Below are 57,671 nucleotides of genomic sequence, written 5' to 3'. Positions count from 1 at the left end.
GCAACTGTTGAAGGGCTTTCTAATGTCAAAATAAAGTTTCCTAAGAATTTTGCTTTAACATCATCCAACATTTTTTGGTCGATTTTATTTAGCGTCATTCCTTTTATTTCTTTCATCGTTTCTACGATAGCAGAATCTGTCACTTCGTTACGAACTGTAGCATTTGTACTGAAACGACCGATGTAACGCGAATCAGAAACTCCTCCACGAGCACCATATGTCCAACCATGAGCTTCGCGAAGATTCATATTTAATTTAGAATTGAAATCTCCTCCTAAAATAGAAGACGCAATTAAAGCTGCATAATAATCAGGATCTTTTTTTGTTAAATGAACTGGATAAGAAACAGACACAACAGATTGAACTGCATTCGACATGTTAATCGCATTTAGTTCTGTTTTTGTTACTTCTTCTACTTTTGGAAAAGCTGGAATATTTAGTTTTCCTGTTTGCCAAGAATTGAAGTTCTTTTCAGCCAATGCTTTTACTTCTTTTGTCGAAATATCTCCAACGACAATTAAATAAGCATTATTTGGTTTGTAATACGTTGTATAATAATCTTTCACATCTTGTAATGTGATTTTCTCGATTTGTTCTGGTGTATCAAATTCTGAGAAAGGATTATCTTTTCCATAAACCAAAATATTAGAAACACGAGATGCTGCACTTTCTACAGATTTTTCATTGGCTTTCAAACCTTCGATGTAACGTTTTTTTACATCAGCGAATTCTTTTTCTGTAAAATTAGGATTTATAGCGCCATCTGCCATATAACCAAATATTTCCTTGAAGTATTTAGTTAAAGAACTTGCTGAAGCGCCTTCTTCCCAAAAGTTAACACGAGCTCCTAAAAACTCAACTCTTTTATTGAATTCGTCTTTCGATTTCGTTGTTGTTCCAGTTCCTAACATTTCGCTTAATAAAGATTCAGCACCTTTTTTTGCACCTAAAGCGAATGGAGGATTATCTATTGTTAAAGTTGCAGAAACACGAGGTAATTTGTGATTTTCGACTACGATAACTGTTAAGCCATTTTTTAGTTTGAATTCGTTTGGTTTTCCTAAATTAACCGTTGGTGCTGGACCTGGTTTTGGCATAGGAATTTTAACTTGAGCATTTAAGCTAACTGCCATAAAAGCAATCGCAAGAGATAATATCTTTGTTTTCATAATTCAGTCGTTTTTTATTTTGCAGCTTTTTTAGATTCTGGTAAATAGTGAATAATTACACGTTGGTTTTTGTTTAAATACTTTTTGGCAACGTTTCTAATATCTTCTCTCGATACCGATTGATAGATTTTCAATTCTTCGTTGATTTTGTTCGTATCTCCTCCCAACATATAAGCATCTGCTAAAGCATGTGCTATATTCTGAACGCCTGATTTTGAAGCTACAAAACTATTTTCAATTCCATTTAAGATTTTTTGGTAATCTTCCTCTGAAATTAAATCTGTTTGTACCTTTTCTATATCTTGTTGTAACTCATTTTCTAATTTATCAAAAGAAACATCTCCTTGTGGCAAAATTCCGATTGAGTAAATTCCGTAATCTTCCATTTGACGATTGAAAGCAAAAATTTGTAATGCTTCTTTCTTCTCATCAACATATTTTTTATATAAAATTGACGATTTCCCTCCTGTTAAATAACTTGATAACATTTCTAATGCATAAGCATCTTTCGACTTATTATCTGGAGTACGATAATTAATGGCCAATAATGGAATTTGAATATTTGCATCGTATTCTGTTGCACGAACTTCAGAAGTAATAGGATCTTCTTTAATCACTGTTTTTACAACATCTTTTCCTCTTGGAATTACTCCAAAATATTTCTCAATTAATTTCTTTGCTTCTTCCTTTTTAAAATCTCCTGCAACAACTAATACTGCATTATTCGGAACATAATAAGTTTGACTAAAATGTTTAAAATCGTCTAATTTTGCATTACTCAAATCTTCGAAAGAACCAATTACACTCCAACGATAACCACTTTTCTTGAAAACATGCGGATTAACTGCTTCACCATAAGAAAATTTACCATAAGGTTGATTATCCAAACGAGAACGTTTTTCTTCTTTTACAACTTCTTTCTGTGTATCAACTCCAATTTGATTAATAATCGGTTGACGTAAACGATCTGATTCCATCCATAATCCCAATTCTAAATTATTTGATGGAAAAGTTTCGTAATAGTACGTTCTATCAGTTGTGGTATTTGCATTGTTAGAACCTCCATTAGAAGATACAATCTTGAACCATTCTCCTCGTTTGATATTTTCTGTTCCTTCGAACAATAAATGCTCAAAGAAATGTGCAAAACCTGTTTTCCCTACTTGTTCGTCTTTCGAACCTACGTGATACATAACACCTGTTGTTACAACTGGTGCAGAATTATCTTGATGAAGGATAACATGCAATCCGTTTGGTAGAGTATACTCATCAAATTTTATTTGCTGACCAAATAACGCTGATCCAGCAAATAAGATAGACATAAAAATTTTCTTCATTTAGTAGTTTTTTATCTTTTATTGTGCTTATGTAACATTAGTAGCATATTTTATAAAAAAGTTACAACAAATTTGCAGAATAAATAAAAAAATGAAATAATAACACGTCTATTGGTTTAGTAGGCATTTGTATTAATTTACAACAATATTTCATAATATTTTCTATAGAAATGTTATTCTATTTAATATAGATTTGTAAAAATCGAGAGAAAAAAATGGATTTTATAGAGTTTTTTGGTTTTGTAGGCGCTTTTTTCATCGGACTTATTATGGGAGTTCTTGGTGGTGGAGGTTCTATATTAGCTGTTCCTATCTTGGCATATATTTTTCATTTCGACGAAAAAATTGCAACAGCTTATTCATTGTGCATTGTAGGATCTACAGGGTTAATTGGAGGAATAAAACAAGCAACTCAAAATATGGTTGATTGGAAAATTGTTTCGCAATTTGGTTTTCCTGCCGTTATTGGAATTACATTAGTACGTGCTTTTCTAATTCCTGCATTACCAAGTGATCTATTTGCTATAGGCGATTTTATAGTAACTCGTCGAATGGCAATGTTCGGATTGTTTGCAATACTTATGGTTTTCGCTGCAATTTCTATGTTAAAAGGTAAGAAAGAAGTAGAAATCGTTCAGAAAAATGAAAAGCTTAATCCAGTCTTATTCATTCAAGGTTTCTTAATCGGAGGATTAACAGGAATGGTTGGTGCAGGTGGCGGTTTTTTAATTGTTCCAGCACTTATGATGGTTGCCAAATTAGAAATGAAAAAAGCTTCGGCAACTTCATTAGTTATTATTGCGATTAATTCACTAGTCGGATTTTTTATTGGAGATGCTCTTCATATTAAAATAGATTGGAGTTTTCTAAGTGTTTTTATTGGAATTTCAATGGTCGGAATTCTTGTCGGAACCTATATTAATAAGTTTTTGCCTGTTCAGTTTCTAAAACGAACATTTGCAATATTCATTATCCTGATGGCAATATTTATGTTCATAGAAGAGTTTATAATTCAATAATTAATGTAAGATGGAACTAGACGAAAATTTTTGGAATTCTAAATACAAGAATAATGAAACAGGGTGGGATCTCAAAGCTCCTTCCACTCCACTGAAAACATATATTGATCAATTAGAGAACAAAAACATTCGAATTTTGATTCCTGGTTGCGGAAATGCTTACGAAGCCGATTATCTATTAGAACATGGTTTTACAAATATTACCTTGATTGATATTTCTGAAGTTGTTGTAAAAACAATCAAAGAAAAATTTAAAGACAATCAACATATAAAAGTTCTCCATCAAGATTTTTTTACGTTAGAAGGAGAATTTGATTTGATTTTAGAACAAACATTCTTTTGTGCACTAAATCCTGAATTGCGTCAAAAATATAGCATCAAAGTAAATGAATTATTAGCCGAGAAAGGGAAACTTGTTGGTGTATTATTTGACAGACATTTTGAAAATAATGCTCCACCATATGGCGGTCACAAAGCTGAATATCAAACTTATTTTAATGATTATTTTGATTTCAAAGTAATGGAAAATTGTTATAATTCTATCCCACCAAGAGCAGGATCTGAATTGTTTATTAATTTAAAAAAGATTAAAAAATAAGCTATGATTTCATTCATAGTTTTTACCATAACTATCAATCTTATTTGAGTTTAAATAGATGAAAAGTATCAGAATTAGCCCTTCAATGGAAAATTCTAATTTTAATTATTCGTATTTTTACAAACTAAATTCATGCTTATGAAAATTGAACAAATTTACACCGGATGTCTTGCACAAGGTGCTTATTATATAGAAAGCAATGGTGAAGTTGCAATTATTGATCCATTAAGAGAAACACAATCTTATATAGATCAAGCAACTAAAGATCATGCAAAAATCAAATATATTTTCGAAACGCATTTCCATGCAGATTTTGTTTCTGGACATGTAGATTTAGCGCAAAAAACTGGAGCTACAATAGTTTACGGACCAACTGCTGAGCCAAATTTCGAAGCACATATTGCGACAGATGGTGAAGTTTTCACTTTAGGAAATATTACAATCACTGCTTTGCATACGCCTGGACATACAATGGAAAGCACAACGTATTTATTGAAAGATGAAAACGGAAAAGATTACGCAATTTTTACAGGAGATACTTTATTTATTGGTGATGTAGGTCGCCCAGATTTAGCTCAAAAATTAAATACTGATTTAACACAAGAGAAATTAGCAGGCTATTTATTTGATTCTTTACGGAACAAAATTATACCTTTAGCAAACGATGTTATTGTATATCCCGCACATGGTGCAGGTTCTGCTTGTGGAAAAAATATGAGTAAAGAAACTTTTGATACATTAGGAAATCAAAAAGAAGTAAATTACGCATTGAATCCTAATATGACAAAAGAAGAATTTATTACTGAATTAACCTCAGGTTTAATGCCTCCTCCATTCTATTTTCCAGAAAATGTTATGATGAATAAATTAGGTGTAGAATCTTTAGATGTTGTAAAAGAACGTGCGAATAAAGCATTATCTCCTGACGAGTTTATACAAGTTGCCGAAGATACGAATGCCTTAATTTTAGATGTTCGCGATCCTCAAACTTTTGCTGCAGGATTTATTCCAAATTCTATCAATATTGGTATTAAAGGAAATTTTGCTCCTTGGGTTGGAACATTAATTACAGATATCAAACAACCAATTCTATTAATTGCAGAAGTTGGAGCTGAAGAAGAAGCAGTAACACGTTTGGCTCGAGTTGGCTACGACAATGTTATCGGATTTTTAAATAATGGTTTCCAAGCTTGGCTTGATGCAGAAAAAGATTTTGATGAAATTGTTTCTATTTCTCCAGAAGAATTTGTTGAATTAGTAGATGAAACAGAATTAAAAGTTTTAGATGTTCGTAAACCAGGTGAATACGAAACTTCTCATGTAGAAGGCGCAATTACTGCTCCTTTAGATTTTATCAACGAATCTATGAAATTGATAGATCCAGAAGAAACATATCTTGTACATTGTGCTGGAGGTTATCGCTCTATGATTTTCACATCTATTTTGCGTGCTCGTGGTTACGAAAATTTAATTGACGTTGCCGGAGGTTTTGGTAAGATAAAAGAGGTAGAAGGTGTTAAAATAGCAGAAGGAACTTCTCCTTGTCAAGCAGGAAATAATTCTTGTTCAACAAAGTAAACAATTTATTTTAAATAATAACGTTATAGCCTTGTGATAAACGAGGCTTTTTTTATATTCGTCATCTAAATTCATCCAATGAAAAAATTGTTATTCATCGCCACTTTTTTTGCTTGTATCTCTATATTTTCTCAAAAGAAAATACATGGAGCAGAATCATTTACATTAACAATTCCAGAAAATTTTCAGCGGACAGTTGGTTTAAATGATTATGCAACAATCCAATTTGAAAGTCTAACTCCAAAACCAAATTCGTATGGTTTTTTAATTTTCGAACACAAGGATGAATTAAAATTAACCGATTCTAGTTTGGATATGATAGATTATACACTAAATTCTATCGCGCCATATACAACACAAAAAAGTTTCAATTACATCAAAAAACCATATGTTGCTTACGAACAAGGTTTTAATTATGCGTACACCGAATTTGAAACAAATGAACCAGAATCTGGTCATATCTATTTTTTGCAAACAATTATCGAAACGAAAGAATTTGTTTATCAAATTTTACAATATTGCGGTTATGAGAATAAAGAAATCATGAAAAGCGATTTTGTATCAATTGTCAATAGTTTCAAATTAAAATAAACAAAAAACCTTCCTATTTCGGAAGGTTTTTATTTTTCTGTTCAATCCAAAGTGACATATATTTCGTACTTTGATTTGTATGATGCTGTAAAATTTGTCCAATAAAATTCTGATTTCGATGTTGAATTAAATTTTCTACTATTGTTTTAATTTTTTCTAAAAATCCAGCTTCAAATTTAGTTTTATCATAATTTTCGTTCAAAATTTTGATACCATTTTCTTGAGCAATTTTCCATTCTTTTTCATTATTATAAAGCAAAACAGCTTTCTCTACAAATGCTTCAATATCGTCTTCTACAAAACCATTCCAATCAAAATTTTCTTTCATAGCTTCTGCTCCAATCGTTGTCGTTACCGAAGGAGTTCCTGTTTGCATCGCATCCACAAACTTTCCTTTTACTCCAGCTCCAAACTTTATTGGCGCCAATAAAACTTTATAATTTGACATCGTTTCTTGTGCATTTTCAGCTCTATTTTTTATAAAAAATCGTTCAGAAGAATTATTCAATTGCAAGACTTTTTGCGTTGCATAAGCACCATAAATATGCAATTCTACTTTCGGAAGTTTTTTTCTCAAAACTGGCCAAATCTCTTTTTTTAAAATCTGAACACAATTAAAATTAGGTTCGTGAATAAAATTTCCGATAAACATAAAATGTTCTCGCTTGTCGAATTTTTTCCAAGATTTTATTTTTTCTTCTGTAATTTCATCTTCTAAAAAAGGTAAATAACACAAAATATTTTCATCAATTTTAAATTGATTTTTTAAAATTTCTATCTCTTTTTTTGAAATGATTAATGATAAATCACAACGTAAAATTGAAGCTATTTCTCGCTTTGCTAAATCAGAAAACAATAAATTTTCAGTAAATTCAATTCCTTTTTTAGTTGCTTCTTGTCGTGCATTTCTCAAAAAATGTAAATCTTCTGTATCCAAAATTTTCAATGCATTTGGACATTCTTTCGAAACACGCCAACCATATTGCTCTTCGATCATAAAACGATCAAAAAGAACAATTTCTGGATTTATTTTTCGAACAAAATCATCAAAACTTTCATCATTTAACTGAATTTCAACTTCTTTAATTCCTTTCGAAATCAAATCAAAACTAAAATCAGATTTTGAAGCTGCGCAGGCAAAAGTCATCTCAAATCCGTTTTTTTTGAAACAATCAATTAACTGAATCATTCGAGTTCCTGCAGCAGAAGAAGTTGGTTCTGGCCAAACTTGACCAATGATTAATAGTTTTTTCATTTCACAAAATTACGTTTTCTGTTTCTTAATTGGAATAATAAATATTATAAGCCAATATGACTTATTTTAATGTAAATTTGCATTAAAATTATACAAAATGTCTTATCAAACTGTTTTTGAAGAATTTTACGAGCACGTAAAATCAAGTATCAAAGAAGGAACTTTTGCAAAACTTACAATGGCCAAAACTATTGGTGATACTGATCTTAAAAATATATTTGTTCGTTTGCATCTTCTAGAAAATAATGAGTATAATTTTGCCTTTACTTTTCGATATAAAACGGAAGAAGTGGAACAATTTCATAGCATTGAACAGACTTTTTTAATCTTGAGTTCTTATATAAAAAATCCATTTACAAACGCTTTATTATTTACAACTGAAAAAGATTTAATCTTTAAGGTTAATAAAAAAAATGCAGCAAGTTTAACAGAACAAGCACCAACTTTTAAACATGCTTCGGATGTTATGCTGGAAATGATCGAAAAGAAAATCATTTAATTAATTCATAAGCGATTTCTTAGATTCTATTTTAAAGAATATAATTTCGTAAATTTGAACTTAAATATTTTTCGAAAATGCTTGGACTAAAACTTTTGACAGACCCGCGTTGGGCTGATATTGCAGAAAGAAATTTAGAAGAAATTTTAACAGATCATGCTTGGTGCGAACAAAAAGCTGCAACCAATGCAATAACAATGATTGCCTATAATTCTGAACATGACGAATTTATTCAGGAAATGTCTGATATCGCAATCGAAGAAATGCAACATTTCAAAATGGTTGTAGAAATTATCGAACGTCGTGGATATAAATTAGGTCGCGAACGCAAAGATGATTACGTTGGTCAATTGATGAAATTTTGTAAAAAAGATGGTTCTCGTAATATGGCTTTCGTCGATCGCTTGTTATTTGCTGCGATGATTGAAGCAAGAAGTTGTGAGCGTTTTAGAACATTATCTCAGAATATTAAAGATGAGGAATTGGCTAAATTCTATTATGATTTAATGGTTTCGGAAGCAAATCATTATACAACTTTTTTGAATTTTGCTCGTAAATTATCTACTGATGTAGATGTCGATAAACGCTGGCAAGAATGGCTAGATTTCGAAGGAAAACTAATCCAATCTTACGGAAATAAAGAAGCAATTCACGGATAATAAATCCTAGAAAATAAATAAAAGAGTTAATTCTAATTTAATGAGTTAACTCTTTTTTCTTTCATATCCTACATCAATTCAGATCTAAAATTCTATTTATAAATTTGAATAAATCTAAAATAATATGGAATTAGGAATAGGAATGTTTGGCGATCTACATATAGATCCAAAAACGGGTTATACACAATCACCTCAACAGCGTATGACCGAAATTATAGAGGAAGTAAAATTGATGGATGAAGTTGGAGTAGATTTCTTTGGAATTGGAGAACATCATCGCCCTGATTATGCAGTTTCTTCTCCAGAAATTATTTTGGCAGCTTTGTCTACCGTTACTAAAAATATTAAGTTGGGAAGTGCAGTTTCTGTCATCAGTTCTACAGATCCCGTCAAACTATATCAAGACTTTTCAAGTATAGATAATTTATCGAACGGACGTGCTGAAATTACAGCTGGTAGAGGTTCATTTATAGAATCTTTTCCACTTTTTGGTTATGATCTAAACGATTATGATGCTCTTTTTGATGAAAAGCTTCGTTTGCTTTTAACTTTAAATAATAATGAAGTAATTAATTGGGAAGGAAAATTTAGAATGCCAATTATCAATCAAAGTATTTATCCAAAACCTGTACAAGAAAAGCTTCCTATTTGGATTGCTGTCGGAGGAACAAAATCATCAATTGTACGTGCTGCAACATTAGGTTTACCTATTATTTTTGCTATTATTGGTGGAAACCCTGCCGATTTCAATTTCCTTTTTGAAATTTATAAACAAGTTTATATCGAAAATGGACATGATATTAATAACATGCAAATTGGTGTTCATATGCATTCGTTTTTTGGAGAAAATAGTGAAAAAGTAGCTGAAGAATATTTCCCAATTTATGGTGCTCAAATGGATCGAATTGGAGCAAGTAGAGGTTGGTCAAAATATACAAAACAACAATTTGATTACGGACGTTCTACAAATGGACATTTAATTGTTGGGGATGCTTCTTTGGCTGTAGATCGAATTTTGAAATACCAAGAAATGTTTGGTTTAACTCGTTTTTCTGCTCATATGGATGTTGGCGCTCCAAATCATTTGGATATGATGAAATCTATTGAAATTTTTGGAAAAGACATTCTACCAGAAGTGAAAAAAGCTACAAAATAAATTTAATTTATACCGATAAAAGACACGATTCATTTTCGTGTCTTTTTTATTTTAATAAAATAGTTTTATCTTTAGTTAAGATAATTTACAATTGATTATATGAAATTTTCACTTGGTTGTTTACCATTATTTCTGTTTTTTTCTACAAAAATATATGCACAAAGTGTTTTTAGTGTTAACCTAAAAAGCAAAGCTGATGTAAAAGTATTTGTTGTAAAAACAGAAGCTCAAGCAGATTTGAAAGTTTTTAAGTTGAATTCATCATTTAAAGTAAATGAAAATAACGGAAAATGGTTTTTTACAAAATTGGAAAGCCAAGCAAAATTCAAAATCTATTTTGTAGATTTAGAAAGCCAAGCAGATGTAAAAGTTTTCTTTGTGAAAAATGAAAGTCAAGCTGGCTGGAGAAACAAAAGTAAAATGCAATATTTTTATTAATAAATCATTGAATAAACTTATTTATAATTAACAAAAAATCCGCTCTTTTGAGCGGATTTTCTATTTGTAATTAATATATCATTTTTCCTATTAAGCTTCACAAGAAGAACAAGAAACTAAGTTTGCAACTAATTCCTTAGAAACAGATTGTGAACGTTGATAGTACAATGTTTTAACACCTAATTGCCAAGCTTCAATCATCAAGCGGTTTACTTCCTTCACAGGTAAATCTGGTGGAATATTTAAGTTTAATGATTGTGATTGATCTACATATTTTTGACGAATTGCAGCTTGTTGAACAATTTCTAATTGAGAAATTTCTTTGAATGTTTTGAATACATCTTTTTCCTCTTTTGTCAATTGATCTAAATGCTGAACAGAACCTCCATTTAACATGATTTCTCGCCAAATATCTTCATTATCGATTCCTTTTTCACGTAATAATCTTGTTAAATATTTATTTTTACGCATAAAGTTACCTTTTGATAATCCAGCTTTATAATAGTTAGATGCAAACGGCTCAATTCCTGGAGAAGTTTGCCCTAAAATAGCAGAAGAAGAAGTCGTTGGCGCAATAGCACAAGTTGTTGTATTGCGACGTCCGTAACCTTTTAAAACTTCTGGTTCACCATAAATGCGTGCTAATTCTTCTGAAGCTTTATCTGCTTTAGATTGAATATGTTTAAAAATCTCTGTTGTGCGTAATTTTGCTTCCATTCCTTCGAAAGGAATCATGTTTCGTTGCAGATAAGAATGCCATCCTAAAACACCTAAACCTAACGCGCGATGACGTTTTGCAAAGCGATTTGCTGAAGCTAAATAATAATTTCCTTCAGTTTTTTCGATGAATTCTTGTAAAACTGCATCTAAGAAGAAAATTGCTAAACGTACTGCTTCTGTATCTTTCCATTCGTCGTATAATTCTAAATTCATAGAAGATAAACAACAAATAAATGATTCATCGGCAGAAGAAGGTAACATAATTTCTGAACAAAGATTAGATGCGTTAATTGACATTCCTAAATCTTTGTAAACTTGTGGTTTATTTTTATTTACATTATCCGTAAAGAATAAATATGGTAATCCTTTTTCTTGACGAGACTCTAAAACTTTCGCCCAAATTTGGCGTTTTTCAGCATCTCCATCAATCATTTCTTGCATCCAATAATCTGGCACACAAACACCATAAAATAAATTCTGAATTGGGTTACCAATCGATTTTATTTTTAAAAACTCATCAATATCATCATGGTCAATATCCAAATAAGCAGCGAAAGCTCCACGACGAGTAGAACCTTGAGAAACAACATTCATTGCAGAATTGAATAATTCCATAAACGAAACAGCACCACTACTCTTTCCGTTATCTGTAATTGCCGCACCACGTTCGCGTAATTCACCAAAATATCCAGAAGTACCACCACCAATTTTCGTTTGCATGATAACTTCTCCTAATTTGTGTGTAATTCCTTCGATACTGTCAGGAATATGCACATTGAAACAAGAAATTGGTAAACCACGTTCTGTTCCCATATTTGCCCAAATTGGAGATGATAAACTCATCCATCCTCTTTCGATCATTTCTTTGAAAGATTCTTGCAATTCCGGTTTGTATAAACGTTTTGCAGCTGCAGCTGTAATACGATCTATAGCTCCCTCAACTGTCTCTCCTTTCAATAAGTAACCTCTATTTAAAATTTGTTCAGATTCAGAGTTTTTCCACCATAATTTTGGTGCTTCTCCGTCAAAAAATATATTTTGGATATCGTCGTGTGGTATTGGATTTTCCATAGTTTTAGAATTTGTAATGATGTAATTTTGTAAAATAATTTAATTTATAGTTGTGTTTTTTAGTCAAAAGTTTCGGTGATTAAAATAAATCATCTGCCGAAATACTTTTGTCGTGTTTTGTATAATCTACAGGTCGTTTTGCAAAGAAATCATCTAAGCTACTCGCAAAAACTTCTTCTTCAAACCAAGCCATTGGTTTATATTGTTCTTGTGAGATATGAAATATTTTTTTGAAACCAATCTTCGTGATTGCTTCATCAATACGATATTTCATATAATTTAATAAATCTTCTTTCGAGTAATAATTGAATTCTCCTTTCTCAAAAATCCAATCCAACATCATTTCTTCTTGGTCGATATAACCACGAACAGCAGTTTCTACCCAATTTTGATCTAATTCGTCTGGTAATAAACCTTCTTCACGAATTTTATTAATTAAATAAATTCCTGCATTTGCATGAATTTGTTCATCTGTAGATGTCCAAGCAATGATATTTGCAGTATTTTTCATTAAACCGTCAAAACGTGTGAATGCTAAAATATTTGCAAATTTCGAGAATAGAGAACTATCTTCGATAACCAATGCGAAGAACAACAATTTCTCTACGATTGATTTGCTCTCGTCGCGCATAATTTCGCCTACAAACGTATTATAGCTCTTGAAAATTGGATTTTGTAAGGCTACATTAAATTCATCTAAATAACCATTTACCTCCAAAATACGCGAATATGCCTCGCTATGTCTAAACTCACATTCTGCAAAAGTTGCTCCTAGACCATTCAATTCTGGTTTTGGAAAATAGTGATATAAATCTCCCCAAAATCCTTTTACAGTTACCTCGACTTGCGCAATAGATAGAATAGAACGTTTGTGAATTTCACGTTTTACATCATCTAAATTTGCATGATAATCCTGGATATCCGAAGTAAAATCTACTTCTCCGTGTACCCAATATGCTTTTTGGATTGCTTCTGTAAAGGTTAAAATTTCAGGATATTCAAATGGTTTATAATTTACTCTTTTATCAAAAATAGACATAGTTTTTTTAGACTTTTTGGATTAATAAACTTCGGTAAAACGAATTTTTTCATCAAAATAAATAAAGTTGGTCATTTTATTTATTTTAGAAATTTGAACCTCAATAGGGTTACATTTCCGTTTAAATTACTCATAGATTTTTTCAAAAATAAGATAAGATTTTACAATTAAAAATTTTGTAATCTTAAAAATTAAAAAGTTTATCAACAAGTTGTTAATTAATTGATTTTAAACACATTAAAATAGTATTTTTATTTGTTATAATTTAATAATTTTTATCAAAATAATAACTAAAAATTGAATTAATTTTCTATAATTTAACACAAAAAATAGGCAAGCCTTCTTTCAGACTTGCCTATACCATATAATTAAATTCTAAATTTTATCTTGCAATATTCACTGCACGTGTTTCACGAATTACCGTTACACGCACTTGACCTGGATAAGTCATTTCATTTTGAATTTTATCAGAGATTAAGAAAGATAATTCCGCAGCTTTTGTATCATCTACTTTATCACTTTCTACAATCACACGCAATTCACGTCCTGCTTGAATAGCATATGCTTTCTCTACTCCATCAAAATTAAGCGCTGTCGCTTCTAAATCTTTTAGACGTTGCATGTACGATTCTACAACTTGACGACGAGCACCTGGACGAGCACCAGAAATAGCATCGGCAACTTGTACAATTGGCGAAATTAAAGAAGTCATCTCAATTTCGTCATGGTGAGCTCCAATTGCATTAATTACATCTGGGTGTTCTCCGTATTTCTCTGCCCACTGCATTCCTAAAATTGCGTGAGGCAATTCTGATTCTTGCTCAGGAACTTTACCAATATCGTGTAATAAACCTGCACGTTTCGCTAGCTTAGGATTTAAACCTAATTCTGCAGCTAATGTTCCTGCTAAATTTGCAACTTCACGAGAGTGTTGTAATAAGTTTTGACCATAAGATGAACGATATTTCATACGTCCAACGATACGAACCAAATCTTTATGTAAACCGTGAATTCCTAAATCTAAGATTGTTTTCTTACCAACCTCGATAATTTCATCTTCAATTTGTTTAGTTGTCTTCGCAACTACTTCCTCGATACGAGCTGGATGAATACGTCCATCTGTTACTAAACGGTGTAAAGATAAACGAGCAATTTCACGACGAACAGGATCAAAACATGAAAGAATAATTGCTTCTGGCGTATCATCTACAATTACTTCAACTCCAGTAGCAGCTTCTATAGCACGAATATTACGTCCCTCACGACCAATAATACGTCCTTTTATTTCATCTGATTCGATATTAAATACAGAAACCGAATTTTCAATCGCTTGTTCTGTCCCAATACGTTGAATAGAAGATATTACGATTTTACGTGCTTCGTTTTTCGCATCTAATTCAGCTTCTTCCATGATTTCTTGGATATGAGCTTGTGCTTTCGTTCTGGCTTCGTCTTTTAAGACTTCAATTAACTCAGAACGAGCTTCATCAGCGGAATAATTCGAAATTTTCTCAAGTACTTCTACTTGTTTTTTATGCATCGTATCAACTTCTCTTTGCTTAATGTTAAGCTTTTCTGTACGAGCTTGTATATTTCCTTTCTCAGATTTTATCTGATCTTTTTGTTTCTGAATTTCTGCTAAGTCCGTTTTGATTCTTTCTTCACGTTCTTTTACTTTAAGCTCAGCATCAGCTACTTTTCTTTCGCGTTGGTTAACGACTTCTTCGTGTTTAGATTTTAATTCTAAAAATTTTTCTTTGGCTTGAAAAATTTTCTCTTTTTTAATGGCTTCACCATCTTTCTCAGCATCATTAATCAAATTTTGTGCTTTACGAGTTGCTTCGTCAATCAGTTCTTGATTCTGTTTATCAACTGATTTTTTTGATAAGAAATATCCTATCACTGCACCTATGATTAATGTAACAATTGCAATAATTATTGTCATAATTGTGTCCATAGATTATGTAATGTTTATATATAAAAAAACCTACATTAGTAAAGTATGTTTTGAGTTAACTCCTGTAAACAGGATTTGAGTTAGTCCGTCAGTCAAGTATCCGCTGTCATCTAAATGAACCTAAAAGGTTGCGGCCCGCTTTCCGAACGGTGTTCACTCGGTAACAAAACTAGTGTTGAGTTAACCAAAATAGCTAGAACTAATGTAGGAATATTGTTTAGTGGACAGTTTCACAACTGTCAGAACTTCTCTTATTTTGCGATTGACTGATCAATCAATTCTAATAACTTCGAAATGCGCTCTGTTGTCATTTCTTCATTATCTTTCACTTGCTTTTTCAGTTTTGCTTCACGTAAAGCTAACTGAATTGTCACCATTGCAAGTGCATCTTGTTTGTCAGAAACAGCGTACTTTTGTTCAAATTGTTTCAAAATACTATTTATTTCTTCTGCGCAAGAAAGTAACATTTCTTCTTCATCAGAATTAATCGTCATTGGATAATGACGTGAAGCAATTTTTATCTCAATTCGTTGAGTTGACATTCTTTTTATTAATTAATTATTTGTTTTAATTTGAGCGATGCACGTATCGACTTCTTTTATTAATTTATTCATTCTTTGCTTCATCATTTGTTTGTACTCCTGATTTCCGCTCATTGCATTAACGACTTTTAATCGTTTTACTTCTTCATTTAAATTTAAATTATTCGCTTGCGAATCTCTCAATTTATTTTTTAATCTGGCGTTTTCTTCTTTTAACGAATTGATTTCATTTTGCAATTTTTCCAATTCTTGTATCGAGTTTTCAGCGCCTTTCAATATATCTTTATAATTCCCAAGTTGGCCTAAAACACTTAAAACTTTGTTTTCAAGTTCATTAAATTTTACCATTTTTTCCATCTCCCGAGAATTTCAATTATTCTAGCTTCTATTGCAAAAATAGTATTTTTTTACTTCTAATCAATAGAAAGACCTAAATATTATCAGTTTTTTCTTATTCATTTGACAAATAGAGATTTACTCAATTCTTTTGTTTTGATTCTCTGTTTTTCACTATTCTTACAACATACTTGATACTAAAAAACAAAAACAATACCGAAAGAATTGTTGGCAGAAATTGGCATAAAACAATCAGGATAGATTTGAAATAATATAATCCATCTTGCCAACTTTGTTTTAACTCATATCCTAAATTGATTTCTCTGTAAGATTTAAGTTCTGTTTGAGGTAAAATATTTGTGATAATTCGAGGTTCTTCCGTTAATCGGTACACAATCGTTGCATAGCTTGTAGCATCATTTATCAAAGCTTTATTCACTTTATTTTCGATTTGAGTCGATATTTTTACAGAATTATTGTTCGCATTTTTTAAGTCATTTTCATATTTCTGAAATGTCATTTCTTCGTTATTAATTAAAATATGATCGATAATTAATCCTTTTTCAACTGCAAATTTGACATGCTCTCGCAATTTGCTTGACGGAACTTTTAATTCAATGAAATAAGAACGTTGTATTTTTTCTATTTTCTTGATACTTTCTTCCGACAATTCAATCTCATCGAAATCCAACGTTTGATTATTCATCTCGCTATTCAACACAAAACCATTTAATGCAATTGCATTTTCTTCGATTTGAACGGCATCTTTCATTGCGTCTTTTACTTTCATTTCAATCAACGCATTCGATTTAAATACCTTTCCTTTCACTTCTGTATTTGCTGCATTAGAAACTTCTACTTCTTCTGTTGCTAATTCGGCATTGTTTGAACTTTTATATTGGTTACAACTTGTAATTGAAGCGACTACAAAAAGTGCTAAAATAATTTTTTTCATAATGATATTTTTAATGTTTGATTTAAAATTAGTTGTATCATTTTTCAATCATTCACCAAAATCCTTTTCTTTTGCTTGTTAATTATTTTACAAATACAAAACATTGATATTCTTGTTTTTAAATTTATTTTACAAAGATTTATCTTGAAATAATTTTCAGAAATTCAAAAGATTAAAGATGTTTGTAAAAGAATTAGTTTACTTTTAACTGATTTGTTAATGATTGAAAAGAAAAAATGAAAATGATTAAACCAATTTTACTAAACTTATTACTATCTTCTGTTGTATTTGGGCAACGAGCAGAACAACCAAAATCCGAAACATATCCGAAAAAAGTTTTTCAAAATCCATTAGAAATCCCCAATTATTTAGCTGGTAATTTTGGAGAATTACGAACTAATCATTTCCACGCTGGACTTGATATTAAAACACAACAACGAGAAGGTTTGAAAGTAAAAGCCGTTGGAGATGGCTATATTTCTCGTATTAATATTTCGCCAACAGGTTATGGAAATGCACTTTATATTGATCATCCAAATGGATATACTTCTGTTTATGCGCATTTGAGAGAATTTACGCCTGAATTGCAAGAATATGTGCGCAAACAACAATATGCAAATGAAACATTTAAAATAGATCTGTACCCAAAACCAAACGAACTTCCAATTAAAATGGGTGATTTAATTGCTCTTTCAGGAAATTCTGGAGGTTCTGGAGGACCACATTTACATTTTGAAATTCGTGATACAAAAACAGAAGAACCAATTAATCCTTTTTATTTTGGTTTTGATATTCCTGATACAAGAAAACCAAGTATTTTAGGCTTATATGCTTATCCGATAAATGGTGATATTAACCAAAAAACAAGTCGAGTTGTTGTCCCTAATGGCGGAACAATTTCTGCTTCTGGAGCAATTGGCTTTGGTGTGAAAGCTTATGATAAACACAATGGAGCTGAGAACAACAATGGCGTTCATCAAATCAATATTTATGTGAATGATGAACCAATTTATACCTTTACTTCGAATCGTTTTTCGTTTGATGAAGCGCGAGCTATAAACAGTGTTTGTGATTATAATGATGTTCAGAGAAACAACAGTTGGGTTTATCAAGGATTTGTAAAAGATGGAAATCCTATAAGAATGTACTCTAATCTTAAAAATAATGGAATTTTAAAGCTTGAAGATGGAAAATCATATAAAGTAAAAATAGACGTTTCTGATTATGCAGGAAATGTATCTTCGCAATCTTTTACTGTTAATGGAAAAGCATTTGTAGATTCTGTGAAACTTCCTGAAACAAATCCTATGTTATGGAGCAAAGAAAATCATTTTAAAGCCAACGGAATTGAAATCTTTTTCCCTAAAAATGTTTTCTACGAAGATTTTGATTTAGCTTATAAATTCTCAAATAACAAACATTGGGTTGGCGATTATAACATGCCTGTTCATAAATCTTATACATTAGCAATAGAACCTTCTACAGACATTCCTACTGCACAATTGGATAAAGCTGTTATTGTTCGCGAATATCAAAAAAGAGGTGCTTGGAAAAAAGATTATTTAACTACAGAACTTAAAAATGGGAAGCTTGTTGCGAATCCAAAAGATTTTGGTGTTTTTTCTATTATGATAGATAATACTAAACCAACAATTACTCCGTTAAATATCAAATCAGATAGTCAATTTAGTCAAGCGAATAGTATTATCAAATTTACAATTAACGATGTACATTCCGGAATAAAAGACTACAAAGCTTATATCGATGGGAAATGGGTTTTGGCCGAATATGATCAAAAGATTAAACGATTAACAATTAATTTGAACAAAGAACAAATTTCAGTTGGCGACCATCAATTAGAATTAAACGTGAAAGATGAAAAAAACAACACAACAACCTACTCTACAACATTCAAGAAGATTTCTTAGCACAATAAGTTTATCTCTTTTGGGTGGAATTTTATTTGCACAAACAGCACAAATAAAAGGTAAAGTTGTCGACGAAAATAGAAATCCAATTAGTGAAGCAGAAATTATTGTAAATGATCAATCTTATTTTGCGGATCAAAACGGGAATTTCAAAATTGACATCCCTTCAAACAAATCTATTACTGTAACTTTTAACAATAATGGATACCATTCGTTTGCGCAAACTTTTACATTAAAAGACAAAAATAAAAAAGAAATATTTGTTCAATTAGTTCCTGATCAAACTAATGCGATACAACTAGGAGAAGCTGTTGTTTCTTTTCAATCAAATAAAAACAAACCATTACAAAGCACCGTTTTAAGTGCTGCTCAAATGCAGCAAGGGCCAAGTTTAACAGGTGGAGTTTCTGATTTATTAAAAACTTTACCTTTCGTAAATTCAAACACAGAATTAAGTTCTCAATACATGGTTCGTGGAGGAAATTATGATGAAAATTTAATTTATGTTAATGGAATTGAAATTTACAAACCTCAACTTATTCGTTCTGGAGAACAAGAAGGATTAGGCTTTGTAAATCCTGCAATGACAGAATTTATCAACTTTTCTGCTGGAGGTTGGGAAGCAAAATATGGTGATAAAATGTCTTCTGTTTTAGATGTTACATACAAACGTCCAAAAAAATTTGAAGGGCAATTAGAAGCAAGTTTAATGGGCGGAAGTTTAACATTAGGAGGAGCTTCTAAAAATAAAAAACTTTCTGCAATTGTTGGTGCTCGCTATCAAAATAGAAATTTAGTTTTGAATACCTTAAAAGGTGATACCAATTTTAATCCTGAATATTACGATTTACAAGCGAACATCAATTATAAATTAAACGATAAATGGAATATTGCCTTTTTGGGAACAATGTCGCGTTCACGTTACGAAATGTTTCCTATAAAACGCGATACGTATATCAATACGATGGATAATCCATTGTTATTAACAGTATATTATAACGGAAAAGAAGATGATAAATTTGCTACCGAAACCGGAAGTTTGTCGTTTACATATCAACCAAATTCTAAATTAGATTTAGCAGTAGATCTATTTGCTTATCATTCAAAAGAACGTGAATATTTTGATATTCAAGGTTCTTATTTTATATCAGATGTTGATAAAAATGGAAATGCAATTTCTACTTACGATGTTGGTTCTCAAATAGATCATGCTCGAAATAACTTTGATGCTTTAGTCGCTGGAATTCAACACAAAGGAAAATATAAAATTAACGGAAACAATAATATCGAATGGGGAATAAAATTTCAACAAGAAGATATTCGTGATTTATTAGGAGAATGGCAAGCAATAGATTCAACAGGATATATTATAAACCATAATCCTGAAAAAGGTTTGAATCTAAGTTATTATGTCAACTCAAAAAATAATTTAAAAACGAATCGTTTATCTGGTTACGCACAATACACAAGTAAATTTATGTGGAATGATGCAAAAGTATTATTCAATGCTGGAGTTCGCGCAACTTATTGGGATTTTAACGAAGAGACAACCGTTTCGCCTCGCGCTCAAATCGCCATTAAACCAGATTGGGAAAGTGATATGTTATTCCGTTTTTCAACAGGATTATATTATCAACCTCCGTTCTATCGTGAAATTCGTCGTTTAGATGGTTCTTTAAATGATAAAGTAAAATCGCAACAATCTATACATTTTATACTTGGAAACGATTACGAATTCAAGTGGATGGATCGTCCGTTCAAATTAACAACTGAGGTTTATTATAAGATCTTGAATGATTTGAATCCATATTATGTAGACAATGTAAGAATCCGTTATACAGCAGACAACAACTCAAAAGGTTATGCTTATGGACTTGACATGCGTCTATATGGACAATTTGTTCCTGGTATAGATTCTTGGTTCTCGGCATCATATGCACGTGCTTATCAAAATATAGATGATAGAGGAAATATTCCATTACCAACAGATCCAAGATTCAAATTATCAGCATTTTTCCAAGATTATATGGAATTTTTACCTTCTTTCAAGGTAAATGTGAATTTAATTTATGCTTCTGGTTTACCAAATGGTGCGCCTCAATTCTCAGATCCATATGATTACCAAACAACATTGACAGATTACAAACGTGTGGATATTGGTTTCGTAAAAGAAATTATTAATCAAAAAGAATTGAAACCATCAAAAGGAACATTTTGGAGTAATTTCAAAGAAATTTCTATTGGTGTAGATGTTTTCAATGTATTTGATATAAAAAATGAAATCAGTAATTCATGGATACGTGATGTTAATTCGAGTGCAGTTTATACAATGCCAAACTATTTAACAGGACGTTTCTTTAATGGAAAAATTAATTTTAAGTTTTAAAACTATTCAAAATTAATATTAGGATAAATTAATTCTAATTGACAATGGATTTTCAAAAATATATCGGTTATATCATCATTCCAATTATATTTATTTTTTCAATTTTACCTGTTTTTTTCATGAACAAGAAAATAGGTAAAATAAAATATTTAAAAACTTATAGTTTTATATTTTGGTTATTTTTATTGTTATTATATTTTGCATCATTAAATGAAAGCTTTGAAAACCAAAACTTAAATGATTTTACTTTTTTCAATTTTTATAAAACTTTAGAATATTATTTTTTATGGATTTTTCTTCCGTTTTGGATATTTCCAATTTCAATTATATCAGGAATATTAACTTTATTTATTTTATATTTAAAAGGCAAGAATAATAAAAAAAACAAGGTATAATAAATTATTTTCCACAAAAAAACTGAAAAACAAAAAGATAGATACAAATAATTTCAAAGAATAATTTTTTTTAAAAAAAAGCTCTTTGTCAAATTGAATTCATTTCAACTTCGCATCCTCAAAGTCAAGCTCGTAATCTGTATTCCTGAAACAAGTTCAGAATAACACTTAGAGATATAAAAACAAATTTATTATTAAACTATTAATATAATCTATCAAACCTCAAATCAAAAAAAATATTTATACATTTACCGAAGCACTTCTCGCGACAGAAGTGCTTCTTTTTTATTAAAAATCTGACAAAACGACACATAATGCGCATTGGCAAACTATTTGATTTAATCAGAAACAAAAAAACTAATAAGATTATGTCTGACCAAAATATACACGAAGAATTAGAGAACGAAAATCTTCAAGACAACGTTCAAGAGAATGATAACACTGCAGAAACATCTCAAGAAGATACTGCTGGAAAGTCAGAATTAGAAATTGTTAAAGAACAATTAGCAAAAGAAAAAGATCAATATTTACGTTTATTTGCAGAGTTCGACAACTTCAAAAAACGTACTTCTCGCGAACGCATGGATATTTTCAAAACAGCAAACAAAGAAGTTATCACTTCATTATTACCTGTTTTAGACGATTTTAAACGTGCAATCAATCAAATAGAAAAATCTGGAGACGATAACATACTTCAAGGAGTTGAATTAATCAATAATAAATTAATCGAAACATTGCGTGCAAAAGGTTTGAAAGAAATGGAAGTAAAACCTGGTGATGATTTCAACACAGATTTTCACGAAGCAATTACTCAAATCCCTGCTCCAACAGAAGATTTGAAAGGTAAAATTGTTGATGTTGTAGAAACTGGTTATTTATTAAATGATGTAGTTATTCGCTACGCGAAAGTTGTTGTTGGATTATAATTTAGATTAGGAAAATGTCATCAAAAAGAGATTATTACGAAATATTGCAGGTCGAAAAATCTGCTACATCAGAGCATATCAAGAAAGCTTATCGTAAACTTGCCATTAAATATCACCCTGACAAAAATCCTGGTGACAAAGAGGCAGAAGACAAATTTAAGGAAGCTGCAGAAGCATACGAAGTTTTAAGCGACGACCAAAAACGTGCACGTTACGATCAATTCGGACATGCAGGAATGGGAGGAGCTAGCGGCGGAGGATTCGGCGGTGGCGGAATGAATATGGAAGATATTTTCTCTCATTTCGGCGATATCTTTGGCGGCGGAGGTTTCGGTGGTGGATTTGGTGGTCAATCTCGTGGTCCTCGCCGAATGAAAGGTTCTGATTTGCGTATTCGCGTAAAATTGAACTTAGAAGAAATGGTAAACGGTTGCGAGAAAAAAGTAAAAGTTAAACGTTTCAAACAAGCTGATGGCGTTACGTCTAAAACTTGTCCATCTTGTGGTGGTTCTGGACAGCAAGTTCGTGTAACCAATACCTTTTTAGGACAAATGCAAACAGCTACAACTTGTTCTACTTGTCAAGGAGTTGGAAAAGTTGCAGACAAAATTCCTTCGGGAGCAAACAACCAAGGTTTAATCAAAGTTGAGGAAACAATCGATATTAAAATCCCTGCTGGTGCAAGAGAAGGAATTCAATTGCAAGTTCGTGGAAAAGGTAACGATGCTCCATTTGATGGTATTCCTGGTGATTTACTTGTTTTGATTGAAGAAGAAGAACACGAAACATTAAAACGTGATGGAAATAACTTACATTTCGATTTGTATGTTTCTATTCCTGATGCTGTTTTAGGAGCTTCAAAAGAAATACCTACTGTTAACGGTAAAGTAAAAATTAAAATTGATAAAGGAACTCAATCTGGAAAAGTATTGCGTTTAAAAGGTCAAGGTTTACCTGATTTGAATGGTTATGGAAAAGGTGATTTATTTGTTCATGTTAACATTTGGACGCCAAGTCATTTATCAAAAGAGCAAGAAGCATTTTTTGAAAAAATGAGAGAAGATGATCATTTCTCACCAGAACCTTCGAAAAATGAGAAATCATTCTTTGAACGTGTAAAAGATATGTTTCAGTAATTGAAAATCATATAAATAAAAAATCCGACTCAATTGAGTCGGATTTTTTTATGTTTAATTAAAATATTAATTTATAATTACTTTACTCGATTGTGTTTTTGTTTTTATAATATAAACTCCTTTAGGAACTTTATTTAATCTAACTTTAGAATTGTTTGTAACATTTTCAATTGTTTGAACCAATTGTCCATTGATATTAAAGATTTGGATTGTTTCTTTATTTTCAAGACCATTAATAACAAACTCATGATTCTTTACTGGATTAGGCGAAATAATCAACTTATTCGTTTGTTTTACGATTTCGTTTGTTCCTAATTTTTCGTAGCAAGTCCAAGATATATTATCAAAAGAAACTCTATTATTTGAAACTTCATCCACTAACTCTATCACAACATTTCCTTCAATATTAATATCATTTATAGTTGTAGTTTGAGCCTTCTTAGAATAAGGGATTTGTCCTTTAACTTCTCCATTAATTTTTAATGTATAATATCCGTCTTTATCCGAAAAAGGAAGATAAGTTTTTACAGATAAAGATCCTATTCCTCCTGATATAGTCGATGAAGTCAATGTACCTTTTCTCATACAAATTGCTTTATTGTTATCTCCATCTATATAGATTTGTTTATCTGTTCTTGCATTTGTTGCAGTCCATACAATTCCTCTACTCGTCCAAGTTCTATCTGTGTAAGCTGATGCTGGAGGTGTACTACCTGTAGAAGGAATATTTTCAAAATCTTCTGTGCCACAAGAAGTTCCTTCTCCTGTTCCTCCGCCAGAATTAAATTCTTTTGTTGTAACTTCAATCGATTGACTATTATCTGATTTGTTTCCTGCACCATCTTTTGCTACAACATAAAAAGAATATTTAGTAGAAGCAGCTAATCCTGATACAGTTGCATTATTAGAAAAAACTGAAGAATTATAAACATTATTTACATAAATATCATAACCACTTACAGCTACATTATCTGTTGATGCTGTCCATGTTAAAGATACGCTAGAACTTGTAACATTTGTTGATGCTAAATCTGTTGGTACAGTTGGATTTTCTGTATCTATTTCACTTCCTCCTTCTCCATTAAAAGAATCTGGCCAAGTATTTTTTGCAGTTGGTCCTCCCCAAATAACAGTTGCTAAATAAGGATTATCAATAAATGGATTTCTATTTCCTTGTACATTTGCTACAACATTATTTCTTTGTTTTTCAAATTCTGATACAGGATCTTCTACATTCCATTTTAAAAGAATATCAGGAAAATCTGATGAATAAGTACTAGGTCCAAAAGTAATATTAAGAGGTAATGCTCTCGAATTGTAACGAACATACATATACATCAAGATTCTTGCTACATCTCCTTTCCATTCTTCTCCTGGATACCAACCTCCACGGCTTGTTTTGGTTGCCATAACCCCTACTCCATCATCAAAAAGTAAGTTTCCTCTTGAGCTGTTTAATGAAATATCTGCTGGACGTATATGATGCCCATCTGATCCTGGACCATCAGTTCCTAAATTTGGAGTTCCTTTCGATTTTGCAAAAACATGCTCTCTGTTCCAAGATCCTGAATGCGCACGACTTCTTTGATGTGTTCCTGAACTTTGAGAACCATAAATAAGTAATAAATTAGATGGATTTTCTGGATCAGCATCACTCGTTTTGAATAAATTTGCTAAACCTGCTGAATAAGAAACGTTTTGTTTATGCGTATCGCTAATCAATTTTGCTACGTCATTTTTCAATTCGTTTTTAGTTTTGGTAAAATTAATGCTTGAGTAATACGCCGGAGCTTTTTGAGCTTGTGCGAATAATGCTAAAGCAAATGATAAAAATGTAAATTTTAATTTCATTTTAATAAATAATAGTTGTTTATTTTAATATCAAAACATTCTCATTTTCATAAGAAAGTCCTATTGTGTAATTTTTAATGATTAATGGAATTTGTGTGTTAAATTCTAAAAAGTAATTATCCTTAAATTGATAAAATTTTGCAGTTATTTCATTTTCAAGTTGAGAAGAAAAAACTTGAACTTCAATTACAATATCTTCAATAGGTTTATTCAACCAGTTTATATTTTTTTCAGTAAAATGTAATACATCAGCAAAAAGTCCTAGATGATTTTTTCCTTGGCCTACAAAAACCCTATTTTCTACCTCATCAATTCCTATAACATAAACTGGAAGTTTCTTACCACTTATATTCAAACCTTTTCGTTGTCCAATTTCAAATTGTTCAACTCCTTTGTGTTCTCCTACAATAAAACCTTCAAACAAAGAATATTCTCTTTGCTTAACTTTCCAAAAAAGCTCTTCTTCTTTGGAATCAAAAGTTGGAATCTCTTTTTTATAAATAGAGGATTCTTGCGGAATTTCTACAATTTGTCCAGTTTTCACTTTTTAATTTAATTTGTTATTCTATTAAAAAAGTAAGGAAGACAAAAGTAAAATGTTAATGTTAACTAAATGTTAAAATAAAAACATTTATGGATTAAATAAATACTTAAAAACAAAAAAAAGCAACTAAAAATAGTTGCTTTTGATTTGTATATTAAATTAAATATTAATGATGATGATTCGTATGATCTTCTTCTTTCTTCTGAGATGTTTCTGTAGCATTTTCTCCTTCCGTTTCATCACGATCATACAAACAGCAAGAATGTAAATTTTCGTAAACTTTATCATCTGCACGTTTTGCATTTGTATCGTGTCCTACTGCGATTACAGCATCTTCTACAGCATCAACCTTATTTTTTGTTTCGTTCAAAACAATATGTAAATTTTGAAAATCTGCATCCCAAGTTGCCATTTTCACTCCTTTTACACCATAAGCTGCTTTCTCAATACGTTCTTTACATTGCTCACAATTTCCTTTTACATGCAAATCGTGTTTTGCATTTTTATTTTGTGCTTGTGCACTAATTCCTATAATTGTAACAAAAGCAAAAGCTAATAATTTTTTCATTGTATATTTATTTTTATGTTTTTTTTATTTTAAACTAAATCTTAATCCTGCATAATACATCTGCCCAAAAATTGGTGCATAAACAATCGAACTATCGAAATTAGAACCAAATGGATTATCTGCTCCTAAAATTACACGATGTTGTTGATAATTTGTGACATTTTCTCCTCCAACATAAACTTCAAAACGTTTTGAAAAAATACATGTAATTTGAAAATTAACTGTTCCAAAAGGATTCGAATAATCACTTAATTGATTTTCTGGTAAATTATCTGATGTATTTGGTAAACGTTGTTTTCCGATCCAATTATAAGTTACATCAAAACGCCAATTTTTCCCATTATGTTCGCGCGTTTCATATTCAAGATTTGTAAAAAAACGATGTTTCGCTTGTAATGGACGCTCTAGTTTTCCTTTTTCATAATCAGTTGCGATATCATAATATTTATATGATGCTCTAATTTTGAAAGTTGTAAATGGATTATAATTAAAATCGAGTTGGAATGAATTTGCATACGAATCACCTTCTAAATTATAAAATCTTACTTGACGAGCTGAATAATCTATATCTGTTACGATTTGATTTTGAAAATCTGTTCGATAAAAATCTGCTGTAACATCTGCATTCTTTCCAAATAATTTGAATTCCTGTGTAACACTAAATCCATAATTCCATGCAATTTCTGGATCTAAACCATATATTTTTCCTCCATTTCCAATAATATTAAATTGTCTTGAGGATGCAAATAAGTTCTGATTTTCCGCAAATACATTATTGATTCGTTTTCCTCTACCAACCGATGCTTTTACCGTTGTTCCTTTTATCGGAGTATAACGCGCATGCAAACGTGGTGTTAAGAAAAATCCCATTCGATTATGATAATCCCCACGAAGTCCTGCAATCATATTGAAATTCTTCATATTATCATAAGTATATTCAAAAAAAGCACCAGCAGAATTATCTATTCGATTATGATTTTCATTTGTAGGAAGCACTACAAATTCCTTAAATTTATCGTATGTAAAACTCGATCCTGTAGAAAATTTATTTTTGGTATTACTGATAATAGAACTAAAAATATAATTTGCATAAAAACTTTGTTGTTCAATATTATATTGATTCAATCCGAAATAAGAATTTTGTTTGTGATAGCTGAATGCTGTTTGCAATCCCATGCTCTGAAAAGGCATTTCTGGAAAAACATATCCAACTTTTGACGAAAGATCTACACGATTCGTATTGATTTCTGATCCCCAATAATTTGTTGTCAACTTATCTCTATGTCGATCAAAATCTACTTGTCCTCCTTGTTTACGATCATTCAAATATCGAGCAGATAAAAATCCAACCCAACCTTTTTCTAAGTTTTGATATTGCCAACGATTCATCACATTTACCTGATGTCCAAGTGGATTATCCAAAAATCCATCATCGTTCATATCATTTTTAGCAACACGCGCATTTCCATGAATAAAAAGTGAAGAACTCCATTTATCATTCAATTTTTTATTCAAATGTACATTTCCTTCGAAACGAGAATCTGTCGAACCATAAAGATTTACAAATAATGGAATATCATTCGAAGGTTTTATTAATTCAGTATTAATTTGCCCTGAAATACTTTCATAACCATTAATTACAGTTCCTGCACCTTTCGTCACTTGAATACTTTCTACCCAAGTTCCTGGCGTAAAACTAAGTCCGAAAGCTTGCGAAGCACCACGAACATTCGGAATATTTTCTTCAGCTATCAAAATATAAGGCGATGTTAAACCTAACATTTTTATTTGCTTATTCCCAGTTACAGCATCCGAAAAATTAACATCAATAGAAGGATTTGTCTCAAAAGATTCAGCTAAATTACAACAAGCAGCTTTCAACAATTCTTTTCCAGACATTGTCGTCATATTTGTTGCAAACTTCGATTTTTTTAGCGAACTACTTCTATCCTTCACAACAACTTCTTTCAAACTTGTATCTCCGAAATGATCCTTTACATTGATAGTTATATTCTGAAATTCATCTTTTAATTCCTTAAAAGTAGTTGTTTCATTCTCATAAAAAACGCCTAAAACCGACGTTGGTTGATAATTTTCTATTTCAAAATTTCCATTTTCATCCGTTATAACAGAATGATCTGTGTTTTCCAAAAACACTTCTGCTCCAACGATTGGTTGTTTATTTTGATCCGTAATTTTCCCTTTTAAAGTAGATTGTGCGTAAGTTAGCACTGCACTCAGTATAAAAACTGAAGTGAATATTTTTTTCATTTTTACGATTTGAGGCTTAATGCCCATTTATTATTGCGTACTTGTTGAGTATAATTTCATCAAATACATTAATATTTTAATAATAACGTATTGCTTTCTGATTGAATTAATCAGAAAAAATAAACGATTATTAACCTTCGTAAAATGTTAATTGAGAATTGAGTATATAATTTGGAGGTGCATTTGATGCGACATAAAAATCAAGAAGATTGAATTGGTTATTTATCTCATCATTCAAAATTGGAATTCCTATTTTAAGAATTTCAGAAGCCAAAAAAGTAATTGGTATAAGTTTCTGAATTTTGACAATTTGCTTTTCTACAACTTTGTCTGAAGATGAAATATCCTTGCAACAATCATCTTTCTTTTTACTTTTTTCGCAATGAGATGATTTTTTTTTAGCAGCACAACAAGATTTAGAAGTTTCTGTTTCATGAGAATTATTATCCAAATGATTCAATTTTACTTGCTCTACAACTCCTTGACATAAATGCATAGAAAATGCGTAGCTAAGATTCGAAAAAATCAAAACTAGCGACAAAACATACTTTATGTACTGTTGCATTTTCATATTGGACAAAAATAAACAAAAATTCAAAACAAACCGAAGAGAAAATTTATATCATTTTACTATTTCTTTATAGAATTTTCAGTTATTTTTTTGGTTGTAATTAAAATAAAGTAATAAAATCCATCATTTCTCTAATAATCTTCTCAGAAAATAGAATTAGTGATTAAAGCTGTAAGATTTTATCAAAATATACCTCAATAATCATTAAATTTGTATTTAAATTAAAGAACACACAATTAATTATGTCAGAAGATATTTTCAAGAAAGTAGTTTCTCATGCGAAAGAATATGGTTTCATCTTTCAATCAAGTGAGATTTATGATGGATTATCAGCCGTTTACGATTATGGTCAAAACGGAGCTGAGCTAAAAAACAACATCAAACAATATTGGTGGAAAGCAATGGTACAAATGCACGAAAACATTGTCGGCATTGATTCTGCTATTTTTATGCACCCTACTACTTGGAAAGCTTCAGGCCACGTTGATGCGTTTAATGATCCTTTAATTGATAATAAAGATTCTAAAAAACGTTACCGCGCCGATGTTTTAATTGAAGATCATTGTGCTAAAATTGAAGGTAAAATTGAAAAAGAAGTTGCGAAAGCTGCAAAACGTTTCGGTGAAGCTTTTGATAAAGATCAATTTATTGCAACAAATCCTCGTGTCGTTGAATATCAAAACCAAATCAATACGATTTTAGGACGAATGGGAAAATCTTTGGAAAACGAAGATTTAGACGATGTAAAGGCTTTAATTGAAGAATTAGAAATCGCAGATCCTGTAACTGGTTCTAAAAATTGGACAGAAGTTCGTCAATTCAACTTGATGTTCGGAACAAAATTAGGAGCAACTGCAGATCAAGCAATGGATTTATATTTGCGCCCAGAAACAGCTCAAGGTATTTTCTTAAATTACTTGAATGTACAAAAATCTGGACGTATGAAATTACCTTTCGGAATTGCTCAAATTGGTAAAGCTTTTCGTAATGAAATTGTAGCACGTCAATTTATTTTCCGTCAACGCGAGTTCGAACAAATGGAAATGCAATTTTTTGTAAAACCAGGAACTGAATTAGAATGGTACGAAAAATGGAAAGAAACACGTTTACGTTGGCACCAAACTTTAGGTTTAGGTAATGATAATTATCGTTTTCATGATCACGAAAAATTAGCGCACTATGCAAATGCTGCTGCTGATATTGAGTTTAAATTCCCATTCGGATTCAAAGAATTGGAAGGAATTCATTCTCGTACAGATTTCGATTTGAAAGCACACGAAAAACATTCAGGTAAAAAAATACAATATTTCGACAACGAAACAAATGAATCATACACACCTTACGTTGTAGAAACTTCTGTAGGTTTAGATCGTATGTTCTTGGCTGTTTTCTCAAATTCATTAAAAGAAGAAGTTTTAGAAGATGGATCTGAACGTGTTGTTTTAGCTTTACCAGCTGCATTAGCACCAATTAAAGCAGCTATTTTACCATTGGTTAAGAAAGATGGTTTACCAGAATTTGCAGAAAAAATTGTAAAAAAATTACGTTTAGACTACAATGTAACTTACGAAGAAAAAGATTCTATTGGAAAACGTTATCGTCGCATGGATGCAATTGGAACTCCTTTCTGTATCACTGTTGATCACGATTCATTAAACGATAATTCTGTTACTTTACGTTACCGTGATACAATGGAACAAAAACGTGTTAACATTGATGAATTGGCACAAATTATCGATAAAGAAGTAAACATGAAATATCTATTTGAACAATTATAAAATAATAATTTTTCGATATAATAATACGAAAGCTCAAAAAATATTTTGAGCTTTTTTTATTTTTATTAATTTTTTTAACAATTTGGCAAAGCTTTTGATTTTAATAGGAAATATTAATCTAAAAATAAAAAATTATGGGCTTTATTATTAATCTTTTGGTATCAGCTTTAGTTGTTTTCGGGCTTGCTAATATTTTACCAGGAGTATCTGTAAAAGGATATGGTTCTGCAATTATCGTTGCAATTGTTATCGGTCTTTTAAATGCTATTGTAAAACCAGTTTTAAACTTTATTAGTTTACCTGTAACAATTTTAACATTAGGATTATTTTCTTTCGTGATTACAGCTATTATTATTTTATTAGCAAGTGCAATCATGGGAGATAGCTTCCATGTTGATGGATTTTGGTACGCACTATTGTTCGGTATTGTCTTAGCAGTTGTTAACTCTTTAGTTGGAGGAATGATAGGTGACTAATATTTACAAATTACTATAATACATAAAAAGGCTCTTTCTAAGAGCCTTTTTTATTATTTTTATACTTTTCTAATGCTTTTTCTAACCGTGTTTTAATTCTTTTTTTAACCAATCTTGGTGCTAAAATTTCTATTTCTTCACCAAATCCTAAAAGCTCTCTTTCGAGCTCAAAATTATGTACAACTTCTATTGAAAATAAAGTTCCTTCATCAGTCTCTTCCAATATTTTTTGTGTTGCGTGAATTGGTTTAGTTATTATGTAAGGCGCTAATTTTTTATTCACACGAAAAACAACTCGCTGCTCTCTAACATTTACACTTTTCGTTACACCAATAGTGTTATCATAATACGTATCAAAATCAATTTCCAATTCATCAACAAAAGGTTCATTTGCTAATTCATAAAACTCAACGATTCTGTCCAAAGCCAAAGTATACAAAACTTTATCTTTTCTAGATTTAGCCAATAAAAACCAACGATTTCTATATTCTTTTAGCAAATATGGATAATATACTTGTTGTTTTGGTTCTTGATTTTTTGATTTGAACGATTGATATGAAACCAACAAAGGTTGTTTCTTTATAATTGCTTGGTACAATCTATTCAAATGCTCCAATCCTTTTAATAATGGATTTTCTTCGTACTGAATATAATTTGGTTGTTGATGAGTTTGCTTGTATAAATTATTTTCTAGACGAGTAATAATCTCATTCATATCATCGAAATAATTAAAACCATTCAATTGTTTCATTACGGAAATAACTTCTTTCATTTTCTCTAAATCAGTAGACGAAACAGGCGAATTATGAATCGAATAATCATGATCTTCGTATTCATAAAACTTTTTTTCTCGAACAACAATTGGTGCATTATACCCCAATTTATCACTTCGCATCACTTGTATATCACCCTGAATTGTACGTTTCGAAACTCCAGAAGTTATTCCTTCATATTCATACAAAGCTTCTGAAACTTTCTCAATTAAATCTTCTAATGTCCATTTTCTGAAATGGTTTTGAAGACATTTATCGATCGTTTGATAACGTATTAATGCAATTTTATTGGTTGCAGAATGGCTTTGTCGATTTATGATTTGCCAGCTTCTCATTATTTTGAACAACACGATTCATTAAAAGAAACTTTGCTAAAAAGTACAAAATTTGGTGCAGGACATGGTTTTCATGGACAATATAAAGCCGAACATCAAATTTTGGATAATGCGAAATTCGAGACAAATTCATTTATTAAGAATTTGAAAGATAAAGCATGGTCGCAATTAGGATCTTCTGGAGGAGGAAATCATTTTGTAGAATTTGGATTAATCGATTTCAAAGAAGATGATGAAAAATTAAACATCAAGAAAGGTTCTTATTTAGCTTTATTAACACATTCTGGATCGAGAGGTTTTGGTGCTACAATCGCTGGACATTATACCAAAATTGCAAAAGAAATTTGTAAACTTCCATATCAAGCAAAGAATTTAGCCTACTTAGATTTAGATTCTGCCGAAGGACAAGAATATTGGATTGCGATGAATTTAGCTGGAGAATACGCTTCGGCTTGTCATGAAATTATTCATCAAAAAATTTCAAAATCAATTGGAGCAGAAGTTTTAGCGAAAATAGAAAATCATCATAATTTTGCTTGGAAGGAAATTTATAATAACGAAGAAGTTATTGTTCATCGAAAAGGTGCAACGCCAGCTTCTAAAGATACAATGGGAATTATTCCAGGTTCTATGACTGCTCCAGGATTTTTGGTTAGAGGAAAAGGTGAAGAAAACTCAATTAATTCTGCCTCGCATGGAGCTGGGAGAGAAATGAGCCGAACACAAGCTATTAAATCATTATCTCAGAATAAAATCAATGATTATTTGAATGATTTCGGAATTACATTAATTGGAGCAGGAAAAGATGAAGCACCAATGGCTTACAAAGATATTCACGAAGTAATGGCTGCGCAACAAGATTTAGTGGATGTTGTAGCAACTTTTACACCTAAAATGGTAAGAATGGCGAATGATGGTTCGAGAGAAGATTAAAAAAACCCTGAACAAATATTGTTCAGGTTTTTTTATGTTTTAGTTCAGTTAATTAAATCCAATCTTTTGGATGTTTTAAAACATCGACCAATTTATATTCTTCCGAACCTTCTTCTGGCTGATGATTATAATGCCATTGTACATGTTTTGGTAAACTCATCAAAATAGATTCTATTCGACCATTAGTTTTCAAACCGAATAACGTTCCACGATCGTGAATTAAGTTAAACTCCACATAACGGCCTCTTCTAATTTCTTGCCATTCTTTTTGTTCAGCTGTATATGTTTCATTTTTATGTTTTTCAACAATAGGAATATAAGCTTCCAAAAATGAGTTTCCAACTTCTGTTACAAAATCATACCATTGTTCAACTGTTTTTTCTGGAGTTGGCTTTAAATAATCAAAGAATAAACCTCCAATTCCACGCGCTTCTTCACGATGAGCATTCCAAAAATATTTATCACATTCTTCTTTATATTTCAGATAAAAAGAAGGATCATGCAAATCACAACTTTTTTTACAGATTGTATGCCAATGTACAACATCTTCTTCATCTAAATAATATGGTGTTAAATCTTGTCCTCCACCAAACCATTGATCAACAATATTTCCTTCTTCATCATACATTTCAAAATATCTCCAATTTGCATGAGTTGTAGGAATATGCGGACTTTTTGGATGAATAACTAAGCTCAATCCACAAGCAAAAAAATTCCCAGATGAAACATTAAAGGCTTTTCGCATTGCTTCGGGTAATTCTCCATAAACTTTTGAGATATTAACACCAGCTTTTTCAAAAACAGCTCCGTCAGTTAAGACACAAGAAAGACCTCCGCCTCCTTCTTTGTGCTCCCATTTATCTTTTATAAATTTTACCTTACCGTCAACTTCTTCAAGTTTGGAAATAATTTTATTTTGTAAGTTTTGTATATATTGAAAAAATTGATCTTTCATCATAAAAATTTTTACAAATATAGAATGATTGGCGACGATTCGAAAGAAGATTACTAATTAACTTCTCACAAATACGTATTGAAAAGCAACTTTTAGAATGGTTTTTGTAGGTTGTCCTTCATTATTCATTGCTGGGATAATTCTATATTTACCTATTCTAATTCTATCGTTTAACCTAAACAAAGACTTTTCTATAATATCTTTCGTATACTCACTTCCATCAAAATTAGAAATAGAAATTACGCCATTTTCACCAAAAATAAAGTTAAATTTAGCTTTAAGATGGTAATTTGTAATTAATTTTCTCGACCTTAATTCCATGTTTAGCATCTTATAAAAATCTTTTCTAAAATTTTGTTTAAAGCATTCATTTAATTCTTCATTTTCCTTCTGTTCCAATTTTTTACAACTTAGATACACCAAAGGAGCTTTTATAGAACCTTGTGAAAACAATAACACATTAATGCTAACAAAAATTGAAAATAAATATTTCTTCATCTTGTTAAAATTAATACATATTACTTCATAATATTATCGCTAATAACTATTGAATATTATAATTTTATAAATTATATTTATTAAATAAGTTTTACTAAAAACCTGAAATTATAAATTCATATAACTAATAAACAATATGTTAAATATTTAAAATCATTTAAACGATTTACTTTTAATTCAAATCAATACTTAATAGAAAAAGTTATTAACAATATTATTCACAAAAGAAATCTTTCTATACATTTGCAGCAGAAATTTTATAAAACAAAATATAAATGTCACAAAACGGAATTCCATCAGTTAATTTAGCAGACTTTTTATCTGATGATCCTACAAGAAAACAAAAATTTGTCAACGAAATTGGTAAAGCATACGAAGAAATAGGATTCGTTGCTTTGAAAGGACATTTTTTATCTGACGAATTAGTTGAAAATTTATATAAAAGCGTTCGCGAATTTTACGCTTTACCTACAGAAACAAAACAGAGTTATGTAATTGAAGGAATTGGAGGTCAACGTGGTTATACAGCTTTCGGAAACGAACATGCAAAAGGTAGAACAGTTGGCGATTTGAAAGAATTCTGGCATTTTGGACAATATTTATCTGAAGAAGATAAAGCAAAATACAATTATCCAGAAAATGTTAATGTAAAAGAAGTTCCTGATTTCAATACTTATGGAGAAGAAACATACAAACAATTAGAAAAAACAGGAGTTTACGTTTTGCGTGCACTTGCTTTATTCTTAGGTTTGGATGAATTTTATTTTGATGATAAAGTAAAAAACGGAAACTCTATTTTAAGAGCAATTCACTATCCTCCTATCACAGAAGAGCCTAAAGATGCCGTTCGCGCAGGTGCTCATGGTGATATAAACTTGATTACATTATTAATGGGAGCGCAAGGTCGTGGATTACAAGTTCAACGCCACGATGGAACTTGGGTTGATGCAATTGCTGCTGATGACGAATTGGTAATTAATGTTGGAGATATGTTATCTCGTCATACAAACAACAGATTGAAATCGACGATTCATCAAGTGGTTAATCCAGAAAAAGAATTATGGGGAACATCTCGTTTTTCTATTCCATTTTTCATGCACCCAATTTCTGAAATGGACTTATCTGTTTTAGAAGATTGTGTTACAGAAGAAAATCCAAAACAATTTGAAGATATTACAGCTGGAGATTTTTTAACGCAGCGTTTAAGAGAAATTGGTTTAATTAAATAAACCATATTTAATCTATTATTTCATAAAAAAAGAGAGTTGATTATTCAACTCTCTTTTTCTTTTTACATCCCTTTTACGTACATATTGTAATTAAAAATATCTAAACATAACAAGGTATATTTATAATCATTTTTATTGATATTAACTTCTAGAATAGGATCAGAATTATAAAATCTTATTTTCAAATTATCATTTTTATCTAACAAAAGATAAATAGATGAAATTGTTGGACGAATATCTTTCATCCATTTTCTCAAAGATTCGGTAGAATCTTTAATCCGTTCGAACTTTTGAAAATAATCTTGAAAAAAATTCTCCAAACGTTGCACTTGTGTCAAACGATCTAGCTCTCGATACAAATCAATGAAAACACATAATTTTTCACGTTTTGGACAAACACACGGATATGGATGTTCGTTATTATAAAACCATCTTTGCCACTTTTTACAGCTCGTTTCCTCTATTGCTTTCTCAAATTCATTTTCATATTTTAAGAGCCACCAATTCATTCGGCAAATTCGCAAATTACCTTTAGAAAGTTGTAAAAGTTCGTCTATGTATGCACTAACATTTAACATAAAGTAGAAAAATTTGAGTAGTGCTAATTTACAATATTTCTATTGAAATTTAATGTTTTAAGAATAATTTTTCAAATTTCAGCACTTTAAATTGTTCATCAAATAAGAAGTTATAAAAGATCATTTTTTCGTTCATCACTCTATTTTTCATTTGTACATTTCGAACTGGAATTAAAATATTGAATTGAAATTTTTTATTTTTCTGAAAGTGATTAACAGCCGCATAATATATTAAATTATACCACGTATCTATTGGCGAATAAATTCCATAAAAATCAGGATACAATTCATCTGCCTCATTTTTGTAAATATTTGTAATGCTATATTGATCAATCTCAAATTTAGTTGAACATTTATAAGCTGATAATTTATTACAAAAAGACAAATCTTGTTCGTATTTCACTGAATCTAATTTTAAACCGAATTCATCCATTTTATAATCCTCAAATTTATTAATCGTAGGATCTAAAACAATTTTCTTGAACGGAAGTTCTATATTTTGATTTTGAACATCTTGTAAAATGGTATCATAAATTTTTAATCGAATTTGATTTATATCAACTTGCTGTGCTTCGACAAATAATGCAGCATGCAAGAAAAAAACCAATAAAAAAAGTCTCATTTTTGTATTTTTGGTTTAAAATTTGTTTATAGCTATTTTAGAAATTATAATATTTGAAATCAAATTTAGTTTAAAAGATTTTAAATAGTATAATTTTAATATCTTTTCATAAAATAAATGTTAAATTATGTTAAAATATGGTTTTACGTAATTTAATTATAACTACTATTGTTAAGTTTCAATAAATTAAAATAAAAAAAAATATCCGATTAAAAACGGATATTATAAATAATATCTATATATATCATAAGAAAAATCTTTTACTATTCTTCAAAAAAAGACATAAAAGTTAGACATTTGCAGTGTCAAATAATTTATTCATAGATAGTAAGACAAAGAGTAACAACGAGTATAACGAAATGGATTTATGAAGTTTGAAATTACTCGCACTCTTTTTACTTTTTAGAGTTTTTTATAGTAGTTTAGGTTGGTTAGTAATCCGTTCATTTTGAACGGATTATTTTTTTGTTATAACTTTTCGATAAAATCTTTTAATAAACTATATACTTTTTCGGAATAACTTAGATCCAAACTTTCTGCTGTATCATTCGGATCATGATAAAATCCTTTTCCTCCTAATGTATAAATAAAAAATGACGGAACTCCTTTCAAATAAAATGGACAATGATCGGAATTACATGATTCTCCTCTTATTTTAACTTCTCTAATATAATTCTTTTTTTGATTTAACTGCGTTAATTTATCAAACTTATTTTTAAAAATTTTACCATTTACAACTTGAATTCCTTGATCGCCTGCACCCATAATATCCAAATTGACTAAAAATTTAATTTTATTTAATGGAAAAAATGGATGATTTACATAATATTCAGCGCCCAAAATTCCAGCTTCTTCACCAGCAAAAGCCATAAAAACTGTTTTATAATTAGGTTTATGTTTAGAAAAATATTTCATCAAAGTCATCATCATTGCTGTTCCGCTTGCATTATCGCTTGCTCCTGGAAAAATCGTGGTTCCAACTTTCCCCAAATGATCATAATGTGCAGAAATGACAATAACACTATCGTTGTTTCTCCCATCAATATAACCAATAATATTATTAGCTTTGAAAGATTTATCAAAATATGAATCAATAGAATAATCGTTTATTTTTAAGTTTTTAGAATAAAATTTATCCGAAATGATAAATTCTGATATTGAAGATTGTCGCTGACTAAGACTTGATGTTAATTTATGGGATGTAAATCTGAAAATTGCTCGATTTTGATTATCATCTTTCTCATAAATATTCGCCCATTGCTTATAATATTTCTGAATAGAATCTACAGAAGTTTCTAAAGGAGGTAAAATAATGTGTTTTCCTCTTTGCTGTTCCTCATCTTTTACAATAAAATTTCTTGTCTTATCTTTCGATTGAAAAGATTCAAGATATGTTTTTGTATCAAAAAAATAGAAAGGTAAATTGGTTTTAGAAATTGACTTAGAACTTGGTTTAACAATAAAATCAATTCCATATTTCAATTCTTTTCCATTTATTTTCAATTTTGCATCTTTTATAATGTTAATCGGAAAAGTAAATGTTTGTTCATAATTTTCAGTAAAAGGTTTCGTTCCTTTTTTTTGAAATTCGGATTCTAAATAAATTCCAGCATTCGTCATTCCGTTTTCTACATAACCTCGTCCAGCAAACGAATTAGATGTAAGCGAATCTAAAACCGTTTTAAAATATTTCTGATCAAAGGTTTGTGCATTTACAGTTGCAGAACAAGAAATCAAACCGAATAATATCAATTTTATCTTTAGCATTTTAGTTATTTTATCGTACAAAAAATATTATAGTCTATATTATTATGATTTTATCAATAAAAATCAATTATATATAAAGAGTTTTTAACAAATTTAAACAATCTTTAAAAATCAAATCGAATTAAGACTACTATAAATTTTATATATTGCGTTATTAAGTTATCAAAATAAAAACAACAAATCACAATTAAATGAAAGAAGTCGTAATCGTTTCAGCTGTTCGTACAGCAATGGGATCTTTTTTAGGAAGTTTATCTAAAGTTCCCGCTACAGAGTTAGGTGCAACAGCTATTAAAGGTGCTTTAGATAAAATCAATTTAGATGGATCTTTAGTTGATGAAGTATATATGGGAAATGTTTTGCAAGCTGGAGAAGGACAAGCTCCTGCAAAACAAGCAATGATAAAAGCAGGTTTACCAAACACAATTCCTGCAACAACTGTGAACAAAGTATGTGCTTCTGGAATGAAAGCTGTAATGTTCGCTACACAAGCTATTCGTTTGGGTGATGCTGATATTGTAGTTGCTGGAGGAATGGAAAATATGTCTTTGGTTCCTTTTTATTCTCCAAATACTAGAACTGGACATAAATATGGAAACACTGTTTTATTAGATGGGATTGTAAACGATGGTTTACAAGATCATTATAGCAAAGAAATGATGGGACTTTTTGGAGATACTTGTGCGACTGAGTTCAATATTTCTCGTGAAGAACAAGATGAATTTGCAATCAATTCTTATAAAAAATCTGCCGCTGCTTGGGCTGCTGGAAAATTTGAAAACGAAGTTGTTCCTGTAGAAATTCCACAACGCAAAGGAGAACCAGTTATTTTTAAAGAAGATGAAGAATATAAAAATGTCAACTTTGATAAAGTTCCAGGTTTACGCCCTGTTTTCTCGAAAGAAGGAACTGTAACTGCTGCAAATGCTTCTACAATTAACGATGGAGCTTCTGCATTAGTGTTAATGTCTTTGGAAAAAGCAAATGAATTAGGATTGAAACCTCTTGCTAAAGTTGTAGCTTATGCTGATGCTTCACAAGAACCTTCTAAATTTACTACTGCTCCAACTAAAGCAGTTGAAAAACTATTAAAAAAAGCTAATATGACAACGAATGACGTTGATTTCTGGGAATTCAATGAAGCTTTTTCTGTTGTCGGAATTGCAAATACAAAACTTCTTAACCTAGATTCTTCTAAAGTTAATGTAAATGGAGGTGCGGTTTCTATTGGTCATCCACTTGGAAATTCTGGATCAAGAATTTTAGTTACATTATTAAATGTTTTAGAACAAAATGGAGGAAAAATTGGGTGCGCAGCGATCTGTAATGGAGGCGGTGGAGCATCAGCAATGATTATCGAAAAAATCTAATACACAATAGATTTAAGTAAAAAGCGTCTACGATTTTTGTAGGCGCTTTTATCTTTTTGAAATTGATTGACTTTAAAAAAATATCAAAAACATTCTACATTTATTATAATTGGCTTAGAAACCTTTTCTATATTTGTTGAATTGAACAAACACTTTTGTATGGAATATTTAGAATTTGAACAACCTATCAAAGATTTAGAAGAACAGTTAAAAAGCTGTCAAATTGTCGGCGAAGGAAGCGGTGTTAATATCAAACAGGCTTGCGTTGAAATTGAAATTGCAATTGAAAATAAAAAGAAGGAAATTTATGGTAATTTAACACCATGGCAACGTGTACAATTGTCTCGTCATCCTTCTCGTCCTTATACTTTAGACTACGCTTACGCGATTACAGATAACACGTTTATCGAAATTCACGGAGATAGAACTTTTGCAGATGATAAAGCAATGGTCGGTGGTATGGGAAAAATCAATGGTCAAACTTTTATGATTATTGGTCAACAAAAAGGTAAAAACACGAAAGAAAGACAATATCGTCGTTTTGGAATGTCTAACCCTGATGGTTACCGTAAAGCATTACGTTTAATGAAATTAGCAGAAAAATTTAATATTCCTGTTATTACATTAGTCGACACTCCTGGTGCATATCCTGGATTAGAAGCGGAAGAGCGCGGACAAGGTGAAGCTATCGCGAAAAACATTTACGAAATGTTAAAACTTACTGTTCCTATCATCACCATAGTTATTGGTGAAGGAGCTTCTGGAGGAGCTTTAGGAATTGGTGTTGGAAACAAAGTTTTCATGTTAGAAAACACGTGGTATTCTGTAATTTCACCAGAAAACTGTTCAACTATTTTATGGAGAAGCTGGGACTACAAAGAACAAGCTGCTTCGCAAATGAAGTTAACAGGACCTGATATGTTAGAATTAGGATTAATCGAGGATATCATTAAAGAACCTCTTGGTGGAGCTCATTACAAACCAGAAGTTGCTTACACAAACTTGAAAAATAAAGTTTTAGAAACATACGATGAATTGAAAAAACTTTCTCCAAAAGAATTACAGACTCAACGTCAAGAACGTTTTATTAAATTCGGAGAATTTTCAGGATAATACAATTTGCAATAACTATTATTGTTAGTATACAACTTTAAAACGAGATATAAAAATTAGTTATATCTCGTTTTTTTATTTAATTTTGAAAGTCTTATGGAACAAGCGAATTATAATCCCGAAACATCTGCTAAAAATCACAATATCATTGGTTTAGAGAAAGGTAAACTTCCTCCACAAGCTGTTGATTTGGAGCAAGCTGTACTTGGTGCGATGATGATCGATAAAAAAGGATTAGATGAAGTCATTGATATTCTTACTCCACAAGTTTTTTATCGTCCAGAACATCAAGCAATCTATGCTGTTATTCAAAAATTATTTAACGATTCTGAACCAATTGATTTATTAACTGTTTCAAATGAGTTGAAAAGTGAAGGCAAATTAGATCGTGTTGGTGGTGATTATTATTTAATTCAATTAACGCAAAAAGTTTCTTCTTCTGCTCACGTAGAATATTACGCGCGTGTCATTCAAGAAAAATACATTCTTCGTCGTTTGATTGAAATTTCCAATCAAGTTATCGAAAAATCTTACGATGATACAGCCGATGTATTTGATTTATTAGATTATTCTGAAAGTAAACTATTCGAAATTACTGAAGGCGGTATTAAACGTAGCTATTCTGAAGCAAGAGATTTAGTTACCGAGGCGATTGATAAGATTAAAGCTCAATCCACAAAAGAAGGAATGTCTGGTTTATCTTCTGGATTTACAGAAATTGACAAAATTACTTCGGGTTGGCAAGAATCAGATTTAATTATCTTAGCTGCTCGTCCTGGTATGGGTAAAACAGCTTTTATCCTTTCGATGGCGAAAAATATGACCGTGGATAAAAATATTCCGGTTGCTGTTTTCTCATTAGAGATGTCATCTGTTCAGTTAATTACACGTATGATTTCTGGTGAAACTGGAATTTCTGGTGAAAAATTACGTAAAGCAAAATTAGCCGATCACGAATGGAAACAATTATATACAAAAGTAAAAGGTCTTGAAAATGCACCGCTTTACATTGATGATACGCCTGCCCTTTCCATCTTCGATTTAAGAGCAAAGGCTCGTCGTTTAGTTTCTCAGCACGGCGTTAAAATGATCTTGATCGATTATTTACAATTAATGACAGCTGGAGGAAAAGCAAATGGGAATCGTGAACAAGAGATTTCGATGATTTCACGTTCCTTAAAAGCAATTGCAAAAGAGTTAAGCATTCCTGTAATTGCACTTTCTCAGCTATCTCGTTCCGTAGAAACTCGTGGAGGAAGCAAACGTCCTTTACTATCAGATTTACGTGAATCTGGAGCGATTGAGCAAGATGCCGATATCGTTTCGTTTATTTATCGTCCTGAATATTATAAATTAGAATATTGGGATGATGAAAGTGAACCTTGTGCTGGACAAGCCGAATTTATCATTGCAAAACACCGTAATGGTGCGCTAGAAAATGTACGTTTACGATTTATTAATGAACAAGCTAAATTTACAGATTTAGAAACTTCATTTGGTGGAGATTTCGAAATTCAAAGTTCGATGAATGATGGTTCTCAAGAAATGGGAAGCGCTATGAATTTATCTGCTATTGATCCTTCTGATGCTTTTGGTGATTTCGGTGGAGAATTTACAAGTTCGATGAATAACGATGATGATAATTTACCATTTTAAAATATAAAATATTTTATTCCTTTTATCATCAGATTTTATTTTTCTTGTAATAAAAACTCACAATTGTATTTATTTAAAATAAATCTAATACCTTTTATTGCTCAATAAAACTAAATAATCAACAAGATTTAGTTTTATTCAACAAACTATCAGTTTTATTTATCCTAAAAATTTTGTTAGGAACAAGAATTGATACAACTTTGTATACATTAAATAAAGAGTGAAATGGCAAGTTCAATCAGAACATTAAATCCTGCTACAGGTAAAATCGAAAAAGAATTTCAAGCCTACACAAGCGAAGAAATCAATCAATATATAGACGAGGCAAACGAATTATATCAAAAATGGCGATTCGAATCTTTCGAAGAAAGAAAAGCTGTTATGAAACGTGTTGCAAATGAAATGCGCAAACAAAAAACAAGATTAGCTGCTTTGATTACAACAGAAATGGGAAAACCATTACATGAAAGCGAAATCGAAATTGATTACAGCGCAAATATTATCGAATATTATGCCGATAACGCAGAAGAATTCTTAGCAAATGTTCCATTACAAACAGAAAAAGGAAATGCTTATGTGGTTTCGGAACCGATTGGTGTTTTATTAGGTGTCATGCCTTGGAATTTTCCTTTTTCTCAAATTGCTCGTTTTGCTGGTCCGCATATTATGGCTGGAAACACAGTAGTTTTGAAAACTGCTTCTAATATTCCACAATGTGGTATCGCTTTCGAAGAGATGTTTACAGCTGCTGGTGCACCAAAAGGTTTATACAAAAATTTATTGATGTCAGGTAAAGACACAGATAAAATCATCAATAATCCAAAAATTGTTGGTGTTTCTTTAACTGGTTCTGAAGCTGCTGGTGCAGAAGTTGCAAGTATTGCAGGTAAAAATGTAAAACCTTCTGTTTTAGAATTAGGAGGCTCTGATCCAATGATTGTTTTGAATGATGCAGACATTGAGAAAGTAATGAACGGAACAATTAACGGTCGTTTACGTAATGCTGGACAAGCTTGTACTTCTTCGAAACGTATTATTGTACAAGAAGGTATTTACGACGAATATTTGAACAGAATTACTGACTATGTAAATGGAATGAAAGTTGGTGACCCTACACAAGCAGATACCAATATGGGACCAGTAAGTTCGGAAAGTGCGTTAGAAAAATTATTGGATCAAATTAATGATTCAGCGAATAAAGGAGCAACAATTGTTTCAGGAGGAAAACGTATTAATCGTGATGGTTTCTTTTTGCAACCAACAATTTTAACAGATTTGAAACCTGGAATGAAAGCCTATGACGAAGAAGTTTTTGGTCCTGTGGTTTGTATTTGGAAAGTGAAAGATATAGAAGAAGCAATCAAAATTGCGAATGATACACCTTACGGACTAGGTGCTTCTATTTATACAGAAGATGTTCCAAATGCGGAGAAAATTGCTCGTAGAATAGATTCTGGAATGGTTTACGTAAACAAACAAGTTTCATCAAGCCCAGATTTACCTTTTGGTGGAGTAAAACATTCTGGTTATGGACGTGAATTATCTAAAGCTGGAATTTTAGAATTTGTCAATAAAAAATTAATCATGATTGCGAAATAATCATCCAATGATTAATCAATATGATATAAAAAAATGCAACTTAATAAGTTGCATTTTTTATTGAATAAATCCTTGTTTTTGCTCCATTTGGTCAATTTTGAAAAGAATTAAATCACGCATAATTTTTGCTCTATTTTTTGCTTCATTAGCAATATCTCCTTCAAAATTTTCGTCAATTATTCCGAACCACAATTCTATCCAACGTTCGAAATGGTGAGGTTTTAATTTTTCTTTCTGACTCAAAACCAAATGTGTTCGCATTGGCCAACCTTCAAAAGTTGCTTTTCCTAACAAAACAGTTTCCCAAAACTGAATCATATGTGGCAAATGTTCGTCCCAATTTACCTTTGCAACTTCCGAAAAAAAGTAACCAATGACATCATCTTTTTGCACTTTATCGTAAAACATATTCACCAATAAAGCAACATCTTCCGAAGTTTCGATATCTTTTTTCATTAAAACAAATTTACAAAGAACTTAATTCAATTCATCAATGTTTTTAATCACGAAAAAATGCAGTAATTTTACAGTCTCATAAAAATAAATACAATTGGATAGCAATAGACAACAAAAAGTAAGTAAATTATTTCAAGAAGAATTAGCAGAAGCTTTTAGAAAATGGGCTGTAAAAGAATTCCCAGGAAATTTGATTAGTGTTACAGAAGTAAAAGTAACACCAGATTTGAGCGTTTCTAAAATCTATGTAAGTATTTTTCCAAGTACACAAAAAGACGAAATTTTCAAAGAAATAAAAGTTAATACACCATTATTTAGAGGTATTTTATCAAAAAGTGCTTCTAAACAAATGCGTATTACACCAGAATTAATTTTCATTTTAGACAATTCTTTAGACGAAATGGATAAAATAGACAAAGCGTTAAGAGGAGAAGGAAATAATCCAATCTTATAATGAGAAACATTTCACTTTACATTGCGAAACGCTACATTTTTTCGAAAACAAATACAAACGCTGTAAACATTATTACATCGATTGCTGTTGGCGCTATTTTGGTTGCGACAGCAGCTTTGTTTATTATTTTATCAGTTTTTTCGGGTTTAGAAAAAATGAATTTAAAGTATTATAGTAATGTAAATCCTGAAATAAAAATTTCTCCCTCGAAAGGAAAAGTATTAGATAGTTTGACTTTTGTTGTAGATCAATTAAAGCAACAAAAAGATGTCAAAGCTTTTTCTAAAATCATCGAAGAAAAAGTCTACATCGATTACAAAGGAAAGCAAGATATTGCTTATCTAAAAGGTGTTGACCAAAATTTCACCAATGTTACACGTTTAGATACAGTTGTTTATGGTGGTCAATATTTAGATTTTACTCGAAATGATAATTTTATTGTTTCAAATGGAATTGCTGAACGTTTACAACTTTACATAGATCCTATAACTCCAGCAGATTTGATGATGCCAAAAGCTGGAACAGGATTAATAAAACAAAAAAGTGATGCTTTTACTCGTAAAGATGCTTACAGCGTTGGTGTTTTTATTTTGAATGAGCAATATGATAAACATATTTTCACCACTTTAGGTTTAGCTCAAGAATTATTATTATTAAACGATAATCAATGCTATTCGATTGAAGTAAAAACAACGGGTAAAAAATCATTTAATGAAGTAAAAAGTCAACTTCAGAAAGCATTAGGTTCTAATTATAAAATAGAAACGAGACAGGATTTAGATTCAGCTTTCTTGAAAGTTATGAACATGGAAAACCTAATTAGTTACCTTATTTTTACGTTAGTCATTATCATTGCATGTTTCAATTTGGCTGGAACAATCATCATCTTGATATTAGATAAAAAGAAAGAAATCCAAACAATGTATAGTTTTGGATTATCAAGAAAAAATATTAGAAACATCTTTTTTCAAACAGGTTTTATTATCACATTTATTGCAATGGCTACAGGTTTGTTAATCGCATCAGTTATTGGTTTATTGCAAATAAATTTTGGTTTGGTTATGGCTTCGCCAACTGTTCCGTTTCCGTTTATCTTTTCTGTCGAAAACTTTGTTGCGGTTGTTGTGACTGTTCTTGGATTAGGAAGTTTAGTTTCGTGGATTGTTTCGAGACAAGTGAAATAAAAAATATAAATCAAAATATAAAAAAAACTTGAAGATATCTTCAAGTTTTTTTTATGTCTTAATCCCACCTATTCCAACGAATATAATTTGGTTTTGAGAAGTCGAAATCCATTAATTGATAATCTCTATTGTCAAGTAAATTTGTTTTAATTAAATTATTTCCTTGTCCTGGAATTGACGGATAATAAGACAATGAAAAACGAATATTATTGAAGACGAAATAATCATTTGTCAACATTACGCCTAAGCTAAAACGTGAATAAATTGGATTATCATTCAGTATAAATTTTTTATTATCTCCAATTGCTGCTACCATAGCATTGAAAAATGGCGAAATACGAAATCCTAAAAACTCATAAGGCGTATAAGATTGTAACTGATATTCGAACATTAATTTTTGCTGACCAGTTAATTCTCTTTCCGATTTAAAACCAGCCATTCCTAAATAATCATGTTCATGAAGAGAGAGTTGATCCGCTGGAGAATCTAAACGATTGTGTCCTAAAAGATAATTGGTTTTCATAAAATTTCTGAATTTCCATCTTCCCCAACTAATCAATTTAGCCATATACTGTAAATCAACAGATAACGTTTTTTGCTCGTATTTACTTTTATTAAAAAATCCTCCAAACTCTATTCCAAATCCCCAAAAACCAGTATTTAGAAAACCTCCAGCAGAAGCTTTTGCGCCGAGATAATAACGATCAGTTTTACGAATATTTTGAACTCCTCCTATTAATCCGAACGATTTTCCAATCGCAATATCTTCATCAATATCATAATTAAAAATATATTTTGTTTTGATATATCGTCTTGATGAAATTCCTATTCCTACTAAATAGTTTCGTTGATCAGAAAAGAAATTGACAGGATCATTTTCTCTTGTTGGAGCTTCGAGATAAGAACGATCGTAAAATCGTCCTGAAACAATGAAATTTGTAATATTTTCAGAATGTCCATTATCTATTCTAAATGCTCTTGCTAACCAATAATCTTGGAAATTATATTTAAAAGAATTGTCAACTAAAATAGGTTTCTCAAAATCTAACGAATCTCTAAAATAGACTTGTCCAACCGAAACTCCTCCTGCATAATGAGCCAATGGCGAATAAAAAGGTCTAACAAAACTGATTGATTTTGTATAATGATTATCCTCATTTTTGAAATAACGCACATTACCCATAATTCGAGTTTGGGCTATATTAGGAACAGTGTAATTGAATTGATACAAGGAATTTCCTGTTTTGTAATTATGCCGATAACGATTATCAAACACATGTCCTAAACCTAAAAAATTTCGTTCACGAATTCGAATTCCTGCTTTAGAGCTCGAAATTGAACCTGTAACAAACATACTCCAAGAATCAATGGAATTCACGTATAAATCAACCGAATCATTTCCTACCTCCTCTTCCTTTATTTCTACACGACGAATAGAGCGATTGGTACGAATTAAACGCTCGGATTCTGCTGCTTTTATAGAATCATATCTATCGCCTGGCTTTAAAAGCATATTTTGTCTCAACACAAATTTTTTAGATTTTGTGTGCAATGTATTTCCAGCTCTTTCCACCCACTTTGTAGGTCTTCTTGTTGAATCTTTTAAAGAATACCCAAAAGGATCTTGTGTATTATAATAAATGTTTCGAATTATTTTACCTTGATATTTTCCATCACCGACACTATTATTAGGCTCAATAGGAAAACTCGTAGGTTTTTTCTTAAATAATAATTTTTGATAAAATTTTCGAAATTTAGAATGATTTTTATTCTCAATTTTAATTGTATCAATCTTGATACTATCTTCTTGAGCATTAACAATAATAGATAAACTAAAAAATAGTAATCCAAAAAAAAGTAACAGTATGTATTTTTTATTAAGCACAAGTCAAGTTATAAAAGTCTAACGGCTTTTACAAATCTAGTTTTCCAATAATTTTCGTCAAGCGAAGAAATTATTACACCTTTTGAAGTTGATGAATGCACAAAAGTAATTGATCCATCGTTATTTATGTTTTCAACAATACCTACATGAGAGATTGAATTACCGGAAGTATTAAAAAATATCAGATCTCCAATTTTAACATTTTCAATCTTAATTTCTTTTCCATATTCTGCTTGATCACTAGAACGACGAGGCAATTCTAAATCCAATTCCTTAAAACTTACGTAAACCAATCCAGAACAATCAAAGCCTTTATTGGTAGTTCCTCCATACTTATATGGCGTTCCTATATAAGATTTTGCAGTTTTAAGGATTTTATTTACATCACGAGGAGCACTAACATCAGTATTTTTAGAACGATAAACTTCTGTAGATTTTGAAGAAGTGTAAACTTTTTTAGAATCCGTTTTCTTATAAGAAGTTACTTTACTACTTCCACATGACGTCAAAATGAAACTTGTGATAATAATTGTTGTAAGATATATAAGCTTCTTCATTGTTGTTTAGGTTTATTCTTAGTTATCCAACGAATAAATTTACTAAATATTATTTTGCATCACCTCTGTTAACAATTGTTTAGCTCTTAAAAGTCGAACTTTAACATTTGGTAAAGACAAATTTAGTTCCTCAGCAATCTCTTTATAAGTTTTGTCTTCAATAAATCTCAATTCGATAATTTTTTGATAAGGCTGTCTCAATTTAGCAATTGCTTTTATTAGCTTATCATTATCTTGTTTTAAAATTAGATATTCTTCTGGAGAAGGGTGATCTTCTAAAATTTCAAGAAATTTTGTTTCATCATCAAGAGAAATATTGAGTTTTTGAGATTTTCTGATATGATCTATCATTGTATTATGCGCAATAGAAATCACCCAAGTTGTAAAATCAAAATCTTCGTTGTATAATTTCAATTTTGTAAAAACCTTTGTGAATGTTTCAATAGCGATATCTTCGGCTTCTTCTTCGTTTTTGATTTTAGAAAATACATAATGATGAACTTTGTTCCACAAAACCTCTATCACTGCATTTTGAGCGTTTCGTTTCCCTTTTTTAGCTTCTAAAATAATATCTTCTAATGTCATTTAATAAATCAATTCCTATAAATATAAAAAAATATATGGTAAAAAAAAAAGCTCCAATATAATATTGAAGCTTAAAATATGTAGACCCACAGGGATTCGAACCCCAACTAGCGGCACCAAAAACCGATGTGCTACCGTTACACCATGGGTCTGTTTAATTTTATTTCAATTTTTACAATTATTTTACTTAACTAAGTTAGATAAAAATGCCTCAACAATTGCTTATCGAGGCATAAGACTTTTGTAGACCCACAGGGATTCGAACCCCAACTAGCGGCACCAAAAACCGATGTGCTACCGTTACACCATGGGTCTATGTCTTAATTGCTGTGCAAATATAGAAAGGTTTTTTTATTCTCCAAAACTAATTTTACAAGTTTTTAGCTAAAACAGACGTTTACTAGGATAAGATATTGAAAATGAATTTTAAAAAACAATTAAATTTTTTACATTTTTTTTATTAAATCTTCATACGAATGATTTCATTCTTAAATTTACGTTTCAAATCTTGTCCACAATCAAAAATCATTTGTTCATTTGAAGGAAAAGGGACAGGTCTTCTATCTAACATATTCAAATAATCTCGATCCAATGAACGGCGATCGCCTTTATAATTTCCATAAAAATCTGTAAAGATAAATTGGCTTACTAAAGTTTTAGATTCCATTTGTTGTTCTCTTTGATTATCTATTAAATAATATCTGGCAGTGATTGCAGCTTCTTTGATTCGTTTAAATTCTTCGAAACGACTTTTTACAATAATATTACGATCGACCATTACTGTTTTTCCATCTTTATCTTTTACAACTTTTCCATCTTGTACCAACTCTTCTTTTCCGTCTACAATTGTTTTTTCAAAATTATGAACTTCAATTTTTTCTCTTTCAGGTGAAACATTTATTGTTTCAAAACTTAGTTGAATCACATAATCATAAGAGCTATTTAGTTTTCCTGTATAAAATTCTGTCCATCTAGAATCCAATCCATATGAATTAAAATCTAATAAATCTCTTTCTAACATTTTTGGAATAACAACTTCAGTTTCATTTATCAATTGTACTAAAACTTTATACATTCCTTTGCTTCGTGCGCTACTCATTAAACTTCTTGTATCCTTGAAATTTGAATAAACTGTTTCTAACAATTCAAATTTTTGATAAGCTGTTTGTGCATTCAACTTCCCTCCTTGATCAAGAAATGATTTTCCGTCATCATACAAAAACTGAGCGTATTTCTCTTGAATCGTTTTATAAGCAGAAGAATAATCTTTAATCTTAAAATTATAATTTTTTCCATTAATCATTCTTCCATTAATTCCAGAAATAGTTTTCTGTCTTTGTTGTAATCGAGAAATTATTTGATAAGCTTCCTCGTATTTAGAAGAATTTGTAAGTAATTCTATTTCTTTTAATCTATTTTCGTCTGCTTGCTGTCCTTTTTGATAAGCTTCAAAAATTAAAGGAACATATTTTATTCCATTTTTTTCTGACGGATTTTTGAAATAAGCTTGCGTAGATTGCTCAAATGCTTGTTGAAAGTTTCCAGAAATCAAAGCGGTGCTTGCTGATTTATAGGAATTACAATTTGTAAGGAAAAGTAGAGAAAGAGTAAAAACAAGTAATTTTATTTTCATTATAGTTGAGTTTTTGTTGTTTTTAAGCAAAAAGAAAGCCAAAATAATTTGGCTTCTTTTTTACTTTTATAGATTATGTATTATTCAGTGAAATTGATTGAATTATCTCCTAAAGATGCTATTCTAACCAAAGATTCAACTCTAATATTTTCATTCAACAATCTTTGACGACCTTCCTGAAAAGATTTTTCGATAATGAATCCCATTCCCAAAAGATTTGCTCCTGCCTGTTTTATTAAATCTTCGACACCTAATGCAGCATTTCCGTTTGCCAAGAAATCATCAATAAAAATAACATTGTCATCTTCATTTAAAAATTGGCTACTTACACAAACATCATAAGTTCTGTCTTTGGTATAAGAATAAACTTGTGAAGTATAGAAATCTGCCATTGTTTTTGGCTTCGCTTTCTTCACGAAAACGACTGGAAGATTTAATTCTAATCCTACCATAATTGCTGGAGCGATACCGCTAGCTTCGATTGTGATGATTTTATTTATTTTTAAATCTGAAAATCTTTGTACAAATTCAGATGCAATTGCTTTCATCAGAACAGGATCCATTTGGTGGTTGATAAAACTATCAACTTTTAAAATTCCGCCATCGAAACTTTTTCCATCCTTCAAAATTCTTTCTTTTAAAAGTTCCATTAATTTAATTTTTTAAAGTTTACATAGAAAAAAAGCCAGCACATTCGCTGGCTTTAATATATTTTTTTCAAATTATTCCCACTCAATAGTTGCAGGTGGTTTTGAACTGATATCGTAAGCTACACGGTTAATTCCTTTCACCTCATTGATAATTCTATTCGAAACTAATTCTAAGAATTCATAAGGTAATTTAGACCAAGTTGCTGTCATAAAATCAATTGTATTGGCAGAACGAACAACTGCTGTATATTCGTAAGTACGTTCATCTCCCATAACTCCAACAGATTTCACTGGTAATAAAACTACGAAAGCTTGAGAAACTTCGTCGTATAAATTGTGCGCATAAAGCTCGTCAATAAAAATTTGATCTGCTTCTTGTAAAATACGTACTTTTTCTTTGTCTACTTCTCCTAAAACACGAATTCCTAAACCTGGTCCTGGGAAAGGATGGCGGTAAACTAATTCGCGCGGAATTCCTAATTCTACTCCAACTTTACGAACCTCATCTTTGAATAATTCACGTAAAGGTTCTAATAATTGAAGTTTCATATCTTCTGGCAATCCACCAACATTGTGATGAGATTTTATTGTTGAAGAAGGTCCTTTTACAGATTGAGATTCAATCACATCTGGATAAATAGTTCCTTGCGCTAAGAAAGCTGCATCTTCAAATTTGTTTGATTCTTCATCAAAAACAGCAACGAAATCTTTTCCGATAGATTTACGTTTTGCTTCTGGTTCGTCAATTCCTTTCAAGTTTGTTAAGAAACGTTCTGAAGCATCAACCATTTTGATGTTCATATTGAAGTGTTTTCCGTAATTTTCCATTACTTTTTTCCCTTCATCTTTTCTCAATAAACCAGTATCAACAAAAATACATGTTAATTGATCTCCAATGGCACGATGAATTAAAACTGCAGCAACAGAAGAATCAACTCCTCCAGAAAGTCCTAAAATTACTTTTTTATCTCCAACAACTTCCTTGATACGAGCAATTTCAGTTTCGATAAAGTCTTTTAAAACCCAATTCTTTTCAGCTTTACAAATACCGAAAACAAAGTTTTCTAACATTGTTGATCCAAATTCTGAATGCGTAACTTCAGGATGAAATTGAACAGCAAAAATCTTTTTATCTTCATTTGCGATTGCCGCAATATCAATATTAGATTTTCCTGAAATAGTAAATCCGTTTGGTACGGTCATCACTTCGTCGAAGTGACTCATCCAAACTGTCGATTTCTCTGGAACACCTTCAAATAAACTATTTTGTGCTAAAACTGTTAATTCTGATTTTCCGTATTCTCCTTTTTCTCCTTTTTTTACTTCACCTCCCAATAAATGAGAAATCAATTGCATTCCATAACAAATTCCTAAAACAGGAACTCCTATTTCGAATAATTCTTTTTCTACCAAAGCTGCTTCATCTCCAAAAACTGAAGATGGACCTCCTGATAAAATAATTCCTTTTGGATTGTGTTTTTTGATTTCTTCGATCGAAGTGTTGTAGGGAATAATTTCAGTATAAACTCCAAATTCTCGAATTCGGCGAGCAATTAACTGATTGTATTGCGAGCCAAAATCTAAAATAATAATTCCTTGCGTCATTGTGATTGTCTTTGTGCAAAATTAAGTGAAATTCGGCGCACTCACAATTTATTCCATTCAAAATTTAATTCTTTCTACTATATTTATCTGTGATTATTTTAATTTCTTAATATTTAGATAACCTCTATAAATACTAAACAAAATAATTTTACTGACATAAAACAACTCATTATGAAAAAAATTATATTTACTGCCTTAATAACCTTTATGTTTACTAATATGGCAAATGCTCAAAAAATTATCGCTCATCGCGGTTACTGGGATACTGAAAATAATGCTCAAAATTCAATCCAATCTTTAAAATCTGCACAAGATATTGGTGCTTATGGTTCTGAATTTGACGTATTAATAACTCCTGATGATGTTTTGATGGTAAATCATGATGATCATTATAAAGGTTATACGATAGAAAAGACAAATTCTGCTGTTCTAAAAGATTTAAAATTGGCAAATAACGAGAATATGCCAACTTTAGAAGATTATTTTGCTCAGGGAAAACAGAATAAAAACGTAAAATTAATCTTTGAACTAAAACCTCATTCATCAAAAGAGAATGAAGATCGTGCTGTAAAAAAAGCAATCGAAACCATAAAAAAACATCAAATAGAACAACAAGTTGAGATTATATCTTTTAGTCAAAATATTTGTGATGAGTTTAAAAAACTCGCGCCAGAATTTCATGTTACTTATTTGAATGGCGATTTATCTCCTAAAGAAGTAAAAGCTAGAAATTGGGATGGAATTGACTACTATTATAAAGTATTTCAGAAAAATCCTAATTGGGTGAAAGAAGCAAAAGACTTAGGTTTATTAGTAAATGTTTGGACAGTTAATGATCCTAAAGTTATGCAGGAAATGATTGATTTGAAAGTAGATTATATCACAACTGATAAACCTTTGATTTTAAAAGAAATTTTGACTAAATAATTTAGTATATTTAGCAGAATAATAAATCATTTTATGTCTGAACTTAATTCGTTCGAAATCTATTCATTTACAACATTAAACCAAATTCACAAAGAATATATTTTCAACATATGGAACAACGAATACCCCATAAATCTGGCTTTTGAAAATTTTAACAATGCCGAAAATTACCTAAATAGTTTGATTGATGCAAAACACTTTTTTGCTGTTGATGAGAATAATCAAATGCGAGGTTGGGCAGTAACTTTTGAAAGAGATTATGAAAAATGGTTTGCCATAATTGTTGAGAGCGAATTGCATAAAATTGGTTTGGGAAGCAAAATTTTGAATCGATTAAAGACTTTTTCAACTGAGCTTAATGGTTGGGTTATTGACCATGAAAAAGATCGTAAAGCGAATGACGAACCTTATCGTTCTCCTTTGGACTTTTATTTGAAAAATGATTTCGATTTACTTTCTGAAACTCGTTTGGAATTGGATAAAATATCTGCGGTAAAAATTAATTGGAAAGAATTATAAAAACAAAAAAAGAGAAGTTATTGAAACTTCTCTTTTCTATTTTATTTTCCTAAAATCTTTTCTAAATCTGGGCTTCCTTGTATATTTCGCATTTGTCGCTCAATATGACTTGCTCTTCTACTAATAAAAGGCGAAGGCGGATTTACATTATATTTTCGAGGTAAAGGCAAAGCTGCTGCAATTCTAGCTGCTTCGTTTTTTGTTAAATCTTTTGCGGGCTTATTAAAATAATATTCTGAAGCTGCTTCAACTCCAAAAACACCAATTCCCATTTCAGAAGTATTCAAATACATTTCTAAAATACGTTGTTTTCCCCAAATTTTTTCGATCATAAATGTAAAATAAACTTCCAATCCTTTTCTCAACCAAGATCTGCCTTGCCACAAAAATACATTTTTTGCTACTTGTTGAGAAATCGTAGAACCCCCACGAAGTTTTTTTCCTTCTTTATTCTTTTCGATTGCTTCTTGAATTCCATCTATATCAAAACCATTATGAACAGGAAATTTTTGATCTTCGGAACCTATTACTGCTAATTTTATATTTCTTCCCATTTCATCATAAGCAATATAATCTCGCTTAAATTTTCCTTGCTCAAAACCTTGTTGAACTTGTGTAATCGTAAATGGAGGATTAATCCACTTCAAGACTACAATATATACAAGATGAATTATAAAAAGATAAAGTATAATCTTACGAATGAATTTAAACATTTTATTTCTTATAAATTATAAAGACAAAGTTATACGATTTATTGAATTTTGAAAATAAAAAAGCAATCCAAAATTGGATTGCTTTTTTAGTCAATTTTATAATTTTTTTTTAGTTCACTTTACTTAATGTACGAACTCTAATTTCTTCTAAAACATCTTCAACAGACATTCCTATATATGCACCTTCTTCTACAATTGGATACAATTGATCGTAAGACATAATGCGTGTATTATCTATACGTAAATTAACGTGCGAACGATTAAAATCTCTGTGAGATTTAACTCCTGTTGCAGAAATTAATTCAGATAAAATATGCATTGTTTTCTTATGGAAATTATACATACGAGTTGCTTTATCTTGTACATCCAATCCTTTCATCAATTCACGATCTTGTGTTGCAACACCAACTGGACATGTATTTGTATTACATTGTAAAGCTTGAATACAACCAACGGCCATCATCATAGCACGAGCAGAATAAACTAAATCAGCTCCGATTGCCATTGCACGAGCAATATGGAAAGAAGAAATAATTTTTCCAGAAGCTACAACACGAATATCTTTTTTAAGACCATATCCACGTAATGTATCAACAGCGAAAGCTAAACCATCTAATAAAGGCATTCCTAAAGAGTTTGAAAACTCTACAGGCGCGGCTCCAGTTCCTCCTTCACCTCCATCAATTGCAATATAATCTGGTTTAATTCCAGTTTTGATCATTGCTTCACAAATCTCAATAAACTCACGTTTAATCCCAATACATAATTTGAATCCAACTGGTTTACCTCCTGATAAATCTCTCAATTGCTTGATAAAATGTAACATTCCTTCTGCATCAGAGAAAGCTGAGTGAGATGGTGGAGAATCAACAGTTGTATATGGTTCTACAGCACGAATTGCTGCAATTTCTGGTGTATTTTTATTTGCTGGTAAAATTCCTCCGTGTCCTGGTTTTGCACCTTGAGAAATTTTCAACTCAATCATTTTTACATTTGGTAATGTAGCACGTTCTACATATTTATCAGGATCAAATCCTCCGTCTTTTGCACGACATCCAAAATATCCTGTCCCAATTTGCCAAATTAAATCTCCTCCTGGTTGTAAATGGTATGGAGAAATCCCTCCTTCTCCTGTATTATGAGCAAAGTTACCTAATTTAGCACCTTTATTCATTGCTAATACAGCATTTTCACTTAATGAACCGAAAGACATTGCAGAAATGTTTAACAAACTTGCTAAATAAGGTTGTTTACATTCACTTCCACCAACTTTTACACGAGGATCATCAGCATGTTTTATTTTTCCTGCGTACATAGAATGATTCA

At 30.7% G+C, this 57,671-nt stretch carries 53 protein-coding genes, 2 tRNA genes and 1 pseudogene (2 of these 56 only partly in view); 25 read left to right on the top strand and 31 right to left on the bottom strand.

What is annotated here, in order from left to right; all coding sequences use genetic code 11:
• Positions 1 to 1,169, bottom strand: partial view of a M16 family metallopeptidase gene (locus ACMHJW_RS10310; RefSeq protein ID WP_413533326.1) — the 5' portion only. 874 nt of this gene lie to the left of the window's left edge; 1,169 of the gene's 2,043 nt are visible here — the first part of the coding sequence; its start codon is at positions 1,167 to 1,169; its stop codon lies beyond the left edge, outside the window.
• Between the two features lie 14 nt (positions 1,170 to 1,183).
• Complete coding sequence (locus ACMHJW_RS10305) at positions 1,184 to 2,506, bottom strand: M16 family metallopeptidase (RefSeq protein ID WP_413533325.1); 1,323 nt, start codon at positions 2,504 to 2,506, stop codon at positions 1,184 to 1,186.
• Between the two features lie 215 nt (positions 2,507 to 2,721).
• On the opposite strand from ACMHJW_RS10305, the gene ACMHJW_RS10300 reads away from it, so the two are divergent.
• From ACMHJW_RS10300 to ACMHJW_RS10285, 4 genes are all read left to right on the top strand, one after another.
• Complete coding sequence (locus ACMHJW_RS10300; RefSeq protein WP_413533324.1) at positions 2,722 to 3,525, top strand: sulfite exporter TauE/SafE family protein; 804 nt, start codon at positions 2,722 to 2,724, stop codon at positions 3,523 to 3,525.
• 10 nt (positions 3,526 to 3,535) lie between these two features.
• Positions 3,536 to 4,123: a methyltransferase domain-containing protein gene (locus ACMHJW_RS10295; RefSeq protein ID WP_413533323.1), complete on the top strand. Its 588-nt coding sequence runs from the start codon at positions 3,536 to 3,538 to the stop codon at positions 4,121 to 4,123.
• A gap of 138 nt (positions 4,124 to 4,261) precedes the next feature.
• Complete coding sequence (locus tag ACMHJW_RS10290; protein WP_413533322.1) at positions 4,262 to 5,701, top strand: MBL fold metallo-hydrolase; 1,440 nt, start codon at positions 4,262 to 4,264, stop codon at positions 5,699 to 5,701.
• Between the two features lie 78 nt (positions 5,702 to 5,779).
• Complete coding sequence (locus ACMHJW_RS10285) at positions 5,780 to 6,292, top strand: hypothetical protein (protein ID WP_413533321.1); 513 nt, start codon at positions 5,780 to 5,782, stop codon at positions 6,290 to 6,292.
• A gap of 13 nt (positions 6,293 to 6,305) precedes the next feature.
• Here the strand turns inward: ACMHJW_RS10285 and ACMHJW_RS10280 are convergent, their stop codons facing one another.
• On the bottom strand, positions 6,306 to 7,547 hold the full coding sequence (locus ACMHJW_RS10280; protein ID WP_413533320.1) for a glycosyltransferase: 1,242 nt from the start codon (positions 7,545 to 7,547) through the stop codon (positions 6,306 to 6,308).
• Positions 7,548 to 7,644: 97 nt separating this feature from the next.
• Between ACMHJW_RS10280 and ACMHJW_RS10275 the strand changes: the two genes are divergently transcribed.
• The 4 genes from ACMHJW_RS10275 (at position 7,645) to ACMHJW_RS10260 (ending at position 10,299) form a co-directional block, all read left to right on the top strand.
• Positions 7,645 to 8,046, top strand: coding sequence for a hypothetical protein (locus tag ACMHJW_RS10275; RefSeq protein WP_413533319.1), 402 nt, complete (start codon positions 7,645 to 7,647; stop codon positions 8,044 to 8,046).
• A gap of 77 nt (positions 8,047 to 8,123) precedes the next feature.
• On the top strand, positions 8,124 to 8,705 hold the full coding sequence (locus tag ACMHJW_RS10270) for a tRNA-(ms[2]io[6]A)-hydroxylase (protein ID WP_413533318.1): 582 nt from the start codon (positions 8,124 to 8,126) through the stop codon (positions 8,703 to 8,705).
• Between the two features lie 124 nt (positions 8,706 to 8,829).
• On the top strand, positions 8,830 to 9,861 hold the full coding sequence (locus ACMHJW_RS10265; protein ID WP_413533317.1) for an Atu2307/SP_0267 family LLM class monooxygenase: 1,032 nt from the start codon (positions 8,830 to 8,832) through the stop codon (positions 9,859 to 9,861).
• 99 nt (positions 9,862 to 9,960) lie between these two features.
• Entirely contained in the window at positions 9,961 to 10,299 is a 339-nt protein-coding gene (locus ACMHJW_RS10260; protein WP_413533316.1) for a DUF6150 family protein, read from the top strand.
• A gap of 90 nt (positions 10,300 to 10,389) precedes the next feature.
• On the opposite strand, the gene ACMHJW_RS10255 is transcribed toward ACMHJW_RS10260, so the two are convergent.
• The 6 genes from ACMHJW_RS10255 to ACMHJW_RS10230 all read right to left on the bottom strand — a co-directional run bounded on the left by ACMHJW_RS10255 (position 10,390) and on the right by ACMHJW_RS10230 (position 16,919).
• Entirely contained in the window at positions 10,390 to 12,090 is a 1,701-nt protein-coding gene (locus ACMHJW_RS10255) for a ribonucleoside-diphosphate reductase subunit alpha (protein WP_413533315.1), read from the bottom strand.
• A 79-nt stretch (positions 12,091 to 12,169) separates the two neighbouring features.
• Complete coding sequence (locus ACMHJW_RS10250; RefSeq protein WP_413533314.1) at positions 12,170 to 13,129, bottom strand: ribonucleotide-diphosphate reductase subunit beta; 960 nt, start codon at positions 13,127 to 13,129, stop codon at positions 12,170 to 12,172.
• A 382-nt stretch (positions 13,130 to 13,511) separates the two neighbouring features.
• The gene (gene rny / locus ACMHJW_RS10245; RefSeq protein WP_413533313.1) at positions 13,512 to 15,086 is read right to left on the bottom strand and encodes a ribonuclease Y; all 1,575 of its coding nucleotides are present in this window, start codon (positions 15,084 to 15,086) and stop codon (positions 13,512 to 13,514) included.
• 251 nt (positions 15,087 to 15,337) lie between these two features.
• Positions 15,338 to 15,628: a cell division protein ZapA gene (locus ACMHJW_RS10240; RefSeq protein ID WP_019975372.1), complete on the bottom strand. Its 291-nt coding sequence runs from the start codon at positions 15,626 to 15,628 to the stop codon at positions 15,338 to 15,340.
• A 12-nt stretch (positions 15,629 to 15,640) separates the two neighbouring features.
• Complete coding sequence (locus ACMHJW_RS10235) at positions 15,641 to 15,985, bottom strand: hypothetical protein (RefSeq protein WP_019975371.1); 345 nt, start codon at positions 15,983 to 15,985, stop codon at positions 15,641 to 15,643.
• A 121-nt stretch (positions 15,986 to 16,106) separates the two neighbouring features.
• Positions 16,107 to 16,919 (bottom strand): hypothetical protein, encoded by an 813-nt coding sequence (locus tag ACMHJW_RS10230; RefSeq protein WP_413533312.1) that lies wholly within the window; start codon positions 16,917 to 16,919, stop codon positions 16,107 to 16,109.
• 236 nt (positions 16,920 to 17,155) lie between these two features.
• On the opposite strand from ACMHJW_RS10230, the gene ACMHJW_RS10225 reads away from it, so the two are divergent.
• The 5 genes from ACMHJW_RS10225 to dnaJ all read left to right on the top strand — a co-directional run bounded on the left by ACMHJW_RS10225 (position 17,156) and on the right by dnaJ (position 23,690).
• The gene (locus ACMHJW_RS10225; protein ID WP_413533311.1) at positions 17,156 to 18,847 is read left to right on the top strand and encodes a M23 family metallopeptidase; all 1,692 of its coding nucleotides are present in this window, start codon (positions 17,156 to 17,158) and stop codon (positions 18,845 to 18,847) included.
• Positions 18,795 to 21,233 carry a carboxypeptidase-like regulatory domain-containing protein gene (locus tag ACMHJW_RS10220; RefSeq protein ID WP_413533310.1) on the top strand — a complete coding sequence of 813 codons (2,439 nt, stop codon included), beginning with the start codon at positions 18,795 to 18,797 and terminating at the stop codon, positions 21,231 to 21,233. Before ACMHJW_RS10225 ends, ACMHJW_RS10220 begins: the two co-directional genes overlap by 53 nt.
• Before the next feature lie 44 nt (positions 21,234 to 21,277).
• The gene (locus ACMHJW_RS10215; RefSeq protein WP_413533309.1) at positions 21,278 to 21,628 is read left to right on the top strand and encodes a hypothetical protein; all 351 of its coding nucleotides are present in this window, start codon (positions 21,278 to 21,280) and stop codon (positions 21,626 to 21,628) included.
• A 368-nt stretch (positions 21,629 to 21,996) separates the two neighbouring features.
• Positions 21,997 to 22,554 carry a nucleotide exchange factor GrpE gene (locus ACMHJW_RS10210; RefSeq protein WP_413533308.1) on the top strand — a complete coding sequence of 186 codons (558 nt, stop codon included), beginning with the start codon at positions 21,997 to 21,999 and terminating at the stop codon, positions 22,552 to 22,554.
• Positions 22,555 to 22,568: 14 nt separating this feature from the next.
• Positions 22,569 to 23,690 carry a molecular chaperone DnaJ gene (gene dnaJ / locus ACMHJW_RS10205; protein WP_413533307.1) on the top strand — a complete coding sequence of 374 codons (1,122 nt, stop codon included), beginning with the start codon at positions 22,569 to 22,571 and terminating at the stop codon, positions 23,688 to 23,690.
• Between the two features lie 66 nt (positions 23,691 to 23,756).
• Here dnaJ and ACMHJW_RS10200 read toward each other — a convergent pair whose 3' ends face one another.
• The 5 genes from ACMHJW_RS10200 to ACMHJW_RS10180 all read right to left on the bottom strand — a co-directional run bounded on the left by ACMHJW_RS10200 (position 23,757) and on the right by ACMHJW_RS10180 (position 29,489).
• Entirely contained in the window at positions 23,757 to 25,541 is a 1,785-nt protein-coding gene (locus ACMHJW_RS10200) for an endonuclease (protein ID WP_413533306.1), read from the bottom strand.
• Between the two features lie 19 nt (positions 25,542 to 25,560).
• Entirely contained in the window at positions 25,561 to 26,085 is a 525-nt protein-coding gene (locus tag ACMHJW_RS10195; protein ID WP_413533305.1) for a tRNA methyl transferase PRC-barrel domain-containing protein, read from the bottom strand.
• 166 nt (positions 26,086 to 26,251) lie between these two features.
• A complete protein-coding gene (locus ACMHJW_RS10190) occupies positions 26,252 to 26,653 on the bottom strand; it encodes a heavy-metal-associated domain-containing protein (RefSeq protein WP_413533304.1) in 402 nt (133 codons plus the stop codon).
• A gap of 24 nt (positions 26,654 to 26,677) precedes the next feature.
• Positions 26,678 to 28,924 carry a TonB-dependent receptor domain-containing protein gene (locus tag ACMHJW_RS10185; protein ID WP_413533303.1) on the bottom strand — a complete coding sequence of 749 codons (2,247 nt, stop codon included), beginning with the start codon at positions 28,922 to 28,924 and terminating at the stop codon, positions 26,678 to 26,680.
• A gap of 130 nt (positions 28,925 to 29,054) precedes the next feature.
• Positions 29,055 to 29,489, bottom strand: a complete 435-nt coding sequence (locus tag ACMHJW_RS10180; RefSeq protein WP_413533302.1) for an HYC_CC_PP family protein — start codon at positions 29,487 to 29,489, stop codon at positions 29,055 to 29,057.
• A gap of 248 nt (positions 29,490 to 29,737) precedes the next feature.
• Between ACMHJW_RS10180 and ACMHJW_RS10175 the strand changes: the two genes are divergently transcribed.
• Positions 29,738 to 31,273 carry a glycine--tRNA ligase gene (locus ACMHJW_RS10175; RefSeq protein WP_413533301.1) on the top strand — a complete coding sequence of 512 codons (1,536 nt, stop codon included), beginning with the start codon at positions 29,738 to 29,740 and terminating at the stop codon, positions 31,271 to 31,273.
• Between the two features lie 134 nt (positions 31,274 to 31,407).
• The gene (locus tag ACMHJW_RS10170; RefSeq protein ID WP_413533300.1) at positions 31,408 to 31,749 is read left to right on the top strand and encodes a phage holin family protein; all 342 of its coding nucleotides are present in this window, start codon (positions 31,408 to 31,410) and stop codon (positions 31,747 to 31,749) included.
• A gap of 37 nt (positions 31,750 to 31,786) precedes the next feature.
• Here the strand turns inward: ACMHJW_RS10170 and ACMHJW_RS10165 are convergent, their stop codons facing one another.
• Positions 31,787 to 32,857, bottom strand: a complete 1,071-nt coding sequence (locus ACMHJW_RS10165) for a helix-turn-helix transcriptional regulator (protein ID WP_413533299.1) — start codon at positions 32,855 to 32,857, stop codon at positions 31,787 to 31,789.
• Here ACMHJW_RS10165 and ACMHJW_RS10160 point away from each other — a divergent pair.
• A pseudogene (locus tag ACMHJW_RS10160) lies at positions 32,810 to 33,790 on the top strand (RtcB family protein); the annotation flags it as partial. The gene ACMHJW_RS10165 and the pseudogene ACMHJW_RS10160 overlap by 48 nt on opposite strands.
• A gap of 52 nt (positions 33,791 to 33,842) precedes the next feature.
• Here the strand turns inward: ACMHJW_RS10160 and hemF are convergent.
• Complete coding sequence (gene hemF, locus ACMHJW_RS10155) at positions 33,843 to 34,745, bottom strand: oxygen-dependent coproporphyrinogen oxidase (protein ID WP_413533298.1); 903 nt, start codon at positions 34,743 to 34,745, stop codon at positions 33,843 to 33,845.
• Positions 34,746 to 34,802: 57 nt separating this feature from the next.
• Positions 34,803 to 35,243, bottom strand: a complete 441-nt coding sequence (locus ACMHJW_RS10150) for a hypothetical protein (protein ID WP_413533297.1) — start codon at positions 35,241 to 35,243, stop codon at positions 34,803 to 34,805.
• A gap of 275 nt (positions 35,244 to 35,518) precedes the next feature.
• On the opposite strand from ACMHJW_RS10150, the gene ACMHJW_RS10145 reads away from it, so the two are divergent.
• The gene (locus ACMHJW_RS10145) at positions 35,519 to 36,472 is read left to right on the top strand and encodes an isopenicillin N synthase family dioxygenase (protein ID WP_413533296.1); all 954 of its coding nucleotides are present in this window, start codon (positions 35,519 to 35,521) and stop codon (positions 36,470 to 36,472) included.
• Between the two features lie 62 nt (positions 36,473 to 36,534).
• On the opposite strand, the gene ACMHJW_RS10140 is transcribed toward ACMHJW_RS10145, so the two are convergent.
• The 3 genes from ACMHJW_RS10140 to ACMHJW_RS10130 all read right to left on the bottom strand — a co-directional run bounded on the left by ACMHJW_RS10140 (position 36,535) and on the right by ACMHJW_RS10130 (position 39,439).
• Positions 36,535 to 36,981: a hypothetical protein gene (locus ACMHJW_RS10140; protein WP_413533295.1), complete on the bottom strand. Its 447-nt coding sequence runs from the start codon at positions 36,979 to 36,981 to the stop codon at positions 36,535 to 36,537.
• A 118-nt stretch (positions 36,982 to 37,099) separates the two neighbouring features.
• The gene (locus ACMHJW_RS10135) at positions 37,100 to 37,672 is read right to left on the bottom strand and encodes a hypothetical protein (protein ID WP_413533294.1); all 573 of its coding nucleotides are present in this window, start codon (positions 37,670 to 37,672) and stop codon (positions 37,100 to 37,102) included.
• 468 nt (positions 37,673 to 38,140) lie between these two features.
• Complete coding sequence (locus ACMHJW_RS10130) at positions 38,141 to 39,439, bottom strand: M28 family metallopeptidase (protein WP_413533293.1); 1,299 nt, start codon at positions 39,437 to 39,439, stop codon at positions 38,141 to 38,143.
• A 191-nt stretch (positions 39,440 to 39,630) separates the two neighbouring features.
• Here ACMHJW_RS10130 and ACMHJW_RS10125 point away from each other — a divergent pair, with 191 nt between their 5' ends.
• From ACMHJW_RS10125 to ACMHJW_RS10110, 4 genes are all read left to right on the top strand, one after another.
• Positions 39,631 to 40,809, top strand: a complete 1,179-nt coding sequence (locus ACMHJW_RS10125; protein ID WP_413533292.1) for a thiolase family protein — start codon at positions 39,631 to 39,633, stop codon at positions 40,807 to 40,809.
• A gap of 159 nt (positions 40,810 to 40,968) precedes the next feature.
• Positions 40,969 to 41,922, top strand: coding sequence for an acetyl-CoA carboxylase carboxyltransferase subunit alpha (locus tag ACMHJW_RS10120; protein WP_413533291.1), 954 nt, complete (start codon positions 40,969 to 40,971; stop codon positions 41,920 to 41,922).
• A 96-nt stretch (positions 41,923 to 42,018) separates the two neighbouring features.
• Positions 42,019 to 43,578 (top strand): replicative DNA helicase, encoded by a 1,560-nt coding sequence (gene dnaB, locus ACMHJW_RS10115; protein WP_413533290.1) that lies wholly within the window; start codon positions 42,019 to 42,021, stop codon positions 43,576 to 43,578.
• A gap of 225 nt (positions 43,579 to 43,803) precedes the next feature.
• On the top strand, positions 43,804 to 45,177 hold the full coding sequence (locus tag ACMHJW_RS10110) for an NAD-dependent succinate-semialdehyde dehydrogenase (RefSeq protein ID WP_413533289.1): 1,374 nt from the start codon (positions 43,804 to 43,806) through the stop codon (positions 45,175 to 45,177).
• Between the two features lie 57 nt (positions 45,178 to 45,234).
• Here the strand turns inward: ACMHJW_RS10110 and ACMHJW_RS10105 are convergent, their stop codons facing one another.
• Entirely contained in the window at positions 45,235 to 45,633 is a 399-nt protein-coding gene (locus tag ACMHJW_RS10105) for a group III truncated hemoglobin (protein ID WP_413533288.1), read from the bottom strand.
• Positions 45,634 to 45,727: 94 nt separating this feature from the next.
• Here ACMHJW_RS10105 and rbfA point away from each other — a divergent pair, with 94 nt between their 5' ends.
• Both rbfA and ACMHJW_RS10095 read left to right on the top strand, forming a co-directional pair.
• The gene (gene rbfA, locus ACMHJW_RS10100; protein ID WP_135836665.1) at positions 45,728 to 46,087 is read left to right on the top strand and encodes a 30S ribosome-binding factor RbfA; all 360 of its coding nucleotides are present in this window, start codon (positions 45,728 to 45,730) and stop codon (positions 46,085 to 46,087) included.
• Complete coding sequence (locus tag ACMHJW_RS10095; protein WP_413533287.1) at positions 46,087 to 47,271, top strand: ABC transporter permease; 1,185 nt, start codon at positions 46,087 to 46,089, stop codon at positions 47,269 to 47,271. The genes rbfA and ACMHJW_RS10095 overlap by 1 nt, the downstream gene beginning before the upstream one ends.
• A gap of 58 nt (positions 47,272 to 47,329) precedes the next feature.
• Here the strand turns inward: ACMHJW_RS10095 and ACMHJW_RS10090 are convergent, their stop codons facing one another.
• From ACMHJW_RS10090 to guaA, 8 genes are all read right to left on the bottom strand, one after another.
• The gene (locus ACMHJW_RS10090; RefSeq protein WP_413533286.1) at positions 47,330 to 49,156 is read right to left on the bottom strand and encodes a hypothetical protein; all 1,827 of its coding nucleotides are present in this window, start codon (positions 49,154 to 49,156) and stop codon (positions 47,330 to 47,332) included.
• An 8-nt stretch (positions 49,157 to 49,164) separates the two neighbouring features.
• A complete protein-coding gene (locus ACMHJW_RS10085) occupies positions 49,165 to 49,713 on the bottom strand; it encodes a C40 family peptidase (protein WP_413533285.1) in 549 nt (182 codons plus the stop codon).
• A gap of 42 nt (positions 49,714 to 49,755) precedes the next feature.
• Entirely contained in the window at positions 49,756 to 50,298 is a 543-nt protein-coding gene (locus ACMHJW_RS10080) for an RNA polymerase sigma factor (RefSeq protein ID WP_413533284.1), read from the bottom strand.
• An 81-nt stretch (positions 50,299 to 50,379) separates the two neighbouring features.
• Positions 50,380 to 50,450: transfer RNA gene (locus tag ACMHJW_RS10075), tRNA-Gln, on the bottom strand.
• Between the two features lie 92 nt (positions 50,451 to 50,542).
• Positions 50,543 to 50,613, bottom strand: a tRNA-Gln gene (locus tag ACMHJW_RS10070).
• 145 nt (positions 50,614 to 50,758) lie between these two features.
• Positions 50,759 to 51,931: a hypothetical protein gene (locus ACMHJW_RS10065; protein WP_413533283.1), complete on the bottom strand. Its 1,173-nt coding sequence runs from the start codon at positions 51,929 to 51,931 to the stop codon at positions 50,759 to 50,761.
• Between the two features lie 80 nt (positions 51,932 to 52,011).
• Positions 52,012 to 52,581 carry a xanthine phosphoribosyltransferase gene (gene xpt, locus ACMHJW_RS10060; protein WP_413533282.1) on the bottom strand — a complete coding sequence of 190 codons (570 nt, stop codon included), beginning with the start codon at positions 52,579 to 52,581 and terminating at the stop codon, positions 52,012 to 52,014.
• Positions 52,582 to 52,653: 72 nt separating this feature from the next.
• Positions 52,654 to 54,186 (bottom strand): glutamine-hydrolyzing GMP synthase, encoded by a 1,533-nt coding sequence (guaA, locus tag ACMHJW_RS10055; RefSeq protein WP_413533281.1) that lies wholly within the window; start codon positions 54,184 to 54,186, stop codon positions 52,654 to 52,656.
• A 171-nt stretch (positions 54,187 to 54,357) separates the two neighbouring features.
• On the opposite strand from guaA, the gene ACMHJW_RS10050 reads away from it, so the two are divergent.
• Together ACMHJW_RS10050 and ACMHJW_RS10045 are read left to right on the top strand one after the other, a co-directional pair.
• On the top strand, positions 54,358 to 55,113 hold the full coding sequence (locus tag ACMHJW_RS10050) for a glycerophosphodiester phosphodiesterase family protein (protein ID WP_413533280.1): 756 nt from the start codon (positions 54,358 to 54,360) through the stop codon (positions 55,111 to 55,113).
• A 33-nt stretch (positions 55,114 to 55,146) separates the two neighbouring features.
• The gene (locus tag ACMHJW_RS10045) at positions 55,147 to 55,632 is read left to right on the top strand and encodes an N-acetyltransferase (RefSeq protein ID WP_413533279.1); all 486 of its coding nucleotides are present in this window, start codon (positions 55,147 to 55,149) and stop codon (positions 55,630 to 55,632) included.
• A gap of 41 nt (positions 55,633 to 55,673) precedes the next feature.
• Here the strand turns inward: ACMHJW_RS10045 and mtgA are convergent, their stop codons facing one another.
• Together mtgA and ACMHJW_RS10035 are read right to left on the bottom strand one after the other, a co-directional pair.
• Positions 55,674 to 56,345, bottom strand: a complete 672-nt coding sequence (gene mtgA / locus ACMHJW_RS10040; protein WP_413533278.1) for a monofunctional biosynthetic peptidoglycan transglycosylase — start codon at positions 56,343 to 56,345, stop codon at positions 55,674 to 55,676.
• Between the two features lie 109 nt (positions 56,346 to 56,454).
• Positions 56,455 to 57,671: the 3' portion of an FMN-binding glutamate synthase family protein gene (locus ACMHJW_RS10035; RefSeq protein WP_413533277.1), read on the bottom strand. 367 nt of this gene lie beyond the right edge of the window; 1,217 of the gene's 1,584 nt are visible here — the last part of the coding sequence; the start codon falls outside the window, past its right edge; it ends in the stop codon at positions 56,455 to 56,457.

Origin of the sequence: Empedobacter brevis, from assembly GCF_965118635.1 — a bacterium.
Lineage (GTDB): Bacteria > Bacteroidota > Bacteroidia > Flavobacteriales > Weeksellaceae > Empedobacter > Empedobacter brevis_A.
Note: the sequence above shows the minus strand (reverse complement) of the source record. Positions and strands in the feature narration are given on the sequence as shown.

Bases quoted from the DNA above. Each gene is read 5' to 3' on its own strand.
- ACMHJW_RS10305 (WP_413533325.1), bottom strand. From the start codon at position 2,506: ATGAAGAAAATTTTTATGTCTATCTTATTTGCTGGATCAGCGTTATTT.
- ACMHJW_RS10300 (WP_413533324.1), top strand. From the start codon at position 2,722: ATGGATTTTATAGAGTTTTTTGGTTTTGTAGGCGCTTTTTTCATCGGA.
- ACMHJW_RS10295 (WP_413533323.1), top strand. From the start codon at position 3,536: ATGGAACTAGACGAAAATTTTTGGAATTCTAAATACAAGAATAATGAA.
- ACMHJW_RS10290 (WP_413533322.1), top strand. From the start codon at position 4,262: ATGAAAATTGAACAAATTTACACCGGATGTCTTGCACAAGGTGCTTAT.
- ACMHJW_RS10285 (WP_413533321.1), top strand. From the start codon at position 5,780: ATGAAAAAATTGTTATTCATCGCCACTTTTTTTGCTTGTATCTCTATA.
- ACMHJW_RS10280 (WP_413533320.1), bottom strand. From the start codon at position 7,547: ATGAAAAAACTATTAATCATTGGTCAAGTTTGGCCAGAACCAACTTCT.
- ACMHJW_RS10275 (WP_413533319.1), top strand. From the start codon at position 7,645: ATGTCTTATCAAACTGTTTTTGAAGAATTTTACGAGCACGTAAAATCA.
- ACMHJW_RS10270 (WP_413533318.1), top strand. From the start codon at position 8,124: ATGCTTGGACTAAAACTTTTGACAGACCCGCGTTGGGCTGATATTGCA.
- ACMHJW_RS10265 (WP_413533317.1), top strand. From the start codon at position 8,830: ATGGAATTAGGAATAGGAATGTTTGGCGATCTACATATAGATCCAAAA.
- ACMHJW_RS10260 (WP_413533316.1), top strand. From the start codon at position 9,961: ATGAAATTTTCACTTGGTTGTTTACCATTATTTCTGTTTTTTTCTACA.
- ACMHJW_RS10255 (WP_413533315.1), bottom strand. From the start codon at position 12,090: ATGGAAAATCCAATACCACACGACGATATCCAAAATATATTTTTTGAC.
- ACMHJW_RS10250 (WP_413533314.1), bottom strand. From the start codon at position 13,129: ATGTCTATTTTTGATAAAAGAGTAAATTATAAACCATTTGAATATCCT.
- rny (WP_413533313.1), bottom strand. From the start codon at position 15,086: ATGGACACAATTATGACAATAATTATTGCAATTGTTACATTAATCATA.
- ACMHJW_RS10240 (WP_019975372.1), bottom strand. From the start codon at position 15,628: ATGTCAACTCAACGAATTGAGATAAAAATTGCTTCACGTCATTATCCA.
- ACMHJW_RS10235 (WP_019975371.1), bottom strand. From the start codon at position 15,985: ATGGAAAAAATGGTAAAATTTAATGAACTTGAAAACAAAGTTTTAAGT.
- ACMHJW_RS10230 (WP_413533312.1), bottom strand. From the start codon at position 16,919: ATGAAAAAAATTATTTTAGCACTTTTTGTAGTCGCTTCAATTACAAGT.
- ACMHJW_RS10225 (WP_413533311.1), top strand. From the start codon at position 17,156: ATGAAAATGATTAAACCAATTTTACTAAACTTATTACTATCTTCTGTT.
- ACMHJW_RS10220 (WP_413533310.1), top strand. From the start codon at position 18,795: ATGAAAAAAACAACACAACAACCTACTCTACAACATTCAAGAAGATTT.
- ACMHJW_RS10215 (WP_413533309.1), top strand. From the start codon at position 21,278: ATGGATTTTCAAAAATATATCGGTTATATCATCATTCCAATTATATTT.
- ACMHJW_RS10210 (WP_413533308.1), top strand. From the start codon at position 21,997: ATGTCTGACCAAAATATACACGAAGAATTAGAGAACGAAAATCTTCAA.
- dnaJ (WP_413533307.1), top strand. From the start codon at position 22,569: ATGTCATCAAAAAGAGATTATTACGAAATATTGCAGGTCGAAAAATCT.
- ACMHJW_RS10200 (WP_413533306.1), bottom strand. From the start codon at position 25,541: ATGAAATTAAAATTTACATTTTTATCATTTGCTTTAGCATTATTCGCA.
- ACMHJW_RS10190 (WP_413533304.1), bottom strand. From the start codon at position 26,653: ATGAAAAAATTATTAGCTTTTGCTTTTGTTACAATTATAGGAATTAGT.
- ACMHJW_RS10185 (WP_413533303.1), bottom strand. From the start codon at position 28,924: ATGAAAAAAATATTCACTTCAGTTTTTATACTGAGTGCAGTGCTAACT.
- ACMHJW_RS10180 (WP_413533302.1), bottom strand. From the start codon at position 29,489: ATGCAACAGTACATAAAGTATGTTTTGTCGCTAGTTTTGATTTTTTCG.
- ACMHJW_RS10175 (WP_413533301.1), top strand. From the start codon at position 29,738: ATGTCAGAAGATATTTTCAAGAAAGTAGTTTCTCATGCGAAAGAATAT.
- ACMHJW_RS10170 (WP_413533300.1), top strand. From the start codon at position 31,408: ATGGGCTTTATTATTAATCTTTTGGTATCAGCTTTAGTTGTTTTCGGG.
- ACMHJW_RS10165 (WP_413533299.1), bottom strand. From the start codon at position 32,857: ATGAGAAGCTGGCAAATCATAAATCGACAAAGCCATTCTGCAACCAAT.
- hemF (WP_413533298.1), bottom strand. From the start codon at position 34,745: ATGAAAGATCAATTTTTTCAATATATACAAAACTTACAAAATAAAATT.
- ACMHJW_RS10150 (WP_413533297.1), bottom strand. From the start codon at position 35,243: ATGAAGAAATATTTATTTTCAATTTTTGTTAGCATTAATGTGTTATTG.
- ACMHJW_RS10145 (WP_413533296.1), top strand. From the start codon at position 35,519: ATGTCACAAAACGGAATTCCATCAGTTAATTTAGCAGACTTTTTATCT.
- ACMHJW_RS10140 (WP_413533295.1), bottom strand. From the start codon at position 36,981: ATGAATTGGTGGCTCTTAAAATATGAAAATGAATTTGAGAAAGCAATA.
- ACMHJW_RS10135 (WP_413533294.1), bottom strand. From the start codon at position 37,672: ATGAGACTTTTTTTATTGGTTTTTTTCTTGCATGCTGCATTATTTGTC.
- ACMHJW_RS10130 (WP_413533293.1), bottom strand. From the start codon at position 39,439: ATGCTAAAGATAAAATTGATATTATTCGGTTTGATTTCTTGTTCTGCA.
- ACMHJW_RS10125 (WP_413533292.1), top strand. From the start codon at position 39,631: ATGAAAGAAGTCGTAATCGTTTCAGCTGTTCGTACAGCAATGGGATCT.
- ACMHJW_RS10120 (WP_413533291.1), top strand. From the start codon at position 40,969: ATGGAATATTTAGAATTTGAACAACCTATCAAAGATTTAGAAGAACAG.
- dnaB (WP_413533290.1), top strand. From the start codon at position 42,019: ATGGAACAAGCGAATTATAATCCCGAAACATCTGCTAAAAATCACAAT.
- ACMHJW_RS10110 (WP_413533289.1), top strand. From the start codon at position 43,804: ATGGCAAGTTCAATCAGAACATTAAATCCTGCTACAGGTAAAATCGAA.
- ACMHJW_RS10105 (WP_413533288.1), bottom strand. From the start codon at position 45,633: ATGAAAAAAGATATCGAAACTTCGGAAGATGTTGCTTTATTGGTGAAT.
- ACMHJW_RS10095 (WP_413533287.1), top strand. From the start codon at position 46,087: ATGAGAAACATTTCACTTTACATTGCGAAACGCTACATTTTTTCGAAA.
- ACMHJW_RS10085 (WP_413533285.1), bottom strand. From the start codon at position 49,713: ATGAAGAAGCTTATATATCTTACAACAATTATTATCACAAGTTTCATT.
- ACMHJW_RS10080 (WP_413533284.1), bottom strand. From the start codon at position 50,298: ATGACATTAGAAGATATTATTTTAGAAGCTAAAAAAGGGAAACGAAAC.
- ACMHJW_RS10065 (WP_413533283.1), bottom strand. From the start codon at position 51,931: ATGAAAATAAAATTACTTGTTTTTACTCTTTCTCTACTTTTCCTTACA.
- xpt (WP_413533282.1), bottom strand. From the start codon at position 52,581: ATGGAACTTTTAAAAGAAAGAATTTTGAAGGATGGAAAAAGTTTCGAT.
- guaA (WP_413533281.1), bottom strand. From the start codon at position 54,186: ATGACGCAAGGAATTATTATTTTAGATTTTGGCTCGCAATACAATCAG.
- ACMHJW_RS10050 (WP_413533280.1), top strand. From the start codon at position 54,358: ATGAAAAAAATTATATTTACTGCCTTAATAACCTTTATGTTTACTAAT.
- ACMHJW_RS10045 (WP_413533279.1), top strand. From the start codon at position 55,147: ATGTCTGAACTTAATTCGTTCGAAATCTATTCATTTACAACATTAAAC.
- mtgA (WP_413533278.1), bottom strand. From the start codon at position 56,345: ATGTTTAAATTCATTCGTAAGATTATACTTTATCTTTTTATAATTCAT.